This is a genomic window from Aminobacter sp. Piv2-1 (genome assembly GCF_037625995.1).
Classification (GTDB): domain Bacteria; phylum Pseudomonadota; class Alphaproteobacteria; order Rhizobiales; family Rhizobiaceae; genus Aminobacter.
Map to the genome: position 1 here is coordinate 166800 of NZ_JARKMU010000009.1, position 54081 is coordinate 220880.

Below are 54081 nucleotides of genomic sequence, written 5' to 3' on the forward strand. Positions count from 1 at the left end.
GATTCGGTTTCCTGTCCCTGCTGCTCGGCGTGGGGTTCGGGCTCGGCGCGTTGCTGACGACCTTTCCGATCCTGCACGGCGGCCTCAAGATCGCCGGCGGCGCCTATCTTATCTATCTCGCTTGGCGCATCGGCATGTCGCGTTCGCTCGGCAAGGACGGGGAGACCAAGGCGCGACCGATGACTTTCCTGGAGGCGGCCGCCTTCCAGTGGATCAACCCGAAGGCCTGGGTGATGGCGGTGACCGCCATGGCGGTCTACACCAGCCCGGAAGCGCCCTTCGTGTCGGTGCTGTTGATCTCGGGCGCCTTTGCGCTGGTCAACCTGCCTAGCGTTTCGAGCTGGGCCGGGTTCGGCATGGCGCTGCGCGGCTTCCTGGCCGACCCGGTGCGGCTGAAATGGTTCAACATCGCCATGGGCGTGTTGTTGGCGGCCACGCTGTGGCCGATGCTCAAGTGACCGGCTGGACGCTTGCGCCGGCTAGTCACCGGGCATAGCCTCCGGTCATGTCCCACGATCATCACCACGACCACGACAACGAGCTGGATCCGATGGCTGCCCGGGTTCGGGCGCTGGAGACGATCCTGACGAAAAAGGGGCTGATAGACCCAGCCGCGATCGATGTCATCGTCGACACCTACGAGACCAAGGTCGGCCCGCGCAACGGCGCGCGGGTGGTGGCGAGGGCTTGGAGCGATCCGGATTTCGCCGATTGGCTGAAGCGTGATGCCACGGGGGCGATTGCCTCGCTTGGCTATACCGGGCGGCAGGGCGAGCACATGCAGGCGGTGTTCAACACCGACGAGACACACAACCTCGTCGTCTGCACCTTGTGCTCCTGCTACCCGTGGTCGGTGCTTGGGCTACCGCCGGTCTGGTACAAGGCGCCGCCCTATCGCTCGCGCGCGGTGATCGATCCGCGCGGGGTGCTCGATGAGTTCGGGCTGGCACTGCCCGAGGACAAGAAGATCCGGGTCTGGGACTCGACCGCCGAACTGCGCTACCTCGTCGTGCCGCAGCGGCCGGCGGGCACGGAGGGCTGGAGCGAGGAGCGGCTCGCCGATCTGGTGACGCGCGATTCCATGATCGGAACCGGCGTGGCGCGGGAGGCCGCATGAACGGTCCCCACGATCTCGGCGGGCAGATGGGCTTCGGGCCGGTCGCGCCGGAAAAGGACGAACCCTATTTCCATGCCGAATGGGAGAAGCGCGCGCTCGGCGTGACGCTGACGGCAGGTGCCATGGGCGCCTGGAACATCGACGAGAGCCGGCACATGCGCGAGAGCCTGCATCCGGCCGATTATTATGCGTCCAGCTACTACGAGATCTGGATCAAGGCGCTGGAGCGGCTGCTCGAACGGCATCGTTTCGTGACTGCGAGGGACCTGGCCGAGGGCGCGGCCATCGATCCGGCGGCCGAGCCGAAGCGGGTGCTGAAGGCCGAGAACGTGCCAACCGTTTTGGCCAAGGGCGGACCTTGCGACCGGCCCGTCGAGGGTGCGCCGCAGTTTGCGCCGGGCCAGCGTGTTCGAACGAAGAATTTCCATCCGACCGGCCACACCCGCCTGCCGCGCTATGCCCGCGGCAAGGAGGGGGTGATCGAGGCGGTGCGCGAAGGGTTCGTCTTCCCCGACAGCAATGCCCATGGTCGCGGCGAGAACCCGCAACGGGTCTATACCGTTGTGTTCACCGCCGGCGAGCTGTGGGGCGAGGGCGCCGATTCGACGCTCGAAGTCAGCATCGACGCCTGGGAGAGCTATCTTGAGCCGGCATGAACTGCCCGCGGGCATGGATGAGCCGGTGTTCTCCGAACCGTGGCAGGCCGAGGCCTTTGCCATGGTGGTGGCCTTGCATGAGCGCGGAGTGTTCACCTGGGGCGAATGGGCGGAGCGCTTGTCGGCAGAGGTGAAAGCGCCTGGGGCCGCCGCCGACGGCAGCGACTATTATGAGCGATGGCTTGCCGCCCTCGAGCGCCTATTGGCGGAAAAGGGCCTCGCCGGGCACGACGAGGTTGACGCCATGGCCTCGGCCTGGGAACGCGCAGCGCATGCCACCCCGCAGGGCCAGCCGATCCTGCTGGAGAATGATCCGGAGCGGTCTCCCGGCTCGTAATGGTTGCGGCGAGTTCGCTTGTGCGGCGGATGCAGCCTAAAGCGGTCGGCCGCAGATGGTTTCAGCATTGGGGTGCATGAAACTCCTCAGCAAATTTGACTGCCGCATTTAGAGTGCGGTCGGGCAAGTCGGATTGGTTTCTGGCGACCTTAAAATGTTCTCCTTGTGTTCTAAAAATCTATACGGTAATATTGTTGTGTTGACACTTTAAGGTTGTGTTGATATGATTCTACACGTTAGAGATGAAGAGACGGATCGTCTGGTCCGGGCTCTCGCAAGCCGGCGAGGCATTAGCATCACCGATGCGATCCGGGAGGCTGTTGAAGAGGCGTTGGCTGCTGAAAACAGCAAGCAGTCATTGTGGGAGCGTACGGCAGACCTACGGGCACGGGTTAGCGCATATCCACTGACCGGGAAGGTCGCTGACAAGCAGTTCTACGACGAACTCTGGGAGGAGGACGGCAAGTGAGCTTCGTGGATAGCTCCGCTCTGGTGGCTCTGATTGCTCCAGAGCCGGAGGGCGAGACTATCGCTCTCAAGCTTCAGCTCGAGCCGCCGCATTTCACATCCCCGCTTGTGATGTTCGAAACGGTGCTGGCACTTTGCCGAATTCGCGAGGCGCCTATCGAAGAAATGACCTTCATCGTCCACGATTATCTGGCGCGTGCCAGGATCTCCATCGAGCCCGTTGAAGCGGATACATATCTCACGGCGCTGCAGGCGTTCGATCGTTATGGCAAAGGGACTTGTCATCCGGCTCGCTTGAACTTTGGCGATTGTTTTTCCTATGCCGCAGCAATCCGTTCTGGCGTTCCCTTGATTTACAAGGGCGGCGACTTTTCCTTCACCGATCTCGCCTGATCGGCAAATCCCTTGCCCTTCGCCGCCGAATCCTGTCAGTCAAACCCATGGAATTCTCTCCTCAACAGGACGATGCGCTGCAGGCCGTGGCGCGCTGGCTCAAATCCGGGAGGCCTCAGGTGTTCCGGCTGTTCGGCTATGCCGGCACCGGAAAGACGACGCTGGCACGCTATTTTGCCGAGCATGTCGACGGCCAGGTGCAGTTTGCTGCCTTCACCGGCAAGGCCGCCCAGGTACTGCGCTCGAAGGGCGCCACCAATGCCCGCACCATCCATTCGCTGATCTATCGGCCCAAGGGCGAGGAAGCGATTGCCGACGAGGCGACCGGCAAGACGTCGATGTCGCCGACATTTTCGCTCAACCGCCAGAGCCCGATCGCCAAGGCCAAGCTTGTGGTCATCGACGAATGCTCGATGGTCGACGAGCAACTCGGGCGCGACCTGCTGACTTTTGGGACGCCGGTGCTGGTGCTGGGCGATCCCGCGCAGCTGCCACCGATTTCGGGCGGAGGCTTCTTCACCGAGCATGAGCCGGATTTCCTGCTGACCGAAATCCACCGCCAGGCGCGCGACAACCCGATCATCCGGCTGGCGCTCGACGTGCGCGAGGGCCGCGAATTCATGCGCGGCGACTATGGCACGGCGCAGGTCATCGGCAAGGAAGACGTGACCCAGGACCTCGTGCTCGGCGCCGATCAGGTGCTTGTCGGCACCAACCGGACGCGGCGGCGCTACAATCAGCGGCTGCGCGAGCTCAAGGGCTTCACCGCAGGCTATCCGCAGGCCGGCGACAAGCTGGTGTGCCTGCGCAACGATCCGGCCAAGGGCCTGCTCAACGGCTCGTTGTGGAAGGTCATGACCTCGTCGCGCGAGACGGTGAAGCCAGGCATCAACCTCCTGGTGGCGCCGGAGGAGGACGATCCCGATCGCGGCGTCGCCAAGATCAAGCTGCTCAAGCAGACCTTCGAGAACCCCGACGAGGACATCCCGTGGGGCACCAAGAAGCGCTACGACGACTTCGACTATGGCTACGCGCTGACCGTCCACAAGGCGCAGGGCTCGCAGTGGAACGACGTCGTGCTGTTCGACGAGAGCTGGGCGTTCAAGGACACGCGCCAGCGCTGGCTCTACACGGCGATCACGCGCGCAGCCGAACGGCTGACGATCGTACGCTGATCAGGCCTTCGGTTCGATCGGTCTGGCGCCGAGCCAGGCCCATGCCTTGGCCTCGTCCGCCGGCGGGAAATACCTGATCTCGATGGGGCTCAGAGGTGCGAAAAACCTCATCATCGCGCCCATCCAGGCTGGGCCACCGACCAGGGCATAGCGACGTATGTGCTTGAATGCCTTGAATTCCTCCTTCCAGGTCGAGCTGCTGAAGATCGGCGACCAGTCGAAGCCTTCGTAGCCTTCGGCGCGTACCAGGATGTCGATCTTGTCGTGGCCCCGGTAGGCAGCGTCGAGCAGTCCGTAGGTGTTCTCGTAGTCTGCGGGTGTGAAGCGGCCGACGATCTCGAAGCCGAAGACATCGTCCTTGTCGGTTTCGATGCGGCGTACGGCAGGCCGGATATCCATCGATGCCATGAATGCCTCCTCGCAAATGCGCAGCATGCGCCATCCATGCTGGAACACATAAAAAAGCTCTCTGTTCCCATCTGACCGTGCTAGGTCGAGGCGACGCGAACCTGCCGTGAGTTGCCGATGCCCGCCAAGCTTTCCGTGAACCTCAATGCCATCGCGATGCTGCGCAACCGGCGGGACCTGCCTTGGCCCAGCATCACCGGCCTGGGGCGCATCGCGCTGGCCGCCGGCGCGCACGGGCTGACCGTGCATCCTCGTCCCGACCAGAGGCATGTGCGCTTCACCGACCTGCCGGAGATCCGGGCCCTGATCGACGACGAGTTCCCGAAGGCAGAGTTCAACATCGAGGGCTACCCGACCGAAGATTTTCTGGAGCTGGTCGAAAAGCACCAGCCGGAACAGGTGACGCTGGTGCCGGACGATCCGGCGCAGGCGACCTCCGACCACGGCTGGAACTTCGTCGCGGAAGCAGGTTTCCTCAAGCCGATCGTGGCGCGGCTGAAGAAGGGCGGCTTTCGCGTGTCGCTGTTCTCCGACCCGGACCCGGCGGGCGTGAACGCGGCGCGCGATACCGGCGCCGACAGGATCGAGCTGTTCACCGGGCCATACGGCGCGAGCCACGCCGATCCCGTGCAGGCAGCCAAGCATCTGGATCTGCTCGGCAAGACTGCCGACGCGGCGCGGGCGGCAGGCCTTGCGGTCAATGCGGGACACGACCTGACCGTCGCCAACCTGCCGCAGCTGATCGGCCGCATCCCGGCGCTCGCCGAAGTCTCGATCGGCCATGGCCTCACGGCCGATGCGCTCGAATACGGCATGTCGCGCACGATCGAGCGCTATCTGAAGGCATGCGGGTGGTGACGATCCGGTCGCCGCTATGCATTGCTGAAGATTAGCTGTTACAAATCAGCTGTTGCTTTTGCCTCGCAGCGAGGGTAGAGCCCCGCGGCTTCACGGAGACTCGTCCATGGCCGACGCCGACGCTGGCAAGGTGGAAAAGAACGGGCAGACCGTCCCCACGGACGCCCATTCCCAGGACATCAGGATTCTGATCATCGGGGCGCTGGGCGTCGTGTTCGGCGATATCGGGACGAGCCCGATCTACGCCTTTCGCGAGGCGCTGGTCGCGTCCTCCTCGGGCGGACAGGTGGCCTCGCGCGAGGATATCCTTGGCGTGCTGTCGCTCATCATCTGGGCGCTCACCATCATCGTCACCGTCAAATACGTCATGTTCGTGCTGCGCGCCCACAACCGCGGCGAGGGCGGAACGCTGTCGCTGATGGCGCTCGCCCGCCGCAGCTATGCCAAGCGCTCGGGCCTGATCCTTGCGCTCGGCATGGTCGGCGCCTCGCTGTTCTACGGCGATGCGGTCATCACCCCGGCGATTTCGGTGCTGTCGGCGGTGGAAGGGCTCAAGGTCGTGACGCCGGCATTCGAGCCCTATGTCGTGCCGCTGACCCTGGTGATCCTTGCCTTGGTGTTTGCCGTGCAGCGCTTCGGCACGGGCGGCGTGGCGATCATCTTCGGGCCGATCACGCTCGTCTGGTTCCTGGCGATCGGCTATGCGGGCGTAGTGCACATCGCCGAAGACCCCGAGATCCTGCTTGCGGTCAATCCCATCTATATCGTCCAGTTCCTGGTGGACCAGCCGGAAGTCTCGTTCGTGACCATCGGCGCGATCTTCCTGGCGGTGACCGGTGCCGAGGCGCTCTACGCCGACCTCGGCCATTTCGGCCGGCGGCCGATCGTGCTGGCCTGGCTGGCCATCGTCTTTCCGAGCCTGCTGCTCAACTATGCCGGCCAGGGCGCCTTCGTGCTCGCCCATGGCGGCACCGTCGGCCATCCCTTCTTCGAGATGAACGAAGGCTGGATGCTGGTCCCGATGGTGGTGCTCGCCACCGCCGCCACCGTGATCGCCAGCCAGGCGGTCATCAGCGGCGCCTATTCGCTGACACGTCAGGCGGTGCAGCTCAACATGCTGCCGCGACTGGCGATCCTGCATACGTCCGAAACGACGCTGGGCCAGATCTACATGCCGCGCGTCAACCTGCTGCTGGCGCTCGCGGTGATGCTGCTGGTGGTCGGCTTCGGCGAATCGAGCCGGCTGGCGGCCGCCTACGGCATCTCCGTCACCGGCAACATGCTGATGACGACGCTGCTCTTGTCGATCGTCATGCTGCGCATCTGGCGCTGGCCGGTTGCCGTGGTGGTCGCCATCATCACCATATTCACCCTGATCGACCTCGGCTTCTTCCTGTCCAACATCGTCAAGGTGCTCGAGGGAGGCTGGGTGTCGCTTGCGGCTGCGTTCGTCATCATTGTCATCATGTGGACGTGGGTGCGCGGCAGCCACTACCTGTTCGAGAAGACGCGCAAGAACGAGATTCCGCTCGATTTCCTTGCCGAGAACCTGAGCAAGAAGAAGCCGCAGCTGGTTCCGGGCACCGCGGTGTTCCTTACCAGCGACCCGGAAAGCGCGCCGACCGCGCTGATGCACAGTCTCAAGCACTACAAGGTGCTGCATGAGCAGAACGTCATCCTCTCGGTGGTGACCGCCCAGCAACCGGTGGTGCCGGACAGCGAGCGGGTCAAGATGGAGCAGGTCAACGAACTGTTCATGCGCGTGAAGCTGAAATTCGGCTACATGGAGCAGCCGAACATTCCCAAGGCGCTGGCCATCTGCCGCAAGCAGGGCTGGAAGTTCGACATCATGACGACCTCGTTCTTCCTGTCGCGCCGTTCGCTGAAGGCCTCGCCCAATTCGGGCATGCCGATCTGGCAGGACAGGCTGTTCATCGGACTGGCCCGTACGGCAGCCGACGCGACCGAGTATTTCCAGATCCCGACCGGCCGCGTGGTCGAGGTCGGCACGCAGGTGTCGATCTAGCGGGGCAATGTGAAGCATTGCCAAAGCAGCTTCTGCCCGTGACTGTCGGTTGCGGGCGGATGGGTTCATGAACGGTCGGAAACTTCACATCGCAATCGCTGGCGCCGGTCCGGCGGGCCTGGCTGTGGCGCTGTATCTCAAGCGCGACGGGCACCGCGTCACCATGCTCGAGCGCTTCGACGAGCCGAAGCCGCTCGGCTCGGGCCTGATCCTGCAGCCGACCGGGCTGACCGTGCTCGGCGATCTCGGTCTGCTGGATGAGATCCTGCATCTCGGCAGCCGCATCGACAGGCTCCACGGCACGGATGCCGAAAGCGGGCAGACGGTGCTCGACGTTCGCTACGACGCCCGGAGCGGCGGGCGTTTCGGGGTGGCGGTGCATCGCGCGGCGCTGTTCGGCGTTCTCTATCGCGCGGCCCGGCGCGAGGGCATCGAAATCGTCACGGGCGTCGACCTGCAACGTGTCGAGACGGGTGAGAAGCCGCGGCTGCTCGATGCGAATGGTCGCTCGGTCGGTGCCTTCGATCTGGTCGTCGATGCCAGCGGGGCGCGGTCGACGCTACGCGGCAGCGCCGGGCTGACGGACCAGCCCAGGCCGCTCGAATACGGCGCCTTCTGGGCTTCGCTCGACTGGCGGGCAACGGGTTTCCAGGAACATGCGCTGAGCCAGCGCTACCGCCGCGCCAGCGTGATGATCGGCGTGCTGCCGATCGGTCGGGCGGAGCCGGAAGGGCGCGACATGGCGGCATTCTTCTGGAGCCTGAAACCCGCGGCGGCGGAGCGCGTTCGCGCCGAGGGTCTGGAGGCCTGGAAGGCGCGGGTCGCGTCGCTCTGGCCGGAGTGCTCGGCCTATCTCGACCAGATTTCCGATTTCGACCAGCTGACGCTGGCTCGCTACGGCCAGCACACGTTGCGGTATCCGGCGGCGCGCGGCTTTGCCGTGATCGGCGACGCGGCCCATTCGACCAGCCCGCAACTGGGGCAGGGCGCGAACATGGCCCTTTTGGATGCCGCGGCCCTGGCCCATGCGCTTCGCCAGCACGGGGCTCTCGATGCCGCGCTGACCGCCTATGTCCGCTCGCGCCGCGCGCATGTACGGCTCTTCCAGGCGCTGTCCTACGCGTTCACGCCCTTCTACCAGTCGGATTCCGTGCTACTGCCCCTGCTGCGCGACAGGCTGGTGGCGACGGTGGCGAAAGTGCCACCGGCGCCACAGATCCTTGCCTCGATGGTCGCCGGCACGCTGATCGATCCCTTTGGCCCGATCGGGCTCAGGGAAGCGCCATGGCAAGATCACCTGCGTCCGGCAGCCGAGACGGTTGCGAGCATTCCCCTGGGCTAAGGGCACCGTGCAGCGAGCATCTGCCATCCATCGTCGGATCAGGGAATGATCCGGCGCTGCCGCATGTCCGCAAACGTGCGCAAGAACATCTCCTCGGTGTCGACGAAGTCGTGGAATCCGAAGCGGCGCGCCTTGGTGGCGTCACCGAAGAAGTCGTAGTCCCAGGCGAAGACGAAGTCGGCGAAACGCCACGACGAGACGTCGCCGTAAGGCGTGTCGGCCAGCCCGTGCCGGCCCTTCATCTCTTCCCACAGCGGCTGCTTGTCGCTCATGATCGTATCCAGCGACATGGGCAAAGGTGGGGCCGTGTCGAGGCCGAAGCTGGCGGCGATCTTCGGCCACATGTCGTTCCAGCGAAACAGGTCGCCATTGGTGATGTTGAATGCCTGATTGGCGCAGCGTTCGTCGGTTGCGGCCCAGACAGTGGCCCGCGCGAGCAGGCCGGCATCGGTCATCTCGATGATCTTGTCGTAGGCGCCGGGCTTGCCGGGAAAGCGCAGAGGCAGGCCGAGTTCCTTCGACATCGAGGCGTAGACCGCAATGGCGATCGCCAGGTTCATCGGATTGCCCAGCGCCTGGCCGACGACCACCGACGGGCGCAGCGCCGACCAATTCCAGCGCTTACCCTTCTGCCTGTCTTCGAGCAGGTCCTGCTGGTCGATGTTGAATTCCGGCGGCATGTGGTTGGCGTCGGTCTCGCGCGCCGGCGTCTTGAACGGCCCGAGATGCGCGCCATAGACCTTGTAGCCCTGCATCAGGCTGATGTGGCGCAGGTTCCTGGCTATCGGCTCGACCGTGTCGACCACGTTGCGCAGCATGGCGACATTGGGCTCGACAGTTCCGCCCAGGTTGGCCGGTCCTGATAGGCCGCATAGAAGATGTGGGTGACGTCGCTCAGGCCTCCGAGTTTTTCCCTCGTGTCCCGACGATCCAGCAGATCCACGGCGATATGGCAGACCGGGCCGTTGTCCGGGCCGCCGCGCCGCGACAGGCCGACAATGTTCCAGTTTCCAAGGTCGGCCAGGTGGCTGGCCAGGTTGCTGCCGATGACGCCATGGGCGCCGACGATAAGGGCTGTGTTGGGTTTCATCATCCAGATCTCCTGTAGACCGCTGATATGGACGAGCGAAACCGGATGAAGTAGACGTCGCTTGATCTCATGATTTGTGACGTGACTTCACAATGATGCGCGTGGACGTCAATCGCTTCGGCGAGATGGAAGTGTTTGCCCAAGCCGTGGAGAGCGGTGGCTTCTCGGCAGTGGCGCGCGCGCTGTCGATGTCGCCATCGGCCGTCAGCAAGCTGGTCTCGCGGCTGGAGAACCGGCTCGGGACGCGGCTGGTCAATCGCTCGACCCGCCGTCTGCAGCTGACGCCGGAAGGCTGCGCCTTCTACGAGCGCTGTGTCGTCATCCTCGCCGACCTCAGGGAGGCGGAGCGGTGCGCGGCAGCCGGCGAGGCGCCGCGCGGGCGCCTGCGCGTCAACGCCAACGTGCCGTTCGGCAAGCATTTCCTGTTGCCGCTGCTGCCGCAATTCCTGGCGCGCTATCCGGAAATTATGGTCGACGTCTCCCTGTCCGATATGGTTGTCGACCTTCTGGAAGCGCGGGCCGACGTGGCGATCCGGGCGGGGCCGATGAGGAGCTCCAGCCTTGTCGCGCGCAAGCTGGGCGCGACCCGGATGATGATCGTCGCAGCACCTGCCTATTTCGCAACGCGTGCCATGCCGCGCGCAGTCGACGAGTTGAAGCAGCACAATCTGCTTGGGCCGTCCTATGCCCGCACGATGCCGGCATGGCCGCTGCTGCAGGGTGGCGCCGTCGTCGACGTGGTGCCCACGGGCAATGCGCAGGCCGGCGACGGCGAAGCCTTGCGCGAACTGGCGCTGGCCGGCCTCGGGTTGGCTCGGCTTGCGGCTTTCCAGGTTAGCGACGATCTGGCGGCAGGCAGGCTGGTCAGCGTGATGGAGGATGCCAATCCTGGCGACCTCGAGGAAGTGCACGCGGTGTTCCTGGGCAATGGCGGGCCGGTGCCGGCGCGGGTAAGGGCGTTGCTCGACTTCCTGGTCGAGACCGTCAATCTCGGCGCAGCGAGCTCGGCAGAGGCAAAATGAAGCATTGCCAGTTCGCTCTGGCGTGCAGCACTTTGTGGTTGCGGTAACGTCAGGTTATGGCGGCTGCATTGGGGAAGGGCGGCCGATAGGGGGATCATGCAGCCACGTGCGCTTGCCGGGCAGCTGCGGTTGCGTGGCCTGCACCGGTTGTCGGCCATGCTCGTCGGAGTGTTCCTGCTTCTGCATTTGGTCAATCATCTGGCCGGACTGAGCGGGCAGGAGGCGCACATGACCTTCATGGCCAAGGCGCGGGCGTTCTATCGGCATCCGGCCATCGAGATCCCGCTCATTGGCCTGTTGTTGTGGCAGGTCGGCAGCGGGTTGCGCATGTTGGTGCGCGGCTGGACCAAGCGGCGAGGGGCGGTTACCTGGCTGCAGGCCATATCCGGCGGCTATCTCGCCTTCTTCCTGCTCAATCACGTCGGCGCGGTGATTGCCGGGCGAACGCTGCTGGGGCTGGACACGGATTTCCGCTTCGCTGCCGCCGGCTTCTTCGCTCCGCCCTGGCAGTGGTTCTTTGCGCCCTACTATTTCCTCGGCGTCGTGTCGCTGTTCGTCCATGTTGGCTGCGCGGTGTACTGGAACGTTGCCCGGAGAGGGCGCGCCGTGCTCCTCAGCGGCATCAGCCTGCTCGGCGTGGCGTTTGCGACATCGCTGGTGCTGGCCCTGTCGGGCGCGCTGTATCCGGTCGACATTCCCGCAGCCTATCTCGCTACATACGGCCAATAGAGCGGGGCACTCGAACATTTTCGGCTGAGGCCGCGCATCGGGCTTGCGAAGGCGTCGAGATTGCGGCATAAGCCGAACCGTAACGTACGGTACGGTTGTTTTCGAGGCAACGTTACCCGGGATCCACGGCAGGCGAAAATGCTGCAGACGGCCATTGAGATGATGGAAGGCGATGGGCCGACGGCGCGTCAGCAGGACGTGCTCGATGCCGTGCTGCGCCTGCTCGTCGAGGAGGGTGACCGGCTGACCATGACGGCCGTTGCCCGCCGCGCCAGCTGCTCCAAGGAAACGCTGTACAAGTGGTTCGGCGACCGGGACGGCCTGCTGACGGCGACGGTGCAGTGGCAGGCGGCCAAGGTGCGCGTCACCCCTGTCGACCGCAAGGGCCTCGACCTCGCCGCGCTGACAGCCAGCCTGCAGCGCTTTGCCTCCGACTGGCTGCGCGTCATTTCCAGCGACACCTCGATCGCGCTCAACCGTGTCGCCGTGGGCCATGCCGGCTCCGACAAGCGCGACCTCGGCGCTATCGTGCTCGAGCGCGGCCGCTTTGCGCTGGGCCGGCGGCTGAAGCCGGTGCTGGAAGCCGGACGGGAAGCAGGCATACTCGAATTCGACGATGCCGAGACGGCATTCCGGACTTTTTTTGGATTGGTCGCCCGCGATGTGCAGATCAGGCTTCTGCTCGGCGACCGGATTGAATTGACTGATGCGGAGGTAGACGGCGATGCCGTGCGCGCGACGCAGCAGTTCCTGGCTCTTCATGGAGCGAAAACCGGGCCCAAGGCCCTCTGACTGCAAACGGGAAGGAACCCACCAATGCGTGTCTATTACGATCGTGATGCCGATCTCAATCTGATCAAGGGCAAGAAGGTCGCCATCATCGGCTACGGCAGCCAGGGTCGCGCGCATGCGCTGAACCTCAAGGATTCGGGCGCCAAGGAGCTGGTCATCGGCCTCAAGGCCGGCTCGGCGACCGCCAAGAAGGTCGAGGCCGACGGCCTGAAGGTGATGACGGTGGCCGAGGCGGCCAAGTGGGCCGACCTGATGATGATGGCGACGCCTGACGAGCTGCAGGCCGACATCTACAAGGACGAGATCGCTCCGAACATCCGCGACGGCGCTGCCATTGCCTTTGCCCACGGCCTCAACGTCCATTTCGGCCTGATCGAGCCGAAGGCTTCGGTCGACGTCGTCATGATCGCGCCGAAGGGCCCCGGCCACACCGTTCGCGGCGAGTACCAGAAGGGCGGCGGCGTGCCGTGCCTGGTTGCCGTTCACCAGGACGCTTCGGGCAACGCCCTTGACCTCGCGCTGTCCTACGCTTGCGGCGTCGGCGGCGGCCGTTCGGGCATCATCGAGACCAACTTCAAGGAAGAGTGCGAAACCGATCTGTTCGGCGAGCAGGTCGTCCTCTGCGGCGGTCTGGTCGAGCTCATCCGCGCCGGCTTCGAGACGCTGGTGGAAGCCGGCTACGCTCCCGAGATGGCCTATTTCGAGTGCCTGCACGAAGTGAAGCTGATCGTCGACCTGATCTATGAAGGCGGCATCGCCAACATGAACTACTCGATCTCGAACACCGCCGAGTGGGGCGAGTACGTGACCGGCCCGCGCATCATCACCGACGAGACCAAGGCCGAGATGAAGCGTGTCCTGAAGGACATCCAGACCGGCAAGTTCACCTCGGAGTGGATGCAGGAGTACAAGTCGGGTGCGGCCCGCTTCAAGGGCATCCGCCGCGTCAACGACGCCCACCAGATCGAAGAGGTCGGCGCCAAGCTGCGCGGCATGATGCCGTGGATCTCGAAGAACAAGCTGGTCGACAAGGCCAAGAACTAAGCCTGTCGATCCATGGAGTCTTGCTCTGCCTGTCCTCGCGCTTTGCGCTGCAGGCAGGCGGGGTGATCTCCAAGAACAAGCTGGTCGACAAGGCGAAGAACTAACCTTCTTCCAAGCTGGTAGGAGACAAGGGCCGCGGCAGAGACCGCGGCCCTTTGTTTTTGCTAAGCTCCGATTCGGCGGACGGGCGCGTAGGAGAGGACGAGATGCGACTCGAATCCGCGCTGGAACTTCAGGCAATCATCTTTTCGACGATCTTCAACTTCGTCGAGCTACCGGCGGCTGCCGGAATGGAGCAGGCCCTCCCGGGGCTGTATCTCGACCCCTACCTGCTGGAAACCAAGGCCGCCTATCCGAAGAAGGCCACAAGGAAGCGCGCCGCCGAGGACATCGCGCTCGGCGTGAGTCAGGCCAATGGCGACGAGGCAAAGCTGGCCGTCCTGGTGCAGAGCCGCAACCAGCTGCAGAGCCGGGTAGTGGAGCAGATCGTCGAGAGCGCCAAGGGCGAAGCCGAGGTGCTCTATGTCGGCCGGCAGAAGCCCTTGTGGACGACATCGCGCAACGACCCGATCCGGCTGGGCGCGAGCATCTCGCCGACGACGGTCGAATATGCCGGCACGCTCGGCTGCTTTTGCCGGGACGAGATCAGCGGCAGGGACGGCATATTGTCCAATAACCACGTTCTAGCCGACGTGAACAACATTGCGATCGGAACGACGATCATGCAGCCGGGCGCGCGTGATCGCGGCAGGCCGGCCAGCGACGTGATCGCGGAATTGCTGCGTTTCGTCCCCGTGCAGTTCGGCGGCATCCCGAACCTGGTGGACTGCGCGGTCGCGGCACTGACCGGCCACGGACGGTCCGAGGACCGCCGCACCCTCTATGACAGTTCCGACGAGCCGCAGCCTGCCGTCACCCTCCAGCCCGGACAACTGGTCGAGGCGGTTCCGGGCATGACCGTCTTCAAGACCGGCCGGACCACAAGGCATACGCGCGGCCGGGTAAGGGCGGTGAACGTCAACAACTACCTCGTCGACATGGGCGTAGGCGTCGCCCGCTTCGACGGCCAGATCGCCATCGAGATGGACATGTCGCCGGCGCAGGCCTTCAGCCGTCCGGGCGACAGCGGCTCGCTGATCGTCGACGAGGAGGGCAGGCCGGTGGGGCTGCTGTTCGCGGGCTCCGCCTCGGGAGGGCCGGGAAACGTTGGAATAACGGGTGCAAACCCTATATCCTCGGTGACAAGTCAGCTCGGAGTGACGCTGATCTGAGGCTGGGAATGGCTGACACCAAACACTCGATGAAAGAGGCCATCGAGATCCAGCGGGCCTTCGAGGAAAGGTTCGCCGGATTCGATGGGGTGGTCGGCGTGGGCATCTGCCTCAACATCGGTCGCGACGACCTGGCACTCAGCGTTCAGGTCGCCAGGAACAAGCAGGCGGCGCAGTTGCCGAAAACCTTCGATGGGCTGGACGTCATGGTCGACGTGGTCGGCGACGTCAGGGCCTTTTGACGCCTTGCAAGGGCGCGAGAGGACGTGCGCCGGTTAGCCGTAGTGCCACGACGGCTTGGGCTCGGTGCCCTCGAACTGGACGCCGACGCGGTCGTTCCTGCGCCAGCGGACGACTGAGCGATAGCCGATGCCGTCCACCGGAATGTAGAGCAGGAAACGCTCGGGAACGCGCGCGTCGGCAGGGACGCGAAGCTCGGCGCCGCCGCTGTTCTGGTTGCGGACGGTGACGCTGATCTCGGAATTGTTCACCCCAGTGATGATGGACGCACCCTTCAGCACTCGGTTGCGGCGTTCGCGCGGTGGTTTGTTTGCGGCGTCGTCGGTCATGGGGAGGCTCATGGGCGCGCATGCGAATCGCGCACGGCGGCATCCTGCGGCAAATCCGTAAATTTGATGTTATCTACGGGCGCATTGCCGCGGCGGCGCTATCGACGCCGCAGTCACCACCGATCCCGTATCGCTCAGCTATAGGGCGACCAGCACTGTTGCCGCGGGCCTACGTAGGGCTGGAAGGTATTGTCCCAGGCCCGGTAGGAGCGGTAGCGATTGTAGCACCAGCGGACATGTGCCGACGAGAGCGGCCCCATTCGATAGAGCGGACGCGGCGCGACGTAGCGCGGGCGATAGTAGCCCGGGTCGTAATACGGGTCGTAGTAGCGGTAGGCCGGAATGCCGAAGTTCAGAAAGATGCCCACGCCGCTGTGGCGCCTGTAATTGCGCCGGTACCGCCAGCGATCGTCATTGTCATAACGACGAAAGTGCCGCCAGCGCCGGTAGTCGCCATCGCGGTGGTTTATGGGCACGATGTCATATGCCGGCTGCGTTGCCGCAGGCACAGGCATCTGGGCCAAAGCAACTGGCGCGGCGCTTGCTGACAGCGGGATGCCGGCCACAATGCCGAGGGCCACGAGCCCCCCGCGTGCGAAAGTGGAAAGACCGTATGTCATGATCGTCTCCTGAAGTGCGAATCCCAAAGGCCCCACACCCCGCAATTTTCGACGGAGATGGCGTATTCTGCGCCTTTCACGCTGAACGTGTGATGAACGGTGCGGGTTCCGCGGGGCTTGTGTTTGGGCAGCGATGAAGGCAATGCTCGCCGCCATGTCGCTGCGCCTCGCCACATTCAATGTCGAGAACCTGATGAACAGGTTCGATTTTTCCGGCTATCGCAACCAGCTGAACGAAGACAGGGCGCTGGCCCTGTTCGAGATCGGCAGCGAGGCCGAGTACCAACTGCTCGAGAAGGCCCGGGCGATCGCCCATGCCGACGACATGCGTCAACTCACTGCACTGGCGATCGCCGAGACCAGGGCCGACATCATCTGCATGCAGGAGGTGGACAACATCGAGGCGCTCAAGGCCTTCGAATACGGCTACCTGTTCAAGATGGTGGGGCAGGGCTACCAGCAGAAATACACGACCTCGGGCAATGATTCGCGCGGCATCGATGTCGCCGTGATGATGCGGGCCGAGACCGCACACGGCCAGCCGATCGAGTTCGTGCGCATGACCAGCCACGCGCATGTGACCTTCGAGGAGTTCGGCCTGCACACGCCCGAACTCGCAGCACTCGGTCAGGAGCCGTTCGAGCGCATCTTCCGTCGCGACTGCCTGGAGATCGACGTCAAGGTCGGCGGCAAGCCGCTGACGATCTATTCCGTGCATTTCAAGTCGATGGGCTCGCCGCGCAACGGCCTCAACGGGCGCGAGGCGACGATGCCGATCCGCAATGCCGAGGCTAGGGCGGTGCGGCGCATCATCGAGAACCGCTTCGGCAAGGACCACACCGCCGACAAGCGCTGGGTGATCTGCGGCGACCTCAACGACTATCGCGAGCGCATAGTCATCGGCGGCGACGCCTTCCAAGGCTACAACTTCACACCGGTCGACGAGACGGTCTCGTGCCTGGACGTCTTTCTGGGCGACGGCTTCGCGGAAAACCTGGTGGAACGCCGCCCGGAGATGGACCGCTGGACCCTCTACCACACGCGCGGTCCCCAGGAACGGCACCTGTGCCAGCTCGACTACATCCTGGCCTCGCCTTCCATGGCGCGGACGAACTCGCAGGCGGTCCCCGACATCGTCAGGCGCGGCCAGCCCTGGCGCACCATCTTCCCGCCCGGCCAGGACGTCGACCGGTATCCGCGCGCCGGCTGGGACCGGCCCAAGGCCTCCGATCATTGCCCGGTGGCCGTCACCCTCGACATCGCCTGAGCGTTCAAAGTGGCCTTCGACATCCCGCGCAACGTGATCCTGCCGGTCGACGTCGTCGACGTGCGCCTCGATTCTGCCCAGCATCCGTTCGAGCGCGACAATGCGGCGGCGATCGCGGCCAACTGGGAGGCCGAGAAGGCGCATCGCCCGGCCCTGTTCGACGGCACCGTGGTGCTGTTGTCGGAACTCGCCTATCGCGACAGCAGCATTGTCGGCCGCTGCCACGCCGTCCGCTTCTCGACCTTCATGCTGTGGCGCAAGCTCAAGCCCGTCACCAGCGCCGAGCACGCCTTTGCGCATGCCATGCTGATCTCCAGCGACAATGCGCTGGTGGCGATCCGTATGGGAAGTCACACCGCCAATGCCGGGAAAGTCTATTTCGCAGCGGGCTCCTTTGAACCGGAGGACTTTCGCGAAGGGCTGGTCGATCTCGACTACAACATGATCCGCGAGGTGCGCGAGGAGACGGGCCTCGACCTGCGCCAGGCGCGCCGGGAGGAGCGCTGTCATGCCTTGTCGGTCGAGAGTGGCACGGTGATCGTGCGCTGCTTCCGCGCCCACGAAACCGCAGGGCAGTTGGCGGAGCGTATTGCAGGCTTCGTGGCGGCCGATCCTGACCCTGAGATCGAGGGGCCGGTCATCATCCGCGGGCGCAACGACCTGCCCGAAGGGCTGATGCCGCACATGCGCCCCCTGGTGGACTGGCATTTTTCGCGGTCTGGCTGAGGGACGCTCGCGGGGCTGCGACCATACATTCCGGTGCGGGGCGGCAGGCGGCACAGGGCGGCGCGAAATGCGATCGAACGTGCAGCCGACGTGGCGCCGCAGAGGCCAATCCGCCAATTGACAAGCCGGTCCAAGCCTGCCCCCAATTGGTTTCCGAGAAATCCCAAAAGGTCCAAAAAGCGGTCGCTCATGTTGCCGACGGCAGGGCAGAAGGAATGAACATGAGAGCTGGACGCAAGTACTTTATCTACGACGTATTCACCCAGCGCCCTCTCGACGGCAATCCGCTCGCCGTGGTGATCGATTCGGAGGGGCTCGATACGGCTGCGATGCAGGCGATCGCACGCGAATTCAACCTGTCCGAGACGGCTTTCGTGCTGCCGCCCAAGAACCCGACCCATAAGGCGTGCGTGCGCATCTTCACCCCCGACTATGAAATGCCGTTTGCCGGGCATCCGACGGTCGGCACGGCGATTGCGCTGTCGGAGATGGCGGAGGGGAACGACCTTGCCGGCATTTTCGTGCTCGAGGAGAACATCGGCCTGGTGCGCTGTGCCATCGACAAGCTGAACAACGGCCTGTTCGCCGAATTCGACGTGCCGCAGTTGCCCGAACAGTTGCCGCTGTCGGCCGATCCGGAGGCCATCGGGGCAGCACTTGGGCTCGGGCCGCACGAGATCGGCTTCGAGAATCACCGCGTGTCGCTATGGTCGGCCGGGGTGCCTTACATCGCCGTGCCGGTCGCCGACCTCAAGGCCGCGGCGAAGGTGAAGTTGAACAACGATGCCTGGGTGGAGTTTTCACCGCGGAAAAGCGAGTTCGCGGTGGCCAGCGCCTATGTCTACGGTCGCGAGACGGTGGATCACACCAGTTCGTTCCATGCCCGCATGATCGTGCCCGGCAACCCGTCCTACGAGGATCCGGCGACCGGTTCGGCCGCGGCCGCCTTCGCCGGCGCGATCATGCGCTTCGACCAGCCCACCGACGGCAGCCACCGATTCTGGATCGAGCAGGGAATCGAAATGGGCCGGCCGTCCAGAATCAGGCTCGAGATCGACGTAGCCGGCGGAAAACTGGCGGCTGCCCGCATCGGCGGGCATGCCGTGCGCGTCGCGGAGGGCGTTCTGCTGGCCTGAGGCGCAGGAATTTTGGCCGTCGCGAAGAAAATGTGCCAGATGGGGTGGACAGGCGAAAATGCGTTGGCTATATGCCGCCCACGGTCGCTGAAACGACTGTGTGGGTGCGTAGCTCAGTTGGTAGAGCAGCTGACTCTTAATCAGCGGGTCACAGGTTCGATCCCTGTCGCACCCACCATTTTTCTCCTTACGATCCGGGATGTTGGCGAGGTTTCCTAACGAAGCCTGGCGCTTCGCCACCTGCTCCAGGAGCGGAGTTGGTGTAGAAGCGATCGACGGTCGCCGGACCGATTCCGAAGGGGCGTAGGAGACGCGATGCAGAAGCTGCAAGCCGTCCTGGACGAGATCGTCGCGGAAATGTCTGCCCAGGCGGATCGCGGCGAGGTCGCCACTTACATCCCCCAACTCGGCAAAATCGACCCTGGGAAGTTCGGGATAGCCGTCGTGCTCAACGACGGCTCCTCGGCGGTTGCCGGCGACGCCGAGGAGCCGTTTTCGGTCCAGAGCATCTCCAAAGTGTTCACCTTGGCGCTGGCGCTCGGGCGCGTCGGCGATGCCTTGTGGAACCGTGTCGGGCGCGAACCGTCCGGAACGCCGTTCAATTCCATCGTCCAGCTCGAGCGGGAGGAGGGCATTCCCCGCAACCCGTTCATCAACGCCGGCGCGATCGTCGTCTCGGACATATTGCTTGCCGGCCACCAGCCGCGCGAGGCAATCGGCGAGATTCTGAGCTTCGTGCGGACGGTGGCGGATGACGACACCATCGTCATCGACGCAGACGTCGCCAACTCAGAGCGCGCCACCGGCTACCGCAATTTTGCCCTGGCCAACTACCTCAAGGGCTTCGGCAACCTGCACCATGCCCCGGAAATGACGCTCGGGGTCTATTTCCACCATTGCGCCATCGCGATGAGCTGCCTGCAACTGGCCAATGCCGGGCGTTTCCTGGCGAGTGCCGGCATGGTTCCGTCGACCGGCCATACCGTCGTCTCCAGCGAGCGCGCCAGGCGCGTCAATGCGCTGATGCTGACCTGCGGCCACTATGACGGCTCCGGCGAATTCGCCTTCCGGGTCGGCATCCCGGGCAAGAGCGGCGTCGGCGGCGGCATATTGGCGATCGTGCCGGGCGTGGCCTCTATCGCCGTCTGGTCGCCGGGCCTGAATGCCCGCGGCAATTCAATGCTCGGCTCGATCGCCCTGGAGCAGCTGACCAAGCGGATGAACTGGTCGATCTTCTCCTCCCGGTCCGCCTAGCGTTCCCGCGGCATCAGGCCGGCATCTGGACACCGCGGCAAGATCCGCGAAAATGGCTGCGCAGGGACGTATAGCGCAGGCCTCCGTCCGGAGCCGAGGAACGAACCGTGACAATGGTCATTGTTCTGCCGGCGGCCGGAAGATCGCGGCAGCGCTCTCGCCGACGCCGTCATGGCCGGCGAGGTCGGGAGGTCGCACATGGTCGATGCCAGTCCGAGGAACCAAGGCCAGGCGGCCGAGCGGCCGCTATTTCGGCCTCATCCGAGGACCGCACTGCCGACCTTCGCCGCCACTGCGGCGGTCGTGGCCATACTCTACTTCGCCCGCGACGTCTTCCTGCCACTTGCCATCGCCGTTCTCTTGACCTTCGCCCTGGCGCCCATCGTGTCGTCGCTACGGCGACTGGGCATCCCTCGCCTGGCGGCCGTCATCGCGTGCGTTCTGGCGGCATTTGCCGTCGTGGGCGCTTTCAGCTTCGTGGTCGTCTCGCAGGTGGGCGAAGTGGCCGAGAACGTGCCCACCTACCAGGCCAATATCCTCGAGAAAGTCCGGTCGCTCAAGGATGCCGGCAGCGAAGGCGGCATCGTCGACCGGCTGAGCAAGGTCATCGAGCGCGTGGGCCAGGAAATCGAAAAGCCGGAAGTGGCCGAGACGCCTGTGGCCCAGCCATCCCGGCCCGACCCGCTGCTGGTCGAGATATTCACGCGGCAGAAGCCCATCGAGACCCTGCGCAACCTCATCTCGCCGCTTGTCGGGCCGCTGGCGACCGCCGGCCTCGTCGTCGTGGTCGTCATCTTCATGCTGATGGAGCGCGAGGACCTGCGCGACAGGTTCATCAGGCTGGTCGGCTACGGCGACCTGCACCGGACCACGGAGGCGCTGCAGGACGCGGGACGAAGGGTGGGGCAGTACCTGCTGATGCAACTGGTCGTGAACGTGCTCTATGGTGTCCCCATCGGCATCGGGTTGTGGCTTCTGGGCATACCGAATGCGATCCTGTGGGGGCTGCTGGCGGTCGTGTTGCGCTTCGTGCCGTATATCGGCCCGGCCATCGCGATGATCCTGCCGCTGTTCCTGGCGCTCGCCGTGGCGCCCGGTTGGTCGCTCGTGCTGTGGGCGGCGGCGCTGTTCCTCGTCATGGAATTGATCATCAACAACGTCATCGAACCCTGGCTGTACGGCTCGAAGACCGGGCTGTCGCCGCTGGCCATCATCGTCGCCGCCATCTTCTGGACCTGGCTCTGGGGGCCGATCGGCCTGGTGCTGTCCACACCGCTGACGGTTTGCCTGGTGGTCCTCGGAAAACACGTTCCGCAGTTCGAATTCCTCGAAGTGCTGTTCGGCAACGAACCCGTGCTCGATCCCAAGGAGCGGCTCTATCAGCGCCTGCTTGCCGGCGATCCGGACGAGGCGACCGACCATGCCGAAGAGATGCTCGAGGACGAATATCTGGTCGACTATTACGGCGGCGTGGCGATCCCTGCGCTGCTGCTCGGCGAACGCGACAGGGCACGGGGCGCGATGACCGACGAGCAGCGGATGCGCGTGGCTCAAAGTGCCATGATGGTCGTCTCGAACCTGCGGGAGATCGCGCAGGACGAGGCCGATGAAGACGATGACTGCGACGTATCGGACGATGCCGAGGACGGCCAAGCCAGCATGGAGCTGCCGGACGGGACGGGCAAATCCGTGCTGTGCGTCGGCGGGCGGGGCGAACTCGACGATGCCGCCGCCGGCATGCTTGCCCAGGTCCTGACTGTCCAGGGGGCGGAGGCCCGGATGGCCAGCCATGCGGAGGCGGAGCCGGCCAACATGCGCAACCTTCCGCTCGAAGACGTCGACAGCGCGGTCGTCGGGTTCCTCAACGCCGATTCGCTCAACCACGGACGCTTCCTGGTGCGCCGGCTCAAGCGGTTCAAGCCGACGATCAGGGTTGGAATCGTGCTTTGGTCGGAAGGCCGGCCCGACCTGGATGCGGAGCGGCTCGCGGGCGAACTGAATGCAGACTTCGTCGCATTCGATATCACGGGCGCCGTGACCGGCGCGCTCGCCGACGCACCCGCTGTGCCGCTGAGGCCCACCAGGCGCAAGATGCGGCGCCCTGCACCGGCAAAGCGCACCAGCAAGGCCAGGGAAAAGGCGGCCGGCTGATCACCTGCCCGGCCCGGACTGCTGCAGCATCCGTGGATCGCTACCCGATTGCCGCCGATATGCAGCTGCATGCCAACTGTCGAAGGGATTCGCCGGTCCGGCACGGAAAAGGTGTCATGGATCATTTTTCGCCTCCGTGCATTGTAGGTTCGGCGGGCGATGCAACCTTTTGGGAGTGACGGTAATGAAGATGGCTGGTGTGAGTATCGCGCTTCTCTTGACGCTGGCGGCCTGTTCGCAGACCGAGCAGGGAGCGGCTATCGGGGGTCTCGGCGGCGCGGCGATCGGAAGTGCCGTTGCCGCACCTGGAAATCGCGCCGAGGGTGCGCTCGTCGGCGGCGCCGTAGGCGCAGTGGCCGGCGCGCTGATCGGCCGGGCGAACGAGCCGAACAGTTGCCGTTATCGCGACCGCTACGGCCGCACCTACATCGCGGAGTGCCCGCGCGGATATTACTGAGCGCGACCTGCCTACCTTCGAAGATGCCGAAGGCGCCGACGCGCCTTCGGCATCTTGCCGATTGTCCGGGCTCCCAAGCCGAATCAACTTTAGATGCTATCTGCTTGTCGAAGCACGACTATCTTGCCGCCTGGTCTCTGCCGCGGGGCTCTGCCCCGATCCGCCCAGGCTCGAGACTGGGACAAAATACTCCTTCGCCGTGGCCGGCGAAAAATGCCGTTCCACAATCTTGCCAAAATTAGCAATCGACAAAGTCTATTAATTTTATAGACTAACGGCATGATGGAGATTGCGATGGCACAGACCCAGTATCTCTCGAATGGCCGCGCCGCGCAGTCGGCGGCTACCGCTGGCAAGCCGGCTACGGTTGCGCAGCTGGTTTCCTACTGCATCTTCACGGTCTCGTTCGGCTTCACCGTGGCGATGGTGATCGGATTGATCCACTAGACGGATCGTCCGTGGCACCGATGGGGTGCAATGTTCCCTCAATCGAATCGAAGAAGGTTTTCAAGGTAGCGCGTGCACCAGCGCGAGCCGCGCCAAGACTGTCCCTGACATGACTGTTCCAGACAGGACGGAGGAGATGCGATGCAGATCGACTTCACCCATTGCCCGGGCGGCGTTGCCGACAGTGACGAGCTTCACCCTTCCTACTTTTCCGATACCGCACTTGCCGTTCAACGGCTGCGCCAGCTCGAGAACGCAGGCTTCAACCGCGTCATGATCGATGACATGGCGGGGCTGCTCGCCAATATGGACCTCGCGTCGCTGGCACTCAGGGCGACGCAATCCCTTGGCATCCTGGTCTCGCACTGGCCGGGCATCGTGGCGCCCGTGGTTGCCGCAAGGCAGTTTGCGGCCCTCGACAAGCTGCGTCCGGGTCGGCTGTCGCTGCGCGTGCCTGCAAGCCGCGGCCTGCGAGGCATACCCGACGGGCTCGGAGCCTTCGACGGTCTCGGCCGCACCGACGAATATCTGGTGCTGCTCAAGCGTTTATGGACGAATGTGAAGCCTTTCGACCACGAAGGGATATTCTACCGCGTCCACGGCGGCTTCGTGCCGCTGAAACCGAAAGGCGGCGCAGGCATCCAGCTCCAGCTCGGCGGCCAGTCGGGCACGGCATTGAAGGTGGCGGGCAAGCATGCCGACCTGTTCGAATTGCCGGCCGGCGGGCTGGAAGAGACGCGACGCCTGACGGAGCGGGTCAAGGTCGCGGCCCAGCCTTTCGGCAGGGCGGGGCGGATAGGATTTTCGCTGCCGGTCCATGCCGGGGAGGGTGCGGAGGATTGGCAGCTCGGTGCTGCGCCGGACAGGGCGGCCGAGCGACTGGTCGCCTATGCCGAACTTGGCGTAACCGACTTCCTGGTCCACGGCCTCGACGACGCCAATGCGATCGAAGCATTCGGCCAGGAGATCATCCCGCAGGTCCGGAGGATGTCGAGGCGCCACGATGCGCTGCCGCCGGGGCGCGGAGGCAGTCCGGTGCAGTTGCGCCGCGTCGTCTAGGGCCGGGAGCGGCAGGAGCTAGGCGTGATGCACCACGCCTGACACGACGTCGTCGTTGTCGGCGTCGCGGACCTGGGCAAGGCTGCGGTTGTCGAGCACGCCGGCGATGGCCTGGCGCACCTCGAGCATCATGTGCCTGATCTGGCAGGTGGCCTCGTCGCAGTCGTCGCAGGGCTGGTACTGGGTGCGGCTGGCGCAGGGAATGGGCGCCAGCGGCCCGTCGAGTACGCGCACGACATGGCCGATCCTGATCTCGGTGGCCGGCCTGGCAAGCCGGTAGCCGCCGTCCTTGCCCTTGCGGCTCTGGACGAAGCCGGCATTGCGCAACTCGCCGAGGATGGCGTCGAGGAACTTTTTCGGGATGTTGTTGGCGGTGGCGATGTCGCCGACGAAGGCCAGCTGGCCCGGCGGCAGTTGCGATAGATGGACGAGAGCCTTGAGGCCGTATTTGCCTTTTTTAGTCAGCATTGCGACAACGCGTCATCGACTTCGGCTGCCAGTCGCAGCGAGTTGCAGAAGGCCGCGGATGACGATTCGTCCCCATCGCATTCCGGCTGCTATAAGAGATAAATTCCAGCGACTTGATATACAAGCCGAAAGGCGTTGAGATTCCGTAAGTTTCGGCCATTTTGGCGCGTGATCCGCCCAATTACCGGCGACCGATGCCAACTGGGATGCCCGGCCGGCGCCGCATGGCCAAAAATGGCGAAAGCCGGCGCGGGCCGGCTTTCCCTTTGGCATCAGCGATGACGGCTGGTTCAGCGCTTTCCGTAGATCTGTTCCAGCAGGCCGCCGGGACCGAAATGTTCCTTCTGAATCTTGTCCCAGCCGCCGAACACGTCTTCCACCGTCACGAGGCGGACATCGGGGAACTGCGACTTGAATTCGGCGGCGACGGCGGAATCGTGGACACGGTTGCCGTATTCGGCGGCGATGCGCTGGCCTTCGGTGGTGTAGAGGAAGTCGAGATAGGTTTTGGCGAGATCGCGCGAGCCGCGCTCGTCGACGACCTTGTCGACGATGGCGACCGGGAACTCGGCGAGCAGGCTGACTGAGGGGGTGACGCTCTCCACCTTGTCGGTGCCGTACTCCCTGGCAATGCCACGCGTCTCTGCCTCGAAGGTGATCAGCACGTCGCCGATGCCGCGCTCGACGAAGGTGGTGGTGGCGGCGCGGCCACCCGTGTCGAACACCGGCACGTTGTCGAACAGCTTGGCGACGAACTCCTTGACCTTGGCCTCGTCGCCCTTGAACGCCTCCTTGGCGTAGGCGGTGGCGGCGAGATAGGTGTAGCGCGCGTTGCCCGAGGTCTTGGGGTTCGGGAAGATCACCTGCACGTCGTCGCGGACGAGGTCGGACCAGTCCTTGATATTCTTCGGATTGCCGGCGCGGACGAGGAAGGACGGCAGCGAATAGAAGGGCGAGGCCTGGTTGGGGAAATCCTTCTGCCAGTCGTCGGACACGAGGCCGTTCTTGACCAGGAAATCGATGTCGATGACCTGGTTGAAGGTGACGACGTCGGCCTGCAGCCCCTCGACGATGGAGCGCGCCTGCTTGGAGGTGCCGGCATGCGACTGGTCGACGGTGACACCGGGATGAGCAGCGGCGAAAGCCTTGTTCTCGGCGGCGAAGAGTTCGCGGGCGACGTCGTAGGAGGCGTTGAGAATCTTGTCGACGGACTGTGCCTGCGCCGGACCCGCGAGGAGCGCGGCAAGCGCCGCACCGACGAGTAGGAAGCGTTTCATTAGGGCGTTCTCCTGAGACTTGCGGCAAACTTTCGAAGTTGGCCGCAAGTTATCGGGGAGCGCCTATGCCGAGGAGGCAGAGGCAGGTCGCCTCTGCTCGATCACGTGGAACGGAATCCCAAATCTTGGTCGATTCCAGAAACCAGTTTCCAGCGCGATGTAAAACCCGCAGTCCGGAGAGCAACGGCCGACTATTTGTCGGTGACGCCAGCCTCGGCGAAGCTCGCCATCCTGGCGTGGCATTCGAGCGCCGAGCGGACGATGTTGACGGCAAGGCAGGCGCCGGAGCCTTCACCCAGCCGCATGCCCATGTCGAGCAGCGGTGAAAGCTTCAGCGATTCGAGCAGCTGGCGGTGGCCGGCCTCTGCCGACACGTGGGCGGACAGGGTATGAGCCAGGCCCTCCGGGTGTAGCTTCGCCAGCGGCGCCGCGGCAGCCGTGACGACGAAACCGTCGAGCAGAACCGGCACGTTGCGGTGGCGGGCGGCGAGGGTGGCGCCGAGGATCGCGGCGAGTTCGCGGCCGCCGAGGCATGCGGCGACGCCGAGCGGATCGGCGAGGCGATCCCGGTGGCGGGCGAGGCCTGCGTCGATCGCCACGAACTTGCGCGACAGGCCACTGTCGTCGACGCCTGTGCCCCGTCCCGCCCACTGTCGGCCGGTGCCGCCGAACAGCCCCGCGGCGATGGCCGCTGCAGGGGTGGTGTTGCCGATGCCCATTTCGCCGAAGCAGACAAGGTCGAGATCGTCGGTCACGGCGTCATAGCCGGTCGAGACGGCGGCGAGGAAGTCGGCCTCATCCATGGCGACTGTTTGGGTGAAGTCGCCGGTAGGGCGGTCGAGCTCGAGCGGGATGACCGCGAGCCCGGCACCGGCCAGGCGGGCAAGCTGGTTGATGGCGGCACCGCCGGCGGCGAAGTTGGCGACCATCTGCACCGTCACCTCGGACGGGTAGGCCGACACGCCCTGCGCGGTCACGCCATGATTGCCGGCAAAGACGATGACCTTGACCTTGTCCAGCCTGGGCATCTCGCGGCCCTGCCAGCGGCCGAGCCAGGCGGCGATCTGTTCGAGCTTGCCGAGGCTGCCGCGCGGCTTGGTCAGCGTGTCCTGGCGGGTGGCGACGGCGTCGGCGGCGGCATGGTTGCCGGCTGGAAGGTCGAGGCAGGCTGCGCGCAATTCATCGAGCGATTTGAAGGCCATGGCTGCGAAAACTCCGAAATTGAATCAAGCCAGGATGACGGATGCGGTGAAAAGTAGGGTGATCTCGGCGAGCTGCTGCAGGGCGCCGATGGTGTCGCCGCTCTGGCCGCCGATCTGGGCGAGGCAGAGCTTTCTGAAGGCGAAGAACAGGACGGCGAGGCAGAGACCTGCGACGATCGCGCCCTTGAGGCCGAGGAAGAACAGGCCGAGCCCGCCGATGACAAGGGCTGCGATCACAACCTCGTCCGCGACCGCGCCGACGCCGGCGGCAAGCCCGTCGACGCGTGCCTGCGGCAGGTGGCGCATGAAGGCCGGGATCAGCGCGCGCGAGCCGACATGGGCGGCGACAAGCGCGGCGAATACGGGCGCGGGGTCTTCCAATTCTGCAATCGCGCTCCAACGGGCGAGGATGGAGAGCGCTAGCGCGCAGGCACCGTAGCTGCCGATGCGGCTGTCGCGCATGATCTCGAGCTTGCGCTCGCGCGTGCTCCCTCCGCCGAAACCGTCAGCCGTGTCGGACAGGCCATCCTCGTGAAGGCAGCCGGTGACCAGCATGGCGGCGGCGATCGCCAGGGCGGCAGCCGGTCCTTCGGCGAGGCCGAGGGCATGGCCGGCGGCAAAGGCCAGCCAGGCGACAAGCGCCACGACGAGGCCGACCAGCGGCGCGGTCCAGATTGCATCGGCCAGCGAACGGTCCCTGACCTCGAAATGCGGCAGCGGCAGGCGCGTGAAGAAGACGAGGCCGAGGCGGATGTCGTCGATGAGCGTTGCCGGCGTCATCGTCTCAGCCTCGCGCGATCGCGTGGAAGAAGGTACCGGTGACATGGCCGCGCCGCCCGCCGAATCCGCCGAGCGGATTGCCCTGGCCGTCTGCCAGTTCGCCAAGAGGCGTGTCGTCGCCGCGTTCGACCGTCTGGGCGTAGTGGAATTCATGGCCTCGGATGACGCCGCCCTTGGGACCGAGCGGGCAGGGTGCCGCGAGCGTCGCCTGGCGGTAGCCGAGGTTCATCTTGCGCTTGGCGAAGCTGGTGGCGTGGCCGAGCAGGCCGAGCATCTCGTGGGTGACGCCGTCGGCGTCCTCGATGGAGCGGCCAAGCACCATGAAGCCGCCGCACTCGCCATGGACGGGTTTTGTCTCGGCGAAACGGCGTGTTCCCGACAGGAAATTCGAAGCTGCAGCAAGGCGGCCGGCGTGCAGTTCGGGGTAGCCGCCCGGCAGCCAACAGACGTCGCAGGAGGTGTCTGGCGCCTGGTCGGCAAGCGGCGAAAACGGCACCAGTTCCGCACCCATGGCGCGCCAATGTGCAGCGACATGCGGGTAGAGAAAGGTGAAAGCGGCGTCCTGGGCGAGCGCGACGCGCTGGCCGGGCGGCGGCAGGGCGAAGGACTGGTCGCCGGCGCTTGGCGCCAGCGGCGTCGCCAGCCCGACGATGGCGTCGATGTCGAGCGAGCGCTCGACCATGTCGGCGAGCTTCTCGATGTGAGCGAAGAGGTCGGCGTGTTCCTCTGCCTGGACGAGGCCGAGATGGCGTTCGGGAATGGACAGCGTCGGGTCGCGCAGGATGGCGCCGACGACAGGCAGGCCGAGCGCCTCGATGGCGTCGCCGGCAAGTTTCCGGTGGCGCTCGCTGCCGAGCCGGTTGAGCACGACGCCCGCGATCCGCACGTCGGGATCGTAGGTGGCAAAACCCTTGGCGATTGCCGCCGAGGTCTGCGACTGGCCGGAAACGTCGAGCACGAGCAGCACTGGCAGGCCATAGAGGCGGGCGAGATCGGCCGCCGCGCCTGAGCGGCCCTTTTCCGAGGGGATGCCGTCGAACAGGCCCATGGCGCTTTCGAGGATCACCAGCTCGGCATCGGCCGATGCGTCGGCGGCAAGCGCGTTGAGCAGCGACGGCGGCATGGCCCAACTGTCGAGATTGACGCCGGGCAGGCCGGTTGCGGCGGCGTGGAAGCCGGGGTCGATGTAGTCGGGGCCGGACTTCGCGCCGCGCACCTTGATGCCGCGGCGGGCGAGCGCGCGCAAAAGCCCGATGGTGACGCTGGTCTTGCCCGAGCCGGAGCGCGGGGCGCCGATGATGAGGCCGCGCGCCGTCACTTCTGCCCCATGAGTTTGGAGCGCAGCGAAACGATGCCGCCGACGATGATGAGCGATGGCGACACGACCTTTTCGCGCTCGGCGGTGGCGACCAGCGTGCCGAGCGTTGCGGTGACCGTGCGCTCCTCGGGCATCGAGGCGTTCTCGACGAATGCGGCAGGCGTGTCCGCCGACAGGCCGCCGGCCATCAGCTCGGCCACGGTCTCGGCCATGTGGGTCAGGCCCATGTAGATGACGATGGGCTGGCCGGTGCGGGCAAGGGCCGCCCAGTCGGGGCGGTCGTCGCTGACAGCCGCAAAGCCAGTGGCCAGGATGATCGCGCCGTTGACGCCGCGCATGGTCGCCGGGATGCCTGCCGCGGAGAGTCCGCCGAAAGCGGAGGTAATGCCCGAGAGCACCCGCCAGGGGATGTTCTCGCGGGTCAGCACCAGCGCTTCCTCGGCGCCCCGGCCGAAGACGAAGGGATGGCCGCCCTTGAGCCGCACGACCTTGCGGCCCTCGCTCGCCAGCCTGACCAGCAGCGCGTTGATGTCTCCCTGCGGGATCGACAGCCGGCCGCCACGCTTGCCGACGAAGAACTTTTCCGCCTGCTCGGCGACGGCGACGATCTCGGGCGACACCAGCGCGTCATGCACCAAGGCATCTGCCTGGGCGAGCGCCGACAGAACGTCGAGCGTCAGCAGGCCGGGATCGCCGGGACCGGCGCCGGCCAGCCAGACATGGCCGGGTTCGAGCCGGTGGGGTTTGTAGTTCAAACGCGAGATGGCAGTTTCAAGGCTCATGCGTGTCGCTTTCGGCGATGACGTGCAGGCTCGGCCAGCCTATAGATCGCGTCATGAATGAAGAAGATCGTCCGCTCAAGCGCGGCTGGACCACCGGCGCCTGCGCAACCGCCGCCACCAAGGCGGCGTGCGTGGCTTTGAAGACGGGAGCGTTTCCCGACCCGGTGGAGATTGTGCTGCCGGGCGGCCAGAACGTGGCCTTCGCGCTGGCCGGAAACGAACGTGGCGACGGCTGGGCTATGGCCGGCATTGTCAAGGACGCCGGCGACGACCCTGACGTGACGCATGGCGCGCTCGTCATGAGCACGGTGCGACCGGGCATGGCGGGCAACGGCGTGGTGTTCAAGGCGGGCAAGGGCGTCGGCACGGTGACGCGGCCGGGCCTGCCGATCCCGCCCGGTGAGGCCTCGATCAACCCGGTGCCGCGCAAGATGATCGCTGGCGTCGTCGCCGAGGTGCTGGGCGAGGGCGCCGACGTCGAGGTCGAGATTTCCGTCGCGGGCGGCGAGGAGATGGCGCTCAAGACGCTGAACCCGCGCCTCGGCATCCTCGGCGGCATCTCGATCCTCGGGACCACCGGCATCGTCATTCCCTATTCCTGCTCGGCCTGGATCCACTCGATCCATCGTGGCGTCGACGTGGCGCGCGCCATGGGCTTCGACCACGTTGCTGGCTCGACCGGCAACGCTTCCGAGACGGCCGTGCAGAAGTTCCACAGCCTGCACGAGGTGCAGCTGATCGACATGGGCGACTTCGTCGGCGGCATGCTGAAATACATCCGCGCCCATCCGGTGCCGAAGGTGACCATTGCCGGCGGCGTCGCCAAGATGACGAAGCTCGCGCAAGGGCTGCTCGACCTGCATTCGAGCCGCGGTTCGGCCGATCTCGACGGACTGGCTGCGGTCGCGATGGAAGCCGGCGCCGATGCCGCTCTCGAGGCCCGCATCAAGGGCGCCAACACGGTGGCGGAAGCCTTCATCGAGGCCAACAAGGCCGGCATCGCTATTGGCGACGCTGTTGCAAGCGCTGCCTGGCGCACGGCGGCTGCCGTGTTCGACAACCCCGACATTGCGATCGAGATCCTGGTCTTCAACCGCGAGGGAGAGCTGAGGGGGCATGCGCCCTTCGCGCCAAGTCATAGCCCGTCGCGGCCCCTGAAACGGCGCTGATAATACGCGTCGTAGAGCGAGCTTTCGCGGAAATCCTCGGCCGCCAGCGATTGGCCGACGAAGATGATGGCGGTGCGCTCGATCGGGTCCTTGGCCAGTTCGGCTGCAATCGTCGACAGCGTGGCCCTGACGATGCGCTCGTCCGGCCAGGAGGCGCGGAAGACGACTGCGACGGGACAATCCGGGCCATAGTGCGGGGTAAGCTCAGCCACGACCTGGTTGATGGCATGGATCGACAGGTGCACGGCGAGCGTAGCACCCGTGCGGCCGAAGCCGGCCAGCGTTTCGCCCGGAGGCATCTTCGAGGCGCGGCCGGAAGTGCGGGTCAGCACCAGGCTTTGGGCGACCTCGGGAATGGTCAGTTCGCGCTTCAGCGCTGCCGCAGCGGCGGCGAAGGACGGCACGCCGGGGGTCAACGTGTAGGGGATGCCGTGCTTTTCCAGACAGCGGATCTGCTCGGCGACAGCGCTCCACACGGAGAGATCGCCCGAATGCAGCCGCGCGACGTCGTGGCCAGCCTGATGGGCCGCCAGGTATTCCGCCTCGATCTCGTCGAGCGACATGGGAGCGGTGTCGACCAGCCGTGCGTCTGTGGGGCAATAGGATAAAAGCTCCGGCGAGACGATGGAGCCGGCATAGAGGCAGACGGGACATGAGCCGAGCAGGCGGCTGCCGCGCACCGTGATGAGGTCTGCCGCGCCTGGGCCGGCGCCGATGAAATGAACGGTCAAGCTGTGGCTCCAGAGGTGGCGATGGCGCAGGTGGCGGGGCCGACAATCGTGCGCGGGCCGAGCAAGGCGGCGTCGGTGCCTGCGGCGGCAAGGGCTGACGCTTCCGATACCGACGGCGTGCCGGCGGCTTCCTGCGAGGCCTGCGAATGGCTGAGCGTGCGGGATCCTGCGGCGGCGAGCGCTGCGTCGTCGACTACGAGCAGCGGCAGGTCGAGGCGGCGCGCGGCGGCCAAGATGCCGGGTTCGTCGCGCTTCAGGCTTGCGGTGGCCAGCGCCGAAAGTGCGGTGACTGCGAGGCCGTGGGCTTCGAGCGCGGTCTCGATTGCCGAAAGGATGTCTTCGTGCGCCGCGCCTTTGCGGCAGCCGATGCCTGCGACCATCATGGCTTCACCCAGCTCCACTGCGTGACCGGCATCGCCGGCCGCCAGCCGGTCATCGAGCCTACAGGGGCGGCGCGGGAGACTTGAAGGCGCAACAGCTCGCCGCCGAGCGCGGCATGGCGCGCCAGCAGCAGCGTTTCCATTTCGAGCGTGACGGCGTTGGCGACCAGCCGACCGCCGGAGCGGAGCGCCGTGATGGCCGCGTCGAAGACGCCTGCGTCCGAACCGCCACCGCCGATGAAGACCACGTCGGGCGTCGGCAGGCCGGCAAGGGCTTCGGGCGCGGCGCCTTTCACAACCTGCAAGCCGGGCACGCCGCAGGCGCTGGCATTGCGCGCGATGCGCTCGGCGCGTTCGGGGTTGTGCTCGATGGCAATGGCGCGCAGCGAGGGGTGGCAGAGCATCCACTCGATGGAGATCGACCCCGAGCCGCCGCCGATGTCCCACAGCAATTCGCCGCGGCGGGGAGCGAGTGTCGACAGCGTGACGGCGCGGATCTCGCGCTTGGTGATCTGGCCATCATGCTCGAACAACTCGTCGGGCAACCCCGAAGCCATAGGCAGAATTCGTGCCTGCGGACTTGATTCAAGCTCAAGCGCCAGCACGTTGAGCGGATTGACGTTTTCGAGGTTGAAGCCTGCGGCGGTCGTGGAGCGGATGCGTTCGCTGTCGCCGCCCAGCGCTTCGAGCATGGTCAGGCGTGAGGCGCCGAAGCCGCTGCCGGCGATGAGTGCTGCGATCTGGGCCGGGGCTTCTCCGTCGGATGTCAACGCGATGATGCGCGCGCCTTGATGCAGCAGCGGGCGGATCAGGTCTATGGCGTGGCCGTGAAGCGAGACCGTCTCGATGTCCTGCAGCGCCCAGCCCAGCCGCGAGGCGGCGAGCGAGAAGGCGGAGGGGGCAGGCAGGACGCGCATTTCAGCTAAGGGCACGGCGCGGGCAAGTGTGACGCCGACGCCGTGCAGGAAAGGATCGCCGGAGGCGAGCACGCAGACGTTCTTGCCGCGTAGGGCGACGACATCGCGCATTTCGCTGTCGAAGGGTGTCGGCCAGGGGCGGGCCTCGCCGCGGATAAGCTTGGCTGCCAATGCGAGGTGGCGCTTGCCACCGAAGACGTTGCTTGCCGCCGAAATGACGCGCTTGGCCTCGTCGCCGAGACCCGCGACACCATCCTCGCCGATGCCGACGACGGTCAGCCATTTTTGCTCTGGTGTGGGGCGTGTTGTCATGTCGCGCTGCCCCTCATCCGCCTGCCGGCACCTTCTCCCCGCAGGCGGGGAGAAGGGAGAAGCGGCAACGCCGGTGCTTCCTTCATCACGGCGGCGGTGCGGAGCCTTCTCGGGAGAGGTCTCCCAACAAGCGAAAAGGACCTCCATGGGTAGGACAGGGAGTTCACGACAGACTTCTCGACCGGAAACAGGGACCGGCGGTCACGTTGACGAACCCCTCTCCCCGTCCTTACGGGGAGAGGGTAAGGGTGAGGGGCAGTTTCTTGCGAACGCGGACGGTCATGAAAAAAGTTCTGATCCTGGGCGGCACCACCGAAGCGCGGCAGCTGGCGGCGAAGCTTGCCGCGCGCGGCGATCTCGACGTCACGCTGTCGCTGGCCGGGCGCACCGAAAACCCGGTCGCGCAGCCGGTGCCGGTGCGCGTGGGCGGCTTTGGCGGCGCGCAGGGGCTGGCCGACTGGCTGGTCGAGCACAACATCGACCTTATGATCGACGCCACGCATCCCTATGCGGCGCGCATCTCGGCCAATGCGGCGGAGGCGGCGCGGATCGCTGGTGTGCCAATCTTCGCCCTTCGCCGCCCCGGCTGGGAGCCGGTCGATGGCGATCGCTGGACGCTGGTGGACGACGGCGAGGAAGCCGTTGCCGCGCTGGGCGACAAGGCGCGCCGCGTGTTCCTGGCGCTCGGACGGCAGGAGGTGGCGGCGTTCGAGACCGCACCCCAGCACGCCTATGTCATTCGCAGCGTCGACCCGATCGAGCCGCCGCTCGGCGTGCCCGACGCGACCTACATATTGGCGCGCGGGCCGTTTGCCGAGGCCGACGAGCGGGCGCTGCTCGAGGAGCAGGAAATCGAGGTCATCGTTGCCAAGAACAGTGGCGGGCAGGCGACCTACGGCAAGATCGCGGCAGCTAGAGAGCTCGGCATCGAGGTGATCCTGTTCCGCCGGCCATTGCTGCCCGACGTGCCGTCGGCTCCAAGCGTGTCCGCGATGGCCGAGATGGTCGATCATTTCGCCGCCCCAGTCGAAAAGCGCGGCGTGTAGACCAGCGGGCGCTTGCCGTCGCGTTCGATCAGGCGCGTTTCCGGCGAGCCGATGACCACGCAGGTGGCCATGTCGGCCTGTGACGTATCGGCTTCGCCAAGCGTGACGATTTCGATGCGCTCGTCGGGCCGGCCGGCGGCGCGTCCGAAGATGACGGGCGTCGTGGCAGGCAGGTGGGCGCGCAGCGTCTCGAAGGCGCTGCCGAGTTGCCAAGGACGGGCCTTGCTGATCGGATTGTAGAGCGAGATGACGAAGCCTGCCTGGGCGACGGCGACGAGACGGCGCACGACCAGATCCCACGGCTTCAGATTGTCCGACAGGTTGATGGCGCAGAAATCGTGGCCGAGCGGTGCGCCGGTGCGGGCCGCGACGGCCAGCATGGCGGTGACGCCGGGAACCACCGAGAGATCGATGTCGCGCCATTCCTTGGGGCCGGCCTCGATGGCTTCGCAGACGGCTGCGGCCATGGCGAAGACGCCGGGGTCGCCGCCCGAGACCACGGCAACGTTATGGCCGCTCGCCGCCATTTCGAGCGCTGCATTGGAACGCGAGATTTCCTCGCGGTTATCGGAGGCGACTCGGGTCTGGTCGGAGCGCAATTCCAGCCGGTCGAGATAGGGCTTGTAGCCGTAGAAATGGCTCGCCTCGGCGACGGCGTGGCTGGCCTCGGGCGTGATCTGGTCCGGATTGCCGGGCCCAAGGCCGATGACGACGAGGCGGCCGCTCAATTGTCCGCTCCCGGCTTGCCGGCCCAGCCTGGCACCAAAACGATGGCGAAATAGGGCGCCTTGTCGTCTGATTTGTCGACGAGCCGCATGTGCTGCGTGTTCGGCATGGTGCCGCGCTCGACATAAAGCGCGCGGCCGAGCTTGCCGGTGGCCTCCAGCGCCTTGCGGATCTTGGGCAGGTTGCGGCCCACCTTCATGATGACGGCAGCGTCGGTGTCGGCGAGGCGGCGGGTCAGCTCGAACTCGCTCATGGTGCCTGGCAGCACCGACAGCACGTCGTCGCCCTGGACGATCGGAACGCCCGTCTGCGACCAGCAGCCCGACATGGCGGTGACGCCGGGGATGACCTCGGTCGGGTAGAGATGCGACAGGCGCACATGCAGGTGCATGTAGGAGCCGTAGAACAGCGGGTCGCCCTCGGACAGGATAGCCACGGTGCGGCCCTGATTGAGATGGGCGGCCACGGCCTGGGCAGACTGTTCATAGAAACCCGTGATGGCGGCGCGGTAGTCGTCGTGATCCTTGTCGATCTCTGTGGTAACAGGATAGACGAGCGGCAGCTCGATCACATCGTCGCGGAAATGCGCGTCGGTGATGGTGCGGGCGTTGCCGTTGGCGCCGCGCTTGGAAAAGTGCGCGATCACGTCGGCCTCGGCCAGCGCGCGCACGGCCTTGACGGTCAATAGTTCGGGGTCGCCGGGTCCGGTGCCTACGCCGATGAGTCGGCCTTTTGCAGTAGCAGCGCTCACAGGCCCGGCCTCGCCAGCGAGTTGAGCGCAGCGGCGGTCATCGCGCTGCCGCCGAGGCGGCCGCGCACGATGGCATAGGGCACGCCGTAGGAGTTGTCGGCCAGGGCGTCCTTGGATTCGGCGGCACCGACGAAACCGACCGGCATGCCGATGATGGCGGCAGGCTTGGGCGCGCCGTCGCGCAGCTTTTCGAGCAGGTAAAACAGGGCCGTCGGCGCGTTGCCGATGGCGACGACCGAGCCGGCGAGCTTGTCGGCCCACAGGTCGATTGCCGCGGCGGAGCGGGTGTTGCCGATCTCCCTGGCGATGTCGGCCGTGCGAGGGTCGCGCAGGGTGCAGATCACTTCGTTGTCGGCGGGCAGGCGGGCACGCGTGACGCCGCGCGCCACCATCTCGGCGTCGCAGAAGATCGGCGCACCGGCCTTCAGCGCGTTGCGCGCGGCGGAGACGAAGTTTTCCGAGAAGACGAAATGCTGTGCGGCTTCGACCAGGCCGCAGGCATGGATCATGCGCACCGCGACATCGGCTTCGTCCTCGGAAAAGCGCGAGAGGTCGGCTTCCGAGCGGATGATGGCGAAGGAGCGTTCGTAGATGGCCGTGCCATCATGGATGTAGTCGTAGGCGGCCATGTTCATTCCTGTGCCAGAGCTTGCGCGAGGCGCTTTGCGCCCAACCGTGCGAGGCAAGCGGCGACATTTTCGTCCGGCTTGCGCTCCTGGGCGAGCAATTTCGTGAGGCGGCCCATGCCGCGCGCGGCTTCATAGCTCGCGGTGTAGGCGGCCGGAAGGCCCTTCGCCGTTCCGCCGACGACAAATGCCGCACCTTTTTCGTCACCGACGATGGTGACAGTCGCAGGGCCGGGATGGGCGCAGCCCTTGGCGCAGCCGGAGACGTGGAGCGAGAGCGCCGGGTCGAGGCCCTCGCCGAGGTCTGCTGCGATGTCAGCCGCGACGTCGCGCGCGGCGATCATGCCCGAAGCACAGGCCGGCGCGCCGGGGCAGGCGGCGATGCGGATGCGGGGATCGGTGGGCGAGGTGACGAGGCCGAGGGTTTTGGCGGCGGCGGTGAGGGAGTGCGCGGACGCAGGGGCGAGGCCCATGATCAGCAAGGTCCGGCCGGGGGCAGGGCGGATGCCGGTGGCGCCGGCCGTTGTTGCGGCCTGGCAGAATGAGATCAGGCTTCGGGCGTCGATGCTGCCGAAGGGGAGGGCGATGCCGAGTGCGATTCGGTTCTTGGCCAACGGCAGGATTCCGATGGGAGATGAATCCGTTGGCGTGGTTGGCTCAGAATTCGATTCACCTGCTTGAATGGGAACACGGGCCCGCGCATCGGCAACGCCAAAAGCGGCTATGCCGCGATCCTTCGCACCCCCCTCTGTCCTGCCGGACATCTCCCCCACAGGGGGGGAGATTGGCGGTGTCGTCGGCTGCACTCGTCCTGCAACGTTGATGTTGAATGTTGGCGAAGACGCAGATGAAGGCGTAATCTCCCCCCTTGTGGGGGAGATGTCCGGCAGGACAGAGGGGGGTGGGAAGGAACGAGAGGCTTCCGGCGATCTGATGGCCTTTCGGATGGCCTCTTCGTCGAGGTCGCGAGCGCGGCCTGCACGGCCCAGCGCGGCGACAGCGTGAAGGATGTCGAGCGTGGCAGCGCATGCCACATCCGCCTCGAACGCGCCGACAAAGATTGCCGCAGCCTCATCGCCGCCGACTGACAAGCGCCAGCGCGAGGCACTGACCGCCACCAGCCTGACATCGCCCATGACCGAACCCAGCCCGAGCTGACCGCGACCATCAACGACGACAGACACTTTCGGACCGAGGCGCTTGGCGAGGCCGGCCTCGGAGATGCCGGCGCGGATGGCGGCGGCGAGGGGCGTGGGGTCGGCGATTTCAGCCGGATCGATGCCGGCGAGTGGGCTGGTGTCCACCGGCACGCCGGTGCGCACTGCGATGCCGAGCGCATCGACTTCTTCGGCGAGCAGGCACGCGCTATCCGCCGTCAGCCCCCTGATCTGGATGCTGCCTCGGGCGGTAACCTCGACGATGCCGTTGCCATGTCGTGCGGCGGAATCCGAGAGTCCGATCAAGGTCTTGGGCGCGAGTTCTCCAGCAAGCGGATTGATCCGCACTAGCAGGCCGTCGCCGGTTTGCATTGGCGCGGACAGTGCGGGGCAGGCGCCGCGGCGGGAGAAGCCGGTCATGCTGCGACCTCGCGCGCTTCAGCTTCCGCAATGAGGGCGGCGAGGTCGTCGTCGATGGAGTTGCGCAGCGGATGCCACAGGCCGCGCCGGCGTGCAGCGGCAAAGCGCTCGGCAATGAATTTCGCGGCGGCCGGGTTTTCGCGCAGCATGAAGTCGCGCACCGCGTCGTCACCGACATAGGCGTCGTGGACGGCCTCGATCAGCGCGCCGGGAATGGCGTTGGTGGTCTCGGCGAAGCCGATCAGCCGGTCGACCGTCTCGGCGAACTCGGAGGCGCCGCGCGGGCCGTGGCGCATCTGGCCGGCGATGAAACGGGCGTTGGTGGCGCGGGCACGCACCACGCGGCCGACGGCTTCGGTGACCGAGCGCGGGCGCGGCTTGTGTGGGTCGGAAGTGTCGAGCACGATGACGTCGGCATTCTTGCCGAGTGCCGCCAATGCCGCTGTGAAGCCGCCGATGAAGGCGACGTCGGCCGAGCCTTCGAGGATGTCGCGGCCGGGGTCATCGCCGGTGTGGACCAGCAGGTCGGCTTCGGCGATGCGGCCGGCAAAGGCGCCGGGCGCCGAAACACCTTCGCCGTCGCTGCCGCCATAAGCATGCGACGCGGCGTCGAGATAGGCGCGGCCGAGTTCTTCCCGCGCGCTCCAGTCGCCGCTGGAGAGTAGGTCTTCGAGACCGGCGCCATAGGTGCCGGGGGAAGAGCCGAAGATGCGCGGCTCGACCTTGCCCGCGGCGCGCGTGCTGGCGGCGAGCGGGTTATCGTGGTCGTCCTCGTCGCGGGTGGCCACAGTGCGGGCGGCGGCGTCGATCAGCGCGATCTGGGTCGGGAACATGTCGCGGAACAGGCCCGAGATGCGCCAGGTGACGTCGACGCGCGGGCGGCCGAGCGCTGCCGGCGGCAGCACCTCGATGCCGGTGACGCGGCCCGTGGCAGCGTCCCATTGCGGCCGGCAGCCCATCAGTGCCAGCCCTTGGGCGATCTCTTCGCCGCCGGTGCGCAACGAGGCGCTGCCCCAGAGGTCGATGACCAGCGCGCGCGGCCATTCACCGTGGCTCTGCAGGTAGCTGCGCATGACCTCGTCGCTGGCGGCCTTGCCGAGGTCGAAGGCCGTCGGCGTCGGCATGGTGCGAGGATCGGAGGTGAACAGGTTGCGCCCTGTCGGCAGGACGTCGGTGCGGCCACGCGCCGGCGCGCCCGAGGGGCCGGCCTTGACGTGGCGGCCGTCGAGTGCGGCGATCAGGTTTTGCCGCTCGGCCTCGGCGCTCGCGAGACGAGCGGCGTCCGGCTCGTCGGCGTCAGTGCGGCCATAGACGTGGAGGCCGTCCTTGATAGCGAAATCCTTGAGGTCGCAGAGCCAGGCGTCGATGCGGCGCAAGGCCTCGTCGGGCGCGTCTGTCCTGGCGACGCCGGCTTCGGCCGCGAGGCCGGTCTGGGAGGCGGTCTCGACGATGAGCTTCGCCAGCCTGTCGCGACGGCGGCGATCGAGGCCGTCGGCCTGGGCATATTCGTCGACCAGACGCTCGAGTTTCTGCTGGCGTTCGTCCAGCCCGGCCGAGGCGAGCGGCGGGGGCAGGTGGCCGAGCGTGACAGCCGAGATGCGGCGCTTGGCCTGCGCTGCCTCGCCGGGGTTGGAGACGATGAAGGGATAGACCACCGGCAGTGAGCCGGTGACGATCTCGGGGAAGCAGGTCTGGCTCAGCGCCACCGCCTTGCCGGGCAGCCATTCGAGCGTGCCGTGGGCGCCGACATGGACGATGGCGTGGCAGCCGAGGGATTTTTGCAGCCAGAGACCGAAGGCCAGCAGCGCGTGGCGAGGTGGCAGCGTCGGGTCGTGATAGTCGGCGCGGCGGTCGGCCGAGCGGCCACGATCGGGGGCAAGGGCGACGGTGACGTTGCCGAAAGTGGCGGCGCGGAAGGGGAAGGATTGGAGGGCGCGAGCGTACGCGGAGGTATCGCGCTCTACGTTGCCCCCCTCTGTCCTGCCGGACATCTCCCCCGCAAGGGGGGAGATTGGCAGCTCCAGCGCGACCGCTCGTTCTGCAACGTTGGCGATTGGCAACGGCGTAGATGACAGCCTGATCTCCCCCCTTGCGGGGGAGATGTCCGGCAGGACAGAGGGGGGCAACGTAGAGCGCTTGCTTGCGCGTTCAGCTTCGTCCTCGGGCAGTCCCCAGGCAGCTTCGACCGCGTCCCGGGCTTCTGCCGGCAGTTCCGCAAACATCGCCACGTAGTCGTCGAGCGAAAGCCCATGTCGGCCGGTCTCGATCAGGTCCAGCAGTTCCCGCGGCGATTCCGGAATCGATTCAACATCGTACCTGGTAGCCTTCAGGTCGTGCAGCATGGCGAGCACGCTGGATGGCACGTCGAGGCCGACGGCATAGCCGGTGCGGCCTGGCGCGCTGGGATAGTCGGGGATGAGGATCGCGAGCTTGCGCTCATGACGCGGCGTCTCGCGCAGCCTAAGATGTGCGGCGATGCGGCGGGCGACCTGTTCGACGCGGTCGGGTTCGGGCCGGTTAGCGAAGGCGCGGAAGCCGAGGGCGGGGTCGACCTCGCTCTCTGCCTTGAACGAGATGGCGCCGGCGAGGATGCGGCCGTCGAGTTCGGGCATCACCACATGCATGGCGAGGTCGGCGGGCGCGAGACCGCGCGGGCTGCCCTCCCAGGCCTCGCGGCGGGTGGTGGCGACGATGACCTGGAACACCGGAACGCCGGCGCGGTCGAACAGTGTCTCCGCGCCGGGCTCGGCGCCTGCAGCGAAGGCGGTCGCGGTGACGATGGCCGAGGGGTTCAGTTCGGCAAGAGCTGCCTCGACGAAGGCGAGCGAGTCATTGTCCTTGAGGCTCGATACGAAGATCGGGGCAGGGCGCATGCCTTGAGCGAGGAGCGCTTCGACCAATGCGTCGATGGGGGCGACGTCGGCGGCCAGAAGCATCGAGCGGTAGAAGAGGATGGGGACGATGGAGGCGTTTTCAGCGTCGCGATCCTTCGCACCCCCCTCTGTCCTGCCGGACATCTCCCCCACAAGGGGGGAGATTGGCCAATCGTCGGCGATTTCGCTGATTGGTGGCGTTGCTGGATGCACGCCGCGGTCGATGACAGGTGATCTCCCCCCTTGTGGGGGAGATGTCCGGCAGGACAGAGGGGGGCGCGAAGAAGCGCTGTCCCAACCCGCTAAAAAGGTCTCCAAATCATCGACAATGCCGTGGTCGGGATCATAAAACCCGGCCTTCGGCACCGACACCGGCGCTGAAGCCGTGCTTTTGCCACCCGCCAGGCCTGCCAGCCGCGCGACCAGCGTTTTCATGTTCTCGGGGCCGCCTTCGCGGAAATATCCGAGCAGGGCGTCGAGTTCGTCGCGCGGCAGCGTCGAGGCTTCGATCAGCCGCAAATCCTCGTCGTGGCTTTCGCCGGGTAGCAGCGCCAGCGCGATGCCTTTTTCGCGTGCAAGGGCGGCGAGGCGGTCGCAGCCGTAGCGCCACCAGTCGTGGCCGCCGAGGATGCGGACGAGGATGACCTTGGCGTGGCATGCCACGCTGTCGATCCAGAGGTCGACGGACATGGGGTGGCGGAGGTCGCGCAGGTTGGCCAGCCGCATCGGCGGCAGGTTTGCCGCATCCGCCTTCCAGGCGTTGGCGAGGCCCGCGAGGTCGCTGTCGGTGAAGGACAGCGCCACCACATCCGCAGGCTTCTGCCTGAGGTCGACCGGCTCGATCAGGTCGTCGAGCGAGGCGGATGTGGTGGTGAGGATGTGCATCAGCGCGCCCCTCGGAAGGCTGTGCGAGGTCGCCCCCTCACCGGCTCGCTACGCTCGCCACCTCTCCCCGAGGGGAGAGGAGCAGCATTGGCGGTGCCAGCGTACTCTTCTCCCCAGCGGGGAGAAGGTGGCCGCGAAGCGGCCGGATGAGGGGGCAAGCTTCGCATTCGGTTAGCCCACCAGGATGCGCTCGATGGCCGGGCGGTCGAGGCCCTTGAGGCCGATGACCACGAGGCGCGAGCGACGGTCGTCTTCGGCAGTCCAGGCGCGGTCGTAGTAGTGGTTGACGCGCGGGCCGACCGCCTGGACGAGCAGGCGCATCGGCTTGCCGCCGACGTCTACGAAGCCCTTTACGCGCAGCACGTTTTCTTCCTCGGCGGCGGTAGCGACGCGCTTGGCCAGTTCTTCGGGGCTGACGATCGAGGGGATTTCGATGACGAAGGTGTCGAAATCGTCGTGCTCGTGGTCGAAGGCGCCGTCGTGATGGGTCTTGCGGTTCTCGATGTCGTCCTCGACGGCGAGGCCGAGGCCGAGCAGCACCGACGGGTCGACCTTGCCCATCGACGAGGGCACGATCTTGACGGCGCGGGCGAGATGCTCGCCAACGATGGCGCTGGCGCGGGCGTGGCCGGCCTCGTCGAGCAGGTCGGACTTGGACAGGATGATGAGGTCGGCGCAGGCGACCTGATCCTCGAACACTTCCTCGACCGGGTCGTCGTGGTCGAGCGAATCATCGGCGCTGCGCTGGGCGGCGAGCGCTTCCATGTCGGAGGCGACCTTGCCGTCGGCGAGGGCCGGACCGTCGACGACGGCAATGACGCCATCGACCGTGACGCGGCTCTTCACCGTCGGCCACTGGAAGGCCTGGACCAGCGGCTTGGGGAGAGCGAGGCCCGAGGTCTCGATCAGGATGTGGTCGACCTTCGGCGAGCGCGACAGGATCTGGTCGAGGGCCGGCACGAAGTCGTCGGCCACGGTGCAGCAGATGCAGCCATTGGCCAACTCGACGATGTTCTCCTCCGGGCAGGCGTCGATGCCGCAGCCCTTCAAGATCTCGCCGTCGATGCCGACGTCGCCGAACTCGTTGACGATGATGGCGAGGCGCTTGCCCTTTGCATTCTCCAGGATGTTGCGCAGCAGGGTGGTCTTGCCGGCGCCGAGAAACCCGGTGACGACGGTGCAGGGGACGCGTTCGACGGAGGCGGTCATTTTTCTTCCTTGGTCAGATTGAGCGGGGGAATGCGGGCGACGAGGCCGCGCTTGAGGCTGTCGGGACGACCGCGCCAGGGGATGAGGCCGTCGGTCGAGGTGGCGAAGAGTCTTGCCCCGGTGACAAGGTCTTCGCCCGAGGAAATTCTGAGGTCGCCGAAGACGTAGCTCCAGGAGCCGTCGCGGATCAGTGCCGCGCTCAGGCGGCGCTTGCAGTTGCCGAGGCATTCGACGCTGCGCACGGAGATGTCGTTGCCGGCAGCCATGCGCGTGTTCTCGGCAAGCCTGGCGCCGGCGCGGGGATGGGCGTCCGAGCCGGTTTCGTCGCGGCAGGAGGAGCAGACGAGGATGGTTACATCACAGGCGCGCGCGTCGGCTGCATCGCAGGATGCGTCCGATGGTGCGACCGGAGAATTGTCGTCGAAGTCCAAATCCAGGCTCCTTGCCTGGGACACCCGCCAGGCTTTCGGATCAAAAACTTAGACGGCAGGTCTCCTGGCTTGCGGATCGTCGCCTTGGCCCGCCTTCCCGGGAAATCCCAGTGGTCTTCGGGCTCGGCTCTTCGCTCACAGTTGCGGGGACAGCCGCGGAGTTGGCCGAAAAAGCCGCACCGCATTCCCTCTTAGCTTCCGCCTTTGCGGGCGGAGGACCGTCGACTGGCGATTTAGGCGGTAGCGAGGGGTGGAGTCAACGCGGCGGAGCGACAGATGCCGTCGCAGGAGTCTGATCGAGAAAGGGCGCGCATGGCGGTTGACAAGCGCTGCCGGCATTTTCAAATGCAAGAATGTATCGCAACCGCTCTCAACTGGAAGATGCTTATCGCGCCAAGGCGAGTCTTCAGTTCTTGTTCTTCTGGGGGCATCAACCGTCCAGGGACGGTAGAATTACCTCATCTTGCCTAAGTCAATGGTGGCCAGCTTCGTTTGAGATGAATGGCCTACGCTATCCGAGCGCCGAACACTGGATGATGGCCGAAAAGGCTCGTCTGTTCGGAGACCAAGAGACTGCATCCAAGATACTAGCGGCCGAAAGTCCGAAGCAGGCAAAGCAATTCGGCAGGGGGGTGCGTGGATTTGACCCGGCCATATGGGATCGTGAGAAGGCCCGTATCGTTACCGAGGGAAGCAAGCACAAATTCGGACAGAACTTGGCACTGCGCGACTTTTTGCTCTCGACGGGCAGCGCCATATTGGTCGAGGCTAGCCCTGTCGATCCTGTGTGGGGCATTGGCCTTGCCGCCGAGGATGTACGCGCCAGCAATCCGCTGCAGTGGGGCGGAGAAAATCTTCTCGGATTTGCTTTGATGGAAGCGCGTGAATCGCTCCGCGGCTGAGCTATTGAAAATCTGGCAGAGTCACCCCGTCTCAATAGCTGCCAACGCCGGCCCTAGGTCGCCGGCGGGCGTCACCTCGATGCGTTCGAGGCCGAGCCAGTCGCGCATCTGCTTGAGTTCTTCGTGTAGCTCGGCCGCGGTTTCTGGCGGGGCGCATGGCTCCGAATAGGCAGCCTGCACGCGCAGCACGCGGGCAGGCCGGTCGGCCTTGAGGTCGACGCGGGCGACGATGCGCTCGCCGAGCAGGAACGGCAGGACGTAGTAGCCATACTGGCGCTTGTCCGCCGGGGTGTAGATCTCGATGCGATAGCGGAAGTCGAAGAGCTGTTCGGCGCGGCTGCGTTCGAACACCAGCGGGTCGAACGGCGCGAGCAGGGCGCGGGCACGGAGCCTGCGAGGGACACGCGCGCCGGCGTGGAGGAAGGCCTGCCGGTTCCAGCCTTCGACCCGCACCGGGACAAGTTCGCCCATCTCGACCAGCTCTTCCAGCCGGCCCTTCATATTCGCTGGCGACAGGCGAAAGTAGTCGCGCAGGCAGATGGCTGTTGCGACGCCGTGGGCGCGGGCGGAAATCCTGAGGAGTTCGCGATGCGCGTCGGCGGCCGGCAGGGCAGGGCGGTTGAATATCTCGGCGGGCAGGACGCGTTCGGGCAGGTCGTAGAGCCGCTCGAAGCCGCGGCGGGAATGGGTGGTGATGCGGCCCGCCCAGAACAGCCATTCGAAGGCATGCTTCTCGCGGCTCCAGCCCCACCAGCCGCCCGAGCCTTTTGCCCCTTCGATATCGGACGCCGCGATCGGTCCGCGGTCGACGACCTCCCGGTAGATCTCCTCGATGTGGCCTCGGTGCTCGCGGCCGAACTTCGCCAGGCCCGAGTACATTTCCGTATCGGCCTGCTCCATGCGCCAGCGCATCAGCGGAAAGGTCTCGAGCGGCAGCAGCGACGCCTCGTGCGCCCAATATTCGAACAGCATGCGCTTCTTCGGCTGCATGGCGTCGTCGAGCAGCGCCATCGGATAGGGGCCGAGTCGCGAATAGAGCGGCATGTAGTGGGCGCGTACGATGGCGCTGACCGAATCAATCTGGAACAGGCCGGTGCGGTCGAGCACGCGCTTGAGATGACGTCGCGTGATTGCTCCGGTCGGCCGTGGATCGCCGAAACCCTGCGCGGCGAGAGCAATGCGGCGGGCGGTGGCCAGGGAGATTTTTTCGGTCATTGCGGCAAGCTATCGCAGTCTTCGGAAATGTGACGCTGGGGTAGGGGAATCGCACTTTGCTGCAGATGCTAGCAGAAGTGCCGTCCGGGCCTTGTCAGGAGAGTAAAGTGGAGTAAAAATAGAAAGAAATCAAAGATGGGCGATGCCCCCAGGATTCTGGCCCAGCCGTGGGGTTTGCCACCTTTCGGACAAGGTTGGGCTTGCTTCGCCCGACTGCCTGCGCTAACCGTCGCCGCATTGCAGCACGACCGTTTCGTCCGAACCGGCGAGGAACCGTCGCGCTTCCGGAAACGGACCCCGTGCTGTAAGTCTGGGTGGATTGGCCACCAACGGAATTCGCAGCATGAACGCTCTCCTGAGTTCGTATCTGCCCATCGTCATTTTCATCGGTGTGGCGCTCGTAGTCGGCATCGCCCTCATCGTGGCGCCCTTCCTCGTCGCCTACCGCAGCCCGGACCCGGAAAAGCTGTCGGCCTACGAGTGCGGCTTCAACTCCTTCGACGATGCCCGCATGAAATTCGACATCCGGTTCTATCTGGTGTCCATCCTCTTCATCATCTTCGACCTCGAAGTGGCGTTCCTGTTTCCGTGGGCGGTGTCCTTCGGCGAGATCGGCATGCTCGGCTTCTGGTCGATGATGATCTTCCTGGCCGTGCTGACCATCGGCTTCGTCTACGAGTGGAAAAAGGGAGCGCTGGAATGGGATTGAACGACGCCTCCGGCACCCTGATCGCGCCGAAGCCGAAAGGCATCATCGATCCGAACACCGGCAAGCTCATCGGTTCCGACGACGCCTTCTTCGGCGAGCTGAACAACGAGCTGTCCGACAAGGGTTTCCTCGTCACCTCGTCGGAGGCGCTGATCACCTGGGCGCGCACCGGCTCGCTGATGTGGATGACCTTCGGCCTCGCCTGCTGCGCCGTCGAGATGATGCACATCTCGATGCCGCGCTATGACGCCGAGCGCTTCGGCATTGCGCCGCGCGCCTCTCCGCGCCAGTCGGACGTGATGATCGTCGCCGGCACGCTGACCAACAAGATGGCGCCCGCGCTGCGCAAGGTCTACGACCAGATGCCCGAGCCGCGCTACGTCATCTCGATGGGCTCGTGCGCCAACGGCGGCGGCTACTACCACTATTCCTATTCGGTGGTGCGCGGCTGCGACCGCGTCGTGCCCGTCGACATCTACGTGCCCGGCTGTCCTCCGACCGCCGAGGCGCTCCTCTACGGCATCCTTCTTCTGCAGAAGAAGATCCGCCGCACCGGCACCATCGAGCGGTGATCCCAAATGAGTGAAGCCCTGAAGGACCTTGCCGCCTATATCGCGGAAAAGCTCGACGCGGACATCGAGGAAAGCGTGCTCGCCTATGGCGAGCTGACGCTGACGGTGAAGGCTGCCGACATCGTCGACGTGCTGACCTTCCTGCGCAACGACGTGCAGTGCCAGTTCGTCTCGTTCATCGATGCCGCCGGCGTCGACTATCCGCAGCGCGCCAAGCGCTTCGACGTCGTCTACCACCTCCTGTCGCCGCGCCAGAACCTGCGCATCCGCGTCAAGGTGCGCACCGACGAGGATACGCCGGTCCCGTCCGTCACCCCGGTCTATCCGGGCGCCGACTGGTTCGAGCGCGAGGCCTACGACATGTACGGCATCCTGTTCTCGGGCCATCCCGACCTGCGCCGCCTTTTGACCGACTACGGCTTCGAAGGCCACCCGTTGCGCAAGGACTTCCCGCTCACCGGCTTCGTCGAAGTGCGCTACGACGACGAGCAGAAGCGCGTCGTTTACGAGCCGGTCGAGCTCAAGCAGGAGTTCCGCAATTTCGACTTCCTGTCTCCCTGGGAAGGCACGGACTACGTGCTGCCGGGCGACGAAAAAGCCAAGACGAATTGAGGCGGCGACATGGCTGAAACCTCCGTCCGCAACTTCAACATCAACTTCGGTCCGCAGCACCCGGCGGCGCACGGCGTTCTGCGCCTGGTGCTCGAGCTCGACGGCGAGGTGGTCGACCGCGTCGATCCGCATATCGGCCTCTTGCACCGCGGCACCGAGAAGCTGATCGAGCAGAAGACCTACCTGCAGGCCGTGCCCTATTTCGACCGGCTCGACTATGTCGCGCCGATGAACCAGGAGCACGCCTTCGCGCTTGGGGTCGAGCGCCTGCTCGGCATCGAGGTGCCGAAGCGCGGTCAGATCATCCGCGTGCTCTATTCCGAGATCGGCCGCATCCTTTCGCATCTGCTCAACGTCACCACGCAGGCGATGGACGTCGGCGCGCTGACCCCGCCGCTGTGGGGCTTCGAAGAGCGCGAAAAGCTGATGGTGTTCTATGAGCGGGCCTGCGGCGCGCGCATGCACGCCGCCTATTTCCGGCCGGGCGGCGTCCACCAGGACCTGCCGCAGAAGCTGGTCGAGGACATCGGCAAGTGGATCGATCCGTTCCTGCAGACGGTGAAGAACCTCGACGATCTCCTGACCCCCAACCGCATCTTCAAGCAGCGCAACGTCGACATCGGCGTAGTCTCGCTCGACGACGCCTGGGCGTGGGGTTTCTCGGGCGTGATGGTGCGCGGTTCGGGTGCTGCCTGGGACCTGCGCAAGAGCCAGCCCTACGAATGCTATCCGGAGATGGATTTCGACATTCCGGTCGGCAAGAACGGCGACTGCTACGACCGCTATCTCATCCGCATGGAAGAGATGCGCCAGTCGGCGAAGATCATGCGCCAGTGCGTCGACCTGCTGCTCGGCAAGGAGAGCGCCGGTCCGGTGTCGAACACCGACGGCAAGGTGGTTCCGCCGAAGCGCGGCGACATGAAGCGCTCGATGGAATCGCTCATCCATCACTTCAAGCTCTACACCGAGGGCTACCGCGTGCCGGCCGGCGAGGTCTACGCGGCCGTCGAGGCGCCGAAGGGCGAGTTCGGCGTCTATCTCGTCTCCGACGGCTCCAACAAGCCGTACCGCTGCAAGCTGCGCGCGCCGGGTTTCGCCCATCTCCAGGCGATGGATTTCCTGTGCCGCGGCCACATGCTGGCGGATATCTCGGCCGTTCTCGGCTCCCTCGACATCGTGTTTGGTGAGGTCGACCGCTAAATGTCAGTCCGCCGTCTCGCAGAAGCCAGCGCCCAGCCAGCCTCGTTCGCCTTCAACAAGGCGTTCACGGCACAGGCGAAGACCTGGATCAAGAAGTATCCCAAGGGCCGCGAACAGTCGGCCGTGATCCCGCTGCTGATGCTTGCGCAGGAGCAGGACGGCTGGGTGACCAAGGCTGCCATCGAGCACGTCGCCGACATGCTGGCCATGCCCTATATCCGCGTCCTCGAAGTGGCGACTTTCTATACGCAGTTCCAGCTGAAGCCGGTCGGTACGCGCGCCCACGTCCAGGTCTGCGGCACCACGCCGTGCATGCTGCGCGGCTCGGAAGAGCTGATGGATGTCTGCCGTTCGAAGATCCACCACGACCAGTTCCACACCAACGAGGCGGGCACGATGTCGTGGGAAGAGGTGGAGTGCCTCGGCGCCTGCGTGAACGCGCCGATGGTCATGATCTTCAAGGACACTTACGAGGACCTGACGCCGGAGCGCCTTGCCGAGATCATCGACCTGTTCGAGGCGGGCAAGGGCAACCAGGTGAAGCCCGGCCCGCAGACCGGCCGCCACTTTTCGGCGCCGATCACCGGATTCACCTCGCTCAAGGACGAGAAGGGTGTGCTGAAAACCACCCGCGACAAGGAGGCCAAGGCCGCCGCCAAGGCAGCCAAGGCTTCGGCTACTGCCGCGGCGACTGCTGCACCACAGCCGGCAGCCGTTGCCGCCGTTCCGGAGAAACCCAAGGCAGCGCCTGCCAAGAAGGCAGATGCCCCGGCCAAGCCGTCGCTCGAGGACAAGAACCGTCCGGCCGGCATCGCCCGTCCGGCTGCGGTCGACGACCTCAAGCTCATCTCCGGCGTCGGCCCGAAGATCGAGGGCACGCTGCATGAACTCGGCATCTTCACCTTCGCGCAGGTGGCTGCGTGGAAGAAGGCCGAGCGCGAATGGGTCGACGGCTACCTGAATTTCAAGGGTCGCATCGAGCGTGACGACTGGGTCAAGCAGGCCAAGGCGCTCGCCAAGGGCGGTGTGGCCGAATACGTCCGCGTCTTCGGCAAGAAGCCGGTCTGAGGGTCAGGCAGCGATGGGAAGCTTCGGCAAGAGAGGGCAGGATATGCAGCGTTCGACGAACGCGGCGCGCCCGCTTGCCGGCAGTTCCGTTCGCACGCCGGCGCAGCAGAAGCCAGGCCCGCATGTGATCTACCGCGAAGGCGAGGCTGAACGCCCGACGTTCCATGGGTCGTTCGTCGAACGGCATTGGCCAAAGTTCGGAGCGGTTGCGGCGGCGCTTTTCGCGCTCGGATATTACGTGACGTCCGGCAGGAGCGACCTTTTCAGCCTCGCGCTCGCGACGCTGCTCGCGGGGGGCATCGTCTATTTCGTGCTCAATCGGTTTCGCAAGTCCGTCGACGACGTTCACACTGCCCGCACCGAGATTTTCAGGTCGCCGCGCTTTGCTGTCGGCGCCCTGTTGGGTTTCGGCTATTTCGTCTATTCGACCTTCTTCGGTGCGGTCGAATCCACGGGCAACGAGTTCACCGATGCCGTGGCGCAATTCCAGGATCCGCTGACGCCGTTCCGTGACGGCTTCCAGCAGAAGGATTGGGCCGCGGTTGCCATGCTCATTCTCAAGGCCGCCGGCATGATGGTTTTCGGCGGTCTGATCGTAAGAACCATAGCCAAGCGCGTGCTCGGCGAAGAAGGCGGGAGCGCCACCTGATGCTTGAGGACAAGGACCGCATTTTCACCAACATCTACGGCCGCTTCGATCAGTCGCTGGCCGGGGCGATGGCGCGCGGGCAGTGGGATGGCACCAAGGCCATCATCGACAAGGGCCGCGAGTGGATCATCAACGAGATGAAGGCGTCGGGCCTGCGCGGCCGCGGCGGCGCCGGCTTCCCGACCGGCCTCAAGTGGTCGTTCATGCCCAAGGCCAGCGACGGGCGTCCGTCCTACCTGGTCGTCAACGCCGACGAATCCGAGCCCGGCACCTGCAAGGATCGCGACATCCTTCGCCATGACCCGCACACGCTGGTCGAAGGCTGCCTGCTCGCCGGCTTCGCCATGGGCGCGGTCGCCGCCTACATCTATGTGCGCGGCGAATTCATCCGCGAGCGCGAGGCGCTGCAGCGGGCGATCGACGAGGCCTACGAGGCCAAGCTGATCGGCAAGAACAACAAGAACGGCTACGACTTCGAGATCTACGTCCACCACGGCGCCGGCGCCTATATCTGCGGCGAGGAAACGGCGCTGCTCGAGAGCCTGGAAGGCAAGAAGGGCCAGCCGCGCCTGAAGCCGCCGTTCCCGGCCAATGTCGGCCTCTATGGCTGCCCGACCACGGTGAACAACGTCGAATCGATCGCCGTCGCGCCGACTATCCTGCGCCGAGGGGCCGCCTGGTTCTCGTCGATCGGCCGTCCGAACAACGTCGGCACCAAGCTGTTCATGCTGGTCGGCCACGTCAACACGCCCTGCACGGTCGAAGAGGCCATGGGCATCACGTTCCGAGAGCTGGTCGAGAAGCACGGCGGCGGCATCCGCGGCGGCTGGGACAACCTGCTGGCCGTGATCCCCGGCGGCGCGTCCTGCCCTGTCGTCAAGGCCGAGGACATCATCGACTGCCCGATGGATTTCGACGGGCTGCGCGAGAAGAAGTCGTCCTTCGGCACGGCGGCGGTGATCGTCATGGACAAGTCGACGGACATCGTGAAGGCGATCGCGCGTCTCAGCTACTTCTTCAAGCACGAGAGCTGCGGCCAGTGCACGCCGTGCCGCGAGGGCACCGGCTGGATGTGGCGCGTCATGGATCGTCTGGTGCGCGGCGAGGCGCAGAAGCGCGAGATCGACATGCTGCTCGACGTCACCAAGCAGGTGGAAGGCCACACGATCTGCGCGCTGGGAGACGCGGCCGCATGGCCGATCCAGGGCCTGATCCGCAACTTCCGTCCCGAGATCGAACGGCGCATCGACGAGTTCTCGCGCAATGCGCACCGCGTCGCGCCGCTGATGGCGGCCGAATAACGAAATATCAGAAAGTGCGGGCCTAAGGCCCGATGGCGAAACAGGAAACGACGAGGCAGAGGCGAACGGCGAAGGCGACAAGGAGCTTATCGATGTCGACATTTCCCATTCCCGAAGTTGCAGTGCCTGACATGGAACGTATGGAGCAGATGAACAGGGACTTCGCGGCGATGATGCTGCCGAAGGAGTTCGCCGGCGCGGCGAACCTCTTCGTGCATCCTGCCGCAGGCGTCGCTGCTGCCTCCGCACTCGGCGTCGGATTCGCCAGCCACGCGTTCGGCGTGTGGATGGGGGCCGTGACCGGGGCAACCGAAGCTGCGCAACGCATGTTCTCGCCGGATTACGGCGATTTCGCCGGCGCCTTGCATGTCGCAGCGTCGCGCGAAACGGCAGCCAGGCGGGCGGAAGCCACCACCGCCTCGCTGATCGCCGACGTCAAGTCGCTGGCGCGCAAGCTGGAGCAGGCGAAGCAGCCGCAGGTGGCCGAGGTGGCACCGGCAGAGTTTGTGGAAGCGGCTCCGGTCGCACAATCAGCCGGCACCCTGCTGCCCGAGGACTTCAGGCAGCCGCGCTCGGTCGACAGGCCGGAAACGCCAGACGACCTGAAGGCGATCTCCGGCATCGGGCCGAAGCTCGAACAGGTGCTGAACGGCCTGGGCATCTGGACCTGGGCTCAGATAGCCGCCTGGACGCCGGCGGAAGTGGCGTGGGCGGACGACTACCTGGGTTTCAAGGGTCGGATAGGCCGGGACGACTGGATAGGGCAGGCGGCCACGCTTGCCGACAAGAACTGAGTTGAAGAATTCGGGGGCGCAGCCAGGGCAGCGCCCCTCGCAGGACGGAATGCGGGTCAGCCGCGGGATTTGAGGCGCTATGGCAAAGCTTAAGGTCGACGGGAAAGAGATTTCGGTACCCGACCACTATACGCTGCTCCAGGCGGCAGAAGAGGCGGGCGCGGAAGTGCCGCGCTTCTGTTTCCATGAGCGGCTGTCGATCGCCGGCAACTGCCGCATGTGCCTGGTCGAGGTGAAGGGCGGACCGCCCAAGCCGGCCGCGTCCTGCGCCATGGGCGTGCGCGACTTGCGCCCCGGCCCGAATGGCGAGGCGCCGGAAATCTTCACCAACACGCCGATGGTCAAGAAGGCCCGCGAAGGCGTGATGGAGTTCCTGCTCATCAACCATCCGCTCGACTGCCCGATCTGCGACCAGGGCGGCGAATGCGACCTGCAGGACCAGGCGATGGCCTTCGGCCTCGACGGTTCGCGCTACAAGGAAAGCAAGCGCGCGGTCGAGGACAAGTACATCGGCCCGCTGGTCAAGACGATCATGACGCGCTGCATCCACTGCACGCGCTGCGTCCGCTTCACCACCGAAGTGGCCGGCATTTCCGAGCTCGGCCTGATCGGCCGCGGCGAGGACGCCGAGATCACCACCTATCTCGAGCAGGCAATGACCTCCGAGCTGCAGGGCAACGTCATCGACCTGTGCCCGGTCGGCGCGCTGACCTCGAAGCCCTACGCCTTCCAGGCGCGCCCGTGGGAGCTGACCAAGACCGAATCCATCGACGTGATGGATGCGGTCGGCTCGGCGATCCGCGTCGACTCGAGAGGCCGCGAAGTGATGCGCATCATGCCGCGCGTCAACGAGCAGGTGAACGAGGAGTGGATTTCCGACAAGACCCGTTTCATCTGGGACGGACTGCGCACCCAGCGCCTCGACCGCCCCTATGTGCGCCGCAACGGCCGCCTGGTGCCTGCGACCTGGGGCGAGGCCTTCGGCGCGATCAAGGATGCCGTGTCCAAGACGTCGGCCGACCGCATCGGCGCCATTGCCGGCGACCTGGCGACGGTCGAGGAGATGTACGCGCTGAAGCAGCTGATCGCCTCGCTCGGCTCGAAGAACGTCGATTGCCGCCAGGACGGCGCCGCACTCGATCCGTCGCTCGGCCGCGCCAGCTACATCTTCAACCCGACCATCGA

At 65.6% G+C, this 54081-nt stretch carries 58 protein-coding genes, 1 tRNA gene and 1 riboswitch (2 of these 60 running past the window's edge); of the genes, 37 read left to right on the top strand and 22 right to left on the bottom strand.

Annotated elements, in window-relative coordinates; translation table 11 throughout:
• From AmiPiv_RS17640 to AmiPiv_RS17670, 7 genes are all read left to right on the top strand, one after another.
• Positions 1–458 carry the 3' portion of a LysE family translocator gene (locus AmiPiv_RS17640; RefSeq protein ID WP_340038798.1) on the top strand. The gene continues 139 nt to the left of window position 1, outside the view, so the window shows 458 of its 597 coding nt (coding positions 140–597); the start codon falls outside the window, past its left edge; its stop codon occupies positions 456–458.
• A gap of 47 nt (positions 459–505) precedes the next feature.
• Entirely contained in the window at positions 506–1117 is a 612-nt protein-coding gene (gene nthA, locus AmiPiv_RS17645; RefSeq protein WP_340038799.1) for a nitrile hydratase subunit alpha, read from the top strand.
• Entirely contained in the window at positions 1114–1773 is a 660-nt protein-coding gene (gene nthB, locus AmiPiv_RS17650) for a nitrile hydratase subunit beta (RefSeq protein WP_340038800.1), read from the top strand. The genes nthA and nthB overlap by 4 nt, the downstream gene beginning before the upstream one ends.
• A 13-nt stretch (positions 1774–1786) precedes the next feature.
• Positions 1787–2110 carry a nitrile hydratase accessory protein gene (locus AmiPiv_RS17655; protein WP_340038868.1) on the top strand — a complete coding sequence of 108 codons (324 nt, stop codon included), beginning with the start codon at positions 1787–1789 and terminating at the stop codon, positions 2108–2110.
• Positions 2111–2333: 223 nt separating this feature from the next.
• Positions 2334–2579, top strand: a complete 246-nt coding sequence (locus tag AmiPiv_RS17660) for a type II toxin-antitoxin system VapB family antitoxin (RefSeq protein WP_340038801.1) — start codon at positions 2334–2336, stop codon at positions 2577–2579.
• A complete protein-coding gene (locus tag AmiPiv_RS17665; protein WP_340038802.1) occupies positions 2576–2971 on the top strand; it encodes a type II toxin-antitoxin system VapC family toxin in 396 nt (131 codons plus the stop codon). Before AmiPiv_RS17660 ends, AmiPiv_RS17665 begins: the two co-directional genes overlap by 4 nt.
• A 47-nt stretch (positions 2972–3018) precedes the next feature.
• Entirely contained in the window at positions 3019–4146 is a 1128-nt protein-coding gene (locus AmiPiv_RS17670) for an ATP-dependent DNA helicase (protein WP_340038803.1), read from the top strand.
• Here the strand turns inward: AmiPiv_RS17670 and AmiPiv_RS17675 are convergent, their stop codons facing one another.
• On the bottom strand, positions 4147–4554 hold the full coding sequence (locus AmiPiv_RS17675; RefSeq protein ID WP_340038804.1) for a SpoIIAA family protein: 408 nt from the start codon (positions 4552–4554) through the stop codon (positions 4147–4149).
• A gap of 117 nt (positions 4555–4671) precedes the next feature.
• Between AmiPiv_RS17675 and AmiPiv_RS17680 the strand changes: the two genes are divergently transcribed.
• The 3 genes from AmiPiv_RS17680 (at position 4672) to AmiPiv_RS17690 (ending at position 8780) form a co-directional block, all read left to right on the top strand.
• Positions 4672–5412, top strand: coding sequence for a pyridoxine 5'-phosphate synthase (locus tag AmiPiv_RS17680; RefSeq protein ID WP_340038805.1), 741 nt, complete (start codon positions 4672–4674; stop codon positions 5410–5412).
• Positions 5413–5518: 106 nt separating this feature from the next.
• Positions 5519–7438, top strand: a complete 1920-nt coding sequence (locus tag AmiPiv_RS17685) for a potassium transporter Kup (RefSeq protein WP_340038806.1) — start codon at positions 5519–5521, stop codon at positions 7436–7438.
• A 67-nt stretch (positions 7439–7505) separates the two neighbouring features.
• Positions 7506–8780 (top strand): FAD-dependent oxidoreductase, encoded by a 1275-nt coding sequence (locus AmiPiv_RS17690; protein WP_340038807.1) that lies wholly within the window; start codon positions 7506–7508, stop codon positions 8778–8780.
• A 38-nt stretch (positions 8781–8818) separates the two neighbouring features.
• On the opposite strand, the gene AmiPiv_RS17695 is transcribed toward AmiPiv_RS17690, so the two are convergent.
• Both AmiPiv_RS17695 and AmiPiv_RS17700 read right to left on the bottom strand, forming a co-directional pair.
• Positions 8819–9598: an SDR family oxidoreductase gene (locus tag AmiPiv_RS17695; RefSeq protein WP_340038808.1), complete on the bottom strand. Its 780-nt coding sequence runs from the start codon at positions 9596–9598 to the stop codon at positions 8819–8821.
• The gene (locus AmiPiv_RS17700; protein WP_340038809.1) at positions 9562–9873 is read right to left on the bottom strand and encodes an NAD-dependent epimerase/dehydratase family protein; all 312 of its coding nucleotides are present in this window, start codon (positions 9871–9873) and stop codon (positions 9562–9564) included. The genes AmiPiv_RS17695 and AmiPiv_RS17700 overlap by 37 nt, the downstream gene beginning before the upstream one ends.
• A gap of 89 nt (positions 9874–9962) precedes the next feature.
• On the opposite strand from AmiPiv_RS17700, the gene AmiPiv_RS17705 reads away from it, so the two are divergent.
• The 6 genes from AmiPiv_RS17705 to AmiPiv_RS17730 all read left to right on the top strand — a co-directional run bounded on the left by AmiPiv_RS17705 (position 9963) and on the right by AmiPiv_RS17730 (position 14970).
• Complete coding sequence (locus AmiPiv_RS17705; RefSeq protein WP_340038810.1) at positions 9963–10892, top strand: LysR family transcriptional regulator; 930 nt, start codon at positions 9963–9965, stop codon at positions 10890–10892.
• Between the two features lie 96 nt (positions 10893–10988).
• A complete protein-coding gene (locus AmiPiv_RS17710) occupies positions 10989–11621 on the top strand; it encodes a hypothetical protein (RefSeq protein ID WP_340038811.1) in 633 nt (210 codons plus the stop codon).
• 138 nt (positions 11622–11759) lie between these two features.
• Positions 11760–12413: a TetR/AcrR family transcriptional regulator gene (locus AmiPiv_RS17715; protein WP_340038869.1), complete on the top strand. Its 654-nt coding sequence runs from the start codon at positions 11760–11762 to the stop codon at positions 12411–12413.
• A gap of 24 nt (positions 12414–12437) precedes the next feature.
• Positions 12438–13457: a ketol-acid reductoisomerase gene (gene ilvC, locus AmiPiv_RS17720; protein ID WP_340038812.1), complete on the top strand. Its 1020-nt coding sequence runs from the start codon at positions 12438–12440 to the stop codon at positions 13455–13457.
• Positions 13458–13663: 206 nt separating this feature from the next.
• On the top strand, positions 13664–14728 hold the full coding sequence (locus AmiPiv_RS17725; protein WP_340038813.1) for a trypsin-like peptidase domain-containing protein: 1065 nt from the start codon (positions 13664–13666) through the stop codon (positions 14726–14728).
• An 8-nt stretch (positions 14729–14736) separates the two neighbouring features.
• Complete coding sequence (locus tag AmiPiv_RS17730; protein WP_340038814.1) at positions 14737–14970, top strand: hypothetical protein; 234 nt, start codon at positions 14737–14739, stop codon at positions 14968–14970.
• Between the two features lie 33 nt (positions 14971–15003).
• Here AmiPiv_RS17730 and AmiPiv_RS17735 read toward each other — a convergent pair whose 3' ends face one another.
• Both AmiPiv_RS17735 and AmiPiv_RS17740 read right to left on the bottom strand, forming a co-directional pair.
• A complete protein-coding gene (locus AmiPiv_RS17735) occupies positions 15004–15297 on the bottom strand; it encodes a PilZ domain-containing protein (protein WP_340038815.1) in 294 nt (97 codons plus the stop codon).
• A gap of 134 nt (positions 15298–15431) precedes the next feature.
• On the bottom strand, positions 15432–15917 hold the full coding sequence (locus tag AmiPiv_RS17740; RefSeq protein WP_340038816.1) for a BA14K family protein: 486 nt from the start codon (positions 15915–15917) through the stop codon (positions 15432–15434).
• Between the two features lie 154 nt (positions 15918–16071).
• On the opposite strand from AmiPiv_RS17740, the gene AmiPiv_RS17745 reads away from it, so the two are divergent.
• From AmiPiv_RS17745 to AmiPiv_RS17785, 9 genes are all read left to right on the top strand, one after another.
• Positions 16072–17184, top strand: coding sequence for an endonuclease/exonuclease/phosphatase family protein (locus AmiPiv_RS17745; RefSeq protein ID WP_340038870.1), 1113 nt, complete (start codon positions 16072–16074; stop codon positions 17182–17184).
• A 9-nt stretch (positions 17185–17193) separates the two neighbouring features.
• The gene (locus AmiPiv_RS17750) at positions 17194–17910 is read left to right on the top strand and encodes a hypothetical protein (RefSeq protein WP_340038817.1); all 717 of its coding nucleotides are present in this window, start codon (positions 17194–17196) and stop codon (positions 17908–17910) included.
• Positions 17911–18131: 221 nt separating this feature from the next.
• On the top strand, positions 18132–19046 hold the full coding sequence (locus AmiPiv_RS17755; RefSeq protein WP_445206974.1) for a PhzF family phenazine biosynthesis protein: 915 nt from the start codon (positions 18132–18134) through the stop codon (positions 19044–19046).
• A gap of 102 nt (positions 19047–19148) precedes the next feature.
• Positions 19149–19224, top strand: a tRNA-Lys gene (locus tag AmiPiv_RS17760).
• Positions 19225–19361: 137 nt separating this feature from the next.
• Positions 19362–20300 (top strand): glutaminase, encoded by a 939-nt coding sequence (locus tag AmiPiv_RS17765; protein WP_340038819.1) that lies wholly within the window; start codon positions 19362–19364, stop codon positions 20298–20300.
• Between the two features lie 198 nt (positions 20301–20498).
• Positions 20499–22451 (top strand): AI-2E family transporter, encoded by a 1953-nt coding sequence (locus AmiPiv_RS17770; RefSeq protein WP_340038820.1) that lies wholly within the window; start codon positions 20499–20501, stop codon positions 22449–22451.
• A gap of 184 nt (positions 22452–22635) precedes the next feature.
• A complete protein-coding gene (locus tag AmiPiv_RS17775; RefSeq protein ID WP_340038821.1) occupies positions 22636–22908 on the top strand; it encodes a glycine zipper domain-containing protein in 273 nt (90 codons plus the stop codon).
• Positions 22909–23202: 294 nt separating this feature from the next.
• On the top strand, positions 23203–23355 hold the full coding sequence (locus AmiPiv_RS17780; RefSeq protein WP_340038822.1) for a hypothetical protein: 153 nt from the start codon (positions 23203–23205) through the stop codon (positions 23353–23355).
• Positions 23356–23496: 141 nt separating this feature from the next.
• Entirely contained in the window at positions 23497–24414 is a 918-nt protein-coding gene (locus tag AmiPiv_RS17785) for an LLM class flavin-dependent oxidoreductase (protein WP_340038823.1), read from the top strand.
• A gap of 18 nt (positions 24415–24432) precedes the next feature.
• Here AmiPiv_RS17785 and AmiPiv_RS17790 read toward each other — a convergent pair whose 3' ends face one another.
• The 6 genes from AmiPiv_RS17790 to cobA all read right to left on the bottom strand — a co-directional run bounded on the left by AmiPiv_RS17790 (position 24433) and on the right by cobA (position 30241).
• A complete protein-coding gene (locus AmiPiv_RS17790; protein ID WP_340038824.1) occupies positions 24433–24882 on the bottom strand; it encodes an RrF2 family transcriptional regulator in 450 nt (149 codons plus the stop codon).
• Positions 24883–25172: 290 nt separating this feature from the next.
• Positions 25173–26159 (bottom strand): sulfate ABC transporter substrate-binding protein, encoded by a 987-nt coding sequence (locus AmiPiv_RS17795; RefSeq protein WP_340038825.1) that lies wholly within the window; start codon positions 26157–26159, stop codon positions 25173–25175.
• Positions 26160–26350: 191 nt separating this feature from the next.
• Entirely contained in the window at positions 26351–27361 is a 1011-nt protein-coding gene (gene cobT, locus AmiPiv_RS17800) for a nicotinate-nucleotide--dimethylbenzimidazole phosphoribosyltransferase (protein ID WP_340038826.1), read from the bottom strand.
• A gap of 24 nt (positions 27362–27385) precedes the next feature.
• Positions 27386–28141 carry an adenosylcobinamide-GDP ribazoletransferase gene (cobS, locus tag AmiPiv_RS17805; protein WP_340038827.1) on the bottom strand — a complete coding sequence of 252 codons (756 nt, stop codon included), beginning with the start codon at positions 28139–28141 and terminating at the stop codon, positions 27386–27388.
• Positions 28142–28145: 4 nt separating this feature from the next.
• Positions 28146–29459: a cobyrinate a,c-diamide synthase gene (locus AmiPiv_RS17810; RefSeq protein ID WP_340038828.1), complete on the bottom strand. Its 1314-nt coding sequence runs from the start codon at positions 29457–29459 to the stop codon at positions 28146–28148.
• Complete coding sequence (cobA, locus tag AmiPiv_RS17815) at positions 29456–30241, bottom strand: uroporphyrinogen-III C-methyltransferase (protein ID WP_340038829.1); 786 nt, start codon at positions 30239–30241, stop codon at positions 29456–29458. The genes AmiPiv_RS17810 and cobA overlap by 4 nt, the downstream gene beginning before the upstream one ends.
• A gap of 53 nt (positions 30242–30294) precedes the next feature.
• Between cobA and AmiPiv_RS17820 the strand changes: the two genes are divergently transcribed.
• Complete coding sequence (locus tag AmiPiv_RS17820; RefSeq protein WP_340038830.1) at positions 30295–31410, top strand: cobalt-precorrin-5B (C(1))-methyltransferase; 1116 nt, start codon at positions 30295–30297, stop codon at positions 31408–31410.
• On the opposite strand, the gene cobM is transcribed toward AmiPiv_RS17820, so the two are convergent.
• The 3 genes from cobM to cbiE are packed head-to-tail and all read right to left on the bottom strand — an operon-like array spanning position 31377 to position 33750.
• Positions 31377–32141: a precorrin-4 C(11)-methyltransferase gene (cobM, locus tag AmiPiv_RS17825; protein WP_340038831.1), complete on the bottom strand. Its 765-nt coding sequence runs from the start codon at positions 32139–32141 to the stop codon at positions 31377–31379. The genes AmiPiv_RS17820 and cobM overlap by 34 nt on opposite strands.
• A complete protein-coding gene (locus AmiPiv_RS17830) occupies positions 32138–32524 on the bottom strand; it encodes a cobalamin biosynthesis protein (RefSeq protein ID WP_340038832.1) in 387 nt (128 codons plus the stop codon). Before AmiPiv_RS17830 ends, cobM begins: the two co-directional genes overlap by 4 nt.
• Positions 32521–33750 carry a precorrin-6y C5,15-methyltransferase (decarboxylating) subunit CbiE gene (cbiE, locus tag AmiPiv_RS17835; RefSeq protein ID WP_340038833.1) on the bottom strand — a complete coding sequence of 410 codons (1230 nt, stop codon included), beginning with the start codon at positions 33748–33750 and terminating at the stop codon, positions 32521–32523. Before cbiE ends, AmiPiv_RS17830 begins: the two co-directional genes overlap by 4 nt.
• A gap of 281 nt (positions 33751–34031) precedes the next feature.
• Here cbiE and AmiPiv_RS17840 point away from each other — a divergent pair, with 281 nt between their 5' ends.
• Positions 34032–34796, top strand: coding sequence for a cobalt-precorrin-6A reductase (locus AmiPiv_RS17840; protein ID WP_340038834.1), 765 nt, complete (start codon positions 34032–34034; stop codon positions 34794–34796).
• Here the strand turns inward: AmiPiv_RS17840 and AmiPiv_RS17845 are convergent.
• The 7 genes from AmiPiv_RS17845 to AmiPiv_RS17875 all read right to left on the bottom strand — a co-directional run bounded on the left by AmiPiv_RS17845 (position 34760) and on the right by AmiPiv_RS17875 (position 43874).
• Positions 34760–35524, bottom strand: coding sequence for a precorrin-3B C(17)-methyltransferase (locus tag AmiPiv_RS17845; RefSeq protein WP_340038835.1), 765 nt, complete (start codon positions 35522–35524; stop codon positions 34760–34762). The two genes, AmiPiv_RS17840 and AmiPiv_RS17845, sit on opposite strands and share 37 nt — an antisense overlap.
• A complete protein-coding gene (locus tag AmiPiv_RS17850; RefSeq protein ID WP_340038836.1) occupies positions 35521–36273 on the bottom strand; it encodes a precorrin-2 C(20)-methyltransferase in 753 nt (250 codons plus the stop codon). Before AmiPiv_RS17850 ends, AmiPiv_RS17845 begins: the two co-directional genes overlap by 4 nt.
• Positions 36270–36902 carry a precorrin-8X methylmutase gene (locus tag AmiPiv_RS17855; protein ID WP_340038837.1) on the bottom strand — a complete coding sequence of 211 codons (633 nt, stop codon included), beginning with the start codon at positions 36900–36902 and terminating at the stop codon, positions 36270–36272. The genes AmiPiv_RS17850 and AmiPiv_RS17855 overlap by 4 nt, the downstream gene beginning before the upstream one ends.
• Positions 36903–36904: 2 nt before the next feature.
• Positions 36905–38476: a precorrin-3B synthase gene (gene cobG, locus AmiPiv_RS17860; protein WP_445206975.1), complete on the bottom strand. Its 1572-nt coding sequence runs from the start codon at positions 38474–38476 to the stop codon at positions 36905–36907.
• Complete coding sequence (locus AmiPiv_RS17865) at positions 38473–42234, bottom strand: cobaltochelatase subunit CobN (RefSeq protein WP_340038838.1); 3762 nt, start codon at positions 42232–42234, stop codon at positions 38473–38475. The genes cobG and AmiPiv_RS17865 overlap by 4 nt, the downstream gene beginning before the upstream one ends.
• A 171-nt stretch (positions 42235–42405) precedes the next feature.
• A complete protein-coding gene (gene cobW / locus AmiPiv_RS17870; protein WP_340038839.1) occupies positions 42406–43443 on the bottom strand; it encodes a cobalamin biosynthesis protein CobW in 1038 nt (345 codons plus the stop codon).
• On the bottom strand, positions 43440–43874 hold the full coding sequence (locus AmiPiv_RS17875; RefSeq protein WP_445206976.1) for a DUF1636 family protein: 435 nt from the start codon (positions 43872–43874) through the stop codon (positions 43440–43442). Before AmiPiv_RS17875 ends, cobW begins: the two co-directional genes overlap by 4 nt.
• A gap of 37 nt (positions 43875–43911) precedes the next feature.
• A riboswitch (cobalamin riboswitch) is annotated at positions 43912–44112 on the bottom strand.
• Between the two features lie 115 nt (positions 44113–44227).
• On the opposite strand from AmiPiv_RS17875, the gene AmiPiv_RS17880 reads away from it, so the two are divergent.
• Positions 44228–44776, top strand: a complete 549-nt coding sequence (locus tag AmiPiv_RS17880; RefSeq protein WP_340038840.1) for an NADAR family protein — start codon at positions 44228–44230, stop codon at positions 44774–44776.
• A 21-nt stretch (positions 44777–44797) separates the two neighbouring features.
• Here AmiPiv_RS17880 and AmiPiv_RS17885 read toward each other — a convergent pair whose 3' ends face one another.
• Positions 44798–45991: a winged helix-turn-helix domain-containing protein gene (locus AmiPiv_RS17885; protein WP_340038841.1), complete on the bottom strand. Its 1194-nt coding sequence runs from the start codon at positions 45989–45991 to the stop codon at positions 44798–44800.
• A 343-nt stretch (positions 45992–46334) separates the two neighbouring features.
• Here AmiPiv_RS17885 and AmiPiv_RS17890 point away from each other — a divergent pair, with 343 nt between their 5' ends.
• The 9 genes from AmiPiv_RS17890 to nuoG all read left to right on the top strand — a co-directional run.
• Positions 46335–46700 carry an NADH-quinone oxidoreductase subunit A gene (locus tag AmiPiv_RS17890; protein WP_340038842.1) on the top strand — a complete coding sequence of 122 codons (366 nt, stop codon included), beginning with the start codon at positions 46335–46337 and terminating at the stop codon, positions 46698–46700.
• Positions 46691–47272 carry a NuoB/complex I 20 kDa subunit family protein gene (locus tag AmiPiv_RS17895; protein ID WP_310317485.1) on the top strand — a complete coding sequence of 194 codons (582 nt, stop codon included), beginning with the start codon at positions 46691–46693 and terminating at the stop codon, positions 47270–47272. The genes AmiPiv_RS17890 and AmiPiv_RS17895 overlap by 10 nt, the downstream gene beginning before the upstream one ends.
• Positions 47273–47278: 6 nt before the next feature.
• Complete coding sequence (locus tag AmiPiv_RS17900) at positions 47279–47884, top strand: NADH-quinone oxidoreductase subunit C (protein WP_340038843.1); 606 nt, start codon at positions 47279–47281, stop codon at positions 47882–47884.
• A 9-nt stretch (positions 47885–47893) separates the two neighbouring features.
• Complete coding sequence (locus tag AmiPiv_RS17905) at positions 47894–49084, top strand: NADH-quinone oxidoreductase subunit D (protein ID WP_340038844.1); 1191 nt, start codon at positions 47894–47896, stop codon at positions 49082–49084.
• Complete coding sequence (gene nuoE, locus AmiPiv_RS17910; protein WP_340038845.1) at positions 49085–50152, top strand: NADH-quinone oxidoreductase subunit NuoE; 1068 nt, start codon at positions 49085–49087, stop codon at positions 50150–50152.
• A gap of 43 nt (positions 50153–50195) precedes the next feature.
• Complete coding sequence (locus AmiPiv_RS17915) at positions 50196–50801, top strand: hypothetical protein (RefSeq protein WP_340038846.1); 606 nt, start codon at positions 50196–50198, stop codon at positions 50799–50801.
• Positions 50801–52102: an NADH-quinone oxidoreductase subunit NuoF gene (gene nuoF / locus AmiPiv_RS17920; protein ID WP_340038847.1), complete on the top strand. Its 1302-nt coding sequence runs from the start codon at positions 50801–50803 to the stop codon at positions 52100–52102. The genes AmiPiv_RS17915 and nuoF overlap by 1 nt, the downstream gene beginning before the upstream one ends.
• 92 nt (positions 52103–52194) lie before the next feature.
• The gene (locus AmiPiv_RS17925) at positions 52195–52896 is read left to right on the top strand and encodes an NADH-ubiquinone dehydrogenase (protein WP_340038848.1); all 702 of its coding nucleotides are present in this window, start codon (positions 52195–52197) and stop codon (positions 52894–52896) included.
• A gap of 79 nt (positions 52897–52975) precedes the next feature.
• Positions 52976–54081: the 5' portion of an NADH-quinone oxidoreductase subunit NuoG gene (gene nuoG, locus AmiPiv_RS17930; protein ID WP_340038849.1), read on the top strand. 976 nt of this gene lie beyond the right edge of the window; 1106 of the gene's 2082 nt are visible here — the first part of the coding sequence; its start codon is at positions 52976–52978; its stop codon lies off the right edge, out of view.

What these genes read in the sequence shown, in the direction of transcription:
- nthA (WP_340038799.1), top strand. Translation starts at nt 506, where the DNA reads ATGTCCCACGATCATCACCACGACCACGACAACGAGCTGGATCCGATG.
- nthB (WP_340038800.1), top strand. Translation starts at nt 1,114, where the DNA reads ATGAACGGTCCCCACGATCTCGGCGGGCAGATGGGCTTCGGGCCGGTC.
- AmiPiv_RS17655 (WP_340038868.1), top strand. Translation starts at nt 1,787, where the DNA reads ATGGATGAGCCGGTGTTCTCCGAACCGTGGCAGGCCGAGGCCTTTGCC.
- AmiPiv_RS17660 (WP_340038801.1), top strand. Translation starts at nt 2,334, where the DNA reads ATGATTCTACACGTTAGAGATGAAGAGACGGATCGTCTGGTCCGGGCT.
- AmiPiv_RS17670 (WP_340038803.1), top strand. Translation starts at nt 3,019, where the DNA reads ATGGAATTCTCTCCTCAACAGGACGATGCGCTGCAGGCCGTGGCGCGC.
- AmiPiv_RS17675 (WP_340038804.1), bottom strand. Translation starts at nt 4,554, where the DNA reads ATGGCATCGATGGATATCCGGCCTGCCGTACGCCGCATCGAAACCGAC.
- AmiPiv_RS17680 (WP_340038805.1), top strand. Translation starts at nt 4,672, where the DNA reads ATGCCCGCCAAGCTTTCCGTGAACCTCAATGCCATCGCGATGCTGCGC.
- AmiPiv_RS17685 (WP_340038806.1), top strand. Translation starts at nt 5,519, where the DNA reads ATGGCCGACGCCGACGCTGGCAAGGTGGAAAAGAACGGGCAGACCGTC.
- AmiPiv_RS17690 (WP_340038807.1), top strand. Translation starts at nt 7,506, where the DNA reads ATGAACGGTCGGAAACTTCACATCGCAATCGCTGGCGCCGGTCCGGCG.
- AmiPiv_RS17695 (WP_340038808.1), bottom strand. Translation starts at nt 9,598, where the DNA reads ATGCTGCGCAACGTGGTCGACACGGTCGAGCCGATAGCCAGGAACCTG.
- AmiPiv_RS17700 (WP_340038809.1), bottom strand. Translation starts at nt 9,873, where the DNA reads ATGATGAAACCCAACACAGCCCTTATCGTCGGCGCCCATGGCGTCATC.
- AmiPiv_RS17705 (WP_340038810.1), top strand. Translation starts at nt 9,963, where the DNA reads ATGATGCGCGTGGACGTCAATCGCTTCGGCGAGATGGAAGTGTTTGCC.
- AmiPiv_RS17710 (WP_340038811.1), top strand. Translation starts at nt 10,989, where the DNA reads ATGCAGCCACGTGCGCTTGCCGGGCAGCTGCGGTTGCGTGGCCTGCAC.
- AmiPiv_RS17715 (WP_340038869.1), top strand. Translation starts at nt 11,760, where the DNA reads ATGCTGCAGACGGCCATTGAGATGATGGAAGGCGATGGGCCGACGGCG.
- ilvC (WP_340038812.1), top strand. Translation starts at nt 12,438, where the DNA reads ATGCGTGTCTATTACGATCGTGATGCCGATCTCAATCTGATCAAGGGC.
- AmiPiv_RS17725 (WP_340038813.1), top strand. Translation starts at nt 13,664, where the DNA reads ATGCGACTCGAATCCGCGCTGGAACTTCAGGCAATCATCTTTTCGACG.
- AmiPiv_RS17730 (WP_340038814.1), top strand. Translation starts at nt 14,737, where the DNA reads ATGGCTGACACCAAACACTCGATGAAAGAGGCCATCGAGATCCAGCGG.
- AmiPiv_RS17735 (WP_340038815.1), bottom strand. Translation starts at nt 15,297, where the DNA reads ATGACCGACGACGCCGCAAACAAACCACCGCGCGAACGCCGCAACCGA.
- AmiPiv_RS17740 (WP_340038816.1), bottom strand. Translation starts at nt 15,917, where the DNA reads ATGACATACGGTCTTTCCACTTTCGCACGCGGGGGGCTCGTGGCCCTC.
- AmiPiv_RS17745 (WP_340038870.1), top strand. Translation starts at nt 16,072, where the DNA reads ATGTCGCTGCGCCTCGCCACATTCAATGTCGAGAACCTGATGAACAGG.
- AmiPiv_RS17755 (WP_445206974.1), top strand. Translation starts at nt 18,132, where the DNA reads ATGAGAGCTGGACGCAAGTACTTTATCTACGACGTATTCACCCAGCGC.
- AmiPiv_RS17765 (WP_340038819.1), top strand. Translation starts at nt 19,362, where the DNA reads ATGCAGAAGCTGCAAGCCGTCCTGGACGAGATCGTCGCGGAAATGTCT.
- AmiPiv_RS17770 (WP_340038820.1), top strand. Translation starts at nt 20,499, where the DNA reads ATGGTCGATGCCAGTCCGAGGAACCAAGGCCAGGCGGCCGAGCGGCCG.
- AmiPiv_RS17775 (WP_340038821.1), top strand. Translation starts at nt 22,636, where the DNA reads ATGAAGATGGCTGGTGTGAGTATCGCGCTTCTCTTGACGCTGGCGGCC.
- AmiPiv_RS17780 (WP_340038822.1), top strand. Translation starts at nt 23,203, where the DNA reads ATGGCACAGACCCAGTATCTCTCGAATGGCCGCGCCGCGCAGTCGGCG.
- AmiPiv_RS17785 (WP_340038823.1), top strand. Translation starts at nt 23,497, where the DNA reads ATGCAGATCGACTTCACCCATTGCCCGGGCGGCGTTGCCGACAGTGAC.
- AmiPiv_RS17790 (WP_340038824.1), bottom strand. Translation starts at nt 24,882, where the DNA reads ATGCTGACTAAAAAAGGCAAATACGGCCTCAAGGCTCTCGTCCATCTA.
- AmiPiv_RS17795 (WP_340038825.1), bottom strand. Translation starts at nt 26,159, where the DNA reads ATGAAACGCTTCCTACTCGTCGGTGCGGCGCTTGCCGCGCTCCTCGCG.
- cobT (WP_340038826.1), bottom strand. Translation starts at nt 27,361, where the DNA reads ATGGCCTTCAAATCGCTCGATGAATTGCGCGCAGCCTGCCTCGACCTT.
- cobS (WP_340038827.1), bottom strand. Translation starts at nt 28,141, where the DNA reads ATGACGCCGGCAACGCTCATCGACGACATCCGCCTCGGCCTCGTCTTC.
- cobA (WP_340038829.1), bottom strand. Translation starts at nt 30,241, where the DNA reads ATGAGCCTTGAAACTGCCATCTCGCGTTTGAACTACAAACCCCACCGG.
- AmiPiv_RS17820 (WP_340038830.1), top strand. Translation starts at nt 30,295, where the DNA reads ATGAATGAAGAAGATCGTCCGCTCAAGCGCGGCTGGACCACCGGCGCC.
- AmiPiv_RS17830 (WP_340038832.1), bottom strand. Translation starts at nt 32,524, where the DNA reads ATGATGGTCGCAGGCATCGGCTGCCGCAAAGGCGCGGCGCACGAAGAC.
- cbiE (WP_340038833.1), bottom strand. Translation starts at nt 33,750, where the DNA reads ATGACAACACGCCCCACACCAGAGCAAAAATGGCTGACCGTCGTCGGC.
- AmiPiv_RS17840 (WP_340038834.1), top strand. Translation starts at nt 34,032, where the DNA reads ATGAAAAAAGTTCTGATCCTGGGCGGCACCACCGAAGCGCGGCAGCTG.
- AmiPiv_RS17855 (WP_340038837.1), bottom strand. Translation starts at nt 36,902, where the DNA reads ATGGCCGCCTACGACTACATCCATGATGGCACGGCCATCTACGAACGC.
- cobG (WP_445206975.1), bottom strand. Translation starts at nt 38,476, where the DNA reads ATGACCGGCTTCTCCCGCCGCGGCGCCTGCCCCGCACTGTCCGCGCCA.
- AmiPiv_RS17865 (WP_340038838.1), bottom strand. Translation starts at nt 42,234, where the DNA reads ATGCACATCCTCACCACCACATCCGCCTCGCTCGACGACCTGATCGAG.
- cobW (WP_340038839.1), bottom strand. Translation starts at nt 43,443, where the DNA reads ATGACCGCCTCCGTCGAACGCGTCCCCTGCACCGTCGTCACCGGGTTT.
- AmiPiv_RS17880 (WP_340038840.1), top strand. Translation starts at nt 44,228, where the DNA reads ATGTATCGCAACCGCTCTCAACTGGAAGATGCTTATCGCGCCAAGGCG.
- AmiPiv_RS17885 (WP_340038841.1), bottom strand. Translation starts at nt 45,991, where the DNA reads ATGACCGAAAAAATCTCCCTGGCCACCGCCCGCCGCATTGCTCTCGCC.
- AmiPiv_RS17890 (WP_340038842.1), top strand. Translation starts at nt 46,335, where the DNA reads ATGAACGCTCTCCTGAGTTCGTATCTGCCCATCGTCATTTTCATCGGT.
- AmiPiv_RS17895 (WP_310317485.1), top strand. Translation starts at nt 46,691, where the DNA reads ATGGGATTGAACGACGCCTCCGGCACCCTGATCGCGCCGAAGCCGAAA.
- AmiPiv_RS17900 (WP_340038843.1), top strand. Translation starts at nt 47,279, where the DNA reads ATGAGTGAAGCCCTGAAGGACCTTGCCGCCTATATCGCGGAAAAGCTC.
- AmiPiv_RS17905 (WP_340038844.1), top strand. Translation starts at nt 47,894, where the DNA reads ATGGCTGAAACCTCCGTCCGCAACTTCAACATCAACTTCGGTCCGCAG.
- nuoE (WP_340038845.1), top strand. Translation starts at nt 49,085, where the DNA reads ATGTCAGTCCGCCGTCTCGCAGAAGCCAGCGCCCAGCCAGCCTCGTTC.
- AmiPiv_RS17915 (WP_340038846.1), top strand. Translation starts at nt 50,196, where the DNA reads ATGCAGCGTTCGACGAACGCGGCGCGCCCGCTTGCCGGCAGTTCCGTT.
- nuoF (WP_340038847.1), top strand. Translation starts at nt 50,801, where the DNA reads ATGCTTGAGGACAAGGACCGCATTTTCACCAACATCTACGGCCGCTTC.
- AmiPiv_RS17925 (WP_340038848.1), top strand. Translation starts at nt 52,195, where the DNA reads ATGTCGACATTTCCCATTCCCGAAGTTGCAGTGCCTGACATGGAACGT.